The following is a 46,430-nucleotide window of genomic DNA, read 5'->3' on the forward strand; positions in this document are numbered from 1 at the left end:
TTACCTGGCGAAAAAGTGAAGATTGAAAAAGGACAGATCTATATTAACGGGAAATTACTTGATGTTTTTTACGGAAGAGCACATCGACTCGGTGCTGATCTCGATAGTTTGAAAAAAGCTTTAGAGCGTGTTGACTTAGAAGATTACATACGAAAAAACATTGAAAACAATGTGGATTATTTTCAACAACTGAGCATGGAGGAAATCAAGATCCCCGAAGACAGTGCTTATCTTGTAGGCGATGATTGGTTACGCAGCAATGATAGCAAATTGTTCGGCCCATTACCCACAGATAAAATTGAGGGGAAAGTGGTGAGGTGATCGGCAGCCCGTAAAGCTAACGGGATACGTTAGTTGAACAACACACGAAAAGACAGCTGCCGGCATTACCGGCAGCCTATTCAGCGAACGGGCAGGTTATTAGCATAATGGCATCAGCTAACGAATAAGGGCAGTAATCTTTGACAAGGATTTTGACTATTAACAATTGAACTACTTATAAAAAATAATAAATGGTGGTGATATAAATGTTTACTGTAAGAAAAGCAAATGAAACGGACCTTTCGGATGTGGCTAACCTGTCTGAAATATAGGTCTCAGAATGTATCACTTACGGTTTGGGGGCTAATACCGAAGAGTTGTTGAGGAACAATATGGGGATTACTTCTGGGTTGCAGAAATCAACTCGGAAATTGTAGGCTATATAACTGGTAGTGTACATATAAGCGACGGGTTAGCTGTAATCGAGCAGGGAGAGCATTATCTAGAGGTAGATGAGGTATATGTTCGCCCTGAGTATCGAAGTGGAAATATAGGCCACGTGATGGTGGATAAGCTTCTTGAAGCCGCAGAAGGTAATGGCATAACTCGGTTTGTTGTATATTCTGCGACTAAGCAGTGGCAAAAAATAATTGGTTTTTACGAGAAGCATTGGTTTAAAATGTGGTTTGTTCAAATGTACCGTTAAGAGCATTACTTTACCTAAGGATTAAACTAACGGGAAACGTTAGTTTAATAGAAGACAAAAGAAGGCAGCCGTTTACGAGATCGGCTGCCTTTGTCCAACTAATGGGCAGGATGGTGGGATACAACGGCGAATACATACGTGATTTCAGTAAGGAGGTTCACTATGTCATGAGTACGGAACGGAAAAGAGGATCAAGTCAGGAAAACAGCAGAGAAGGGGCATAGCGTTGGCGTGTGCTCCTATTTGTCGTACATCCTTTTATAGAAACCAACTCAACTGCCGATCATTTCTCCGTGGCCGGCATTGTTCACCAGATGATTGAAAGTGGTGCTATCCCAAGTAGACTGCAGGGCCGAACGGACTGTCTCAGCAAAGGCCGCAAAGCTGAAGTATCCCCAACATCGAGTTGTAGAGCGACTGCTTTACGCCCCAGAGCTTCGATCTCAGCAACGACAGACTTTGCTTCTTCTGCTTGGCTACGATAGGTCAGGATGACATCGCCGCCATGTTTGCTCGACGTATCTAAATTCTCCATTTCGATAACCTCGATTTTGTTTTGGAAAATAATGTTTTTTACTTAGGCCGAGACGCCCTTATCGTGGGCGATGTTGATCAGTCTCCGCACGAAGCTCATGTAGCCCTCGCCGTGCACGGACGGTGCGAGACTGACGACCGATGATCGCACTCTAGCCAGCGCCAGCCAACGCCGCGACCTCCGATGCCGCCCCGTTCACGTAATTGGTGATCACGAACGGCTGCTCTAGCCCCCGTACGCTGCCCCATCGTCTCGACGCGTGAAGATCGATTGCGAGCGAGCCGGCTAATTCCGAGAAGCTGCCATTGTCATTGAGCGCCAGGTGACTGACGCCTTCTCAACGGCGGCGCCGCTTTGAAGGCTGTCCAGGTCATCAAGGGCGTTACGAAAACACGCATATTTTTCCTTACCTTCGTTTATCAGATAAAGAATGTTTAGCCAGTAGAGAGCTTGGACATTATCTTAGATCTGAGAGCCACCTCCGTCTACGGGGAGCTCGGCCCCGGTTGTGTAAGTGGCGTCGAACGCAAGGAATGCGACTGCTTTGGCAACCTCGAGGGGGTCGCCGAATCGCAGCATTGGGATCTGCTGTCTAATCTGCGCCTTGGTCTGATCTGCAGCTTCCTTCGGCATCGACCTCTCCAAGCTGCCGGTATCGATGGGGCCGGGGCTGACCGCGTTGACGCGAATCTTCCGCGGCAACAGCTCGCGGGCCAGACTGCGAGTCATAGAGCGTAGCGATGCTTTACTGGCCGCGTACGCACTGATCATCGGGATACCCAATACGTTCGAGATAGAGGTGGTGAGTACCACGCCGCTTCCTGCGCTTAGCAATGGGGCGAGTTTCTGCACGGCGAAGTACGGACCTTTGGCGTTAATTGTAAGTAACTCGTCGTACACTTCTTCGGTCATCGACTCAAAGGGGACGTAGCGCGAGATGCCGGCGTTAACGAACAGGGCATCGATCGTGCCGAACTCTGCCTTGACCCGGTCGGCCAACTCGTCGATATCCGTCAACGACGCGGCGTCGCTCAGCACTGCGACCGCGTTGTTGCCAAGTTTTTCACAAGCCGAGTCGAGCTTAGCCTGGGTACGCCCGGTGATCAGAACGCGTGCTCCTTCATCCGCTAGCAGCATCGCCGTCGCGAGGCCGAACCCGCTGCTACCTCCCGTGATCACTACTTTCTTGCCTGCGTATTTACTTACTGGATTGTTTTCCATTCTACTCTTCCTCCCTTGGTTTATCCGGTATAGGAGCTCGCTAAACTAACGGGCACGAGCCCGACAAAGCGGGCATCCATCTGGCATATGGTGCTTACGCTCTAGCGTTGGCCTCAATTCTGGCCTCTTGTTTAAATTGCTGGCGATAAATCTCTTCCAGGCGTTTTAGTAGTTGCGGAGCAGACTCTCTGAAGGGGAGCGATTGAATCTTTCCTTTGATAAGAAATACGCCTGTCTTGCTCCGATGTTCCCCTACGGCGCTGTCAAACAGTAAACCGGCCCCATGCGTTGGGGGCGAGGAGAAGCGCATAAATGACTTCATCCAGATGGGCAGACCGGATTTTTGGCCTTTACGCACCGTATTGTTGACTCCTGGATCAACGCTGCGGATAAGTATTCCCTCATTAGCAAGGGAAGGAGCTATGGCCTCCGTCCATAGCGAAAGCGCCAGCTTGGAAGCAGCGTAAGGTCCAACGACTTTGCGGAATTTTTGCGGGCGCTCAAGCAGCTCGAGATTAAACGATTTTCTCATGTTTAACGCGGAAGACGAGGTATTAATGACTGTCTTGAGGCGTCCCTTCAGCAGCAAGTCCTTGAGCTCCATCAAAATGATGTAAGGTACGACGGTCATCAGCTCATAGTGGGTCTCCCGGCCTTGCCTGGAATAGGTAAGCTCAGGAAAGCTCTGGCCGGCATTATTGAAGATGACGTCGATATACGGCTCGTTATTATGAAGTTTCTGCAGCGCAAGCCGCAAACTATCATAATCGGTAAGATCGGCAACCTTGTAAATCCTTAATTGTTCGGAGCTAATGACTTTTTGCAGTTCCACATCCTCAGTCGGCACCTCAGAGCGGTTTAGAGCAATGACCTGCCAGCCCTTAGCAAGCAGTTTTCTAGCCAACTCCAGCCCGATTCCTGAGTTTGCTCCCGTAATCATCGCAACGTGTTCACTTTTATTGCTTTGCATGTTATCGCCTCCCATTGAGTGGGCAGAATGGTGTTCCTGCCGATAGGAAACAGTTTAAATATTGGAGTCGGCTCCAAGTCAAGAGGACCAATTCAAATTTATTAGAACCCCTCAAGTTGCTTGACCTGGAGTTGACTCCAGGTTATATAATGGCGTTAAACACGATGTTCTGAACAATAGGGGCTCCGGCCCAACAATACGAAGGGGGAATATCGTTATGAGTATGGGTTTGGATCAAGACGCAGCATTCAGTATCAAGCAAACTGCCGAGCAAACCGGCATTTCCGAGGATACCATCCGATATTATGAAAAAATTTCATTGCTGCCGCGGATGGAAAGGAAAGTGAATGGTCACCGGATCTACCGGGAGAAGGATATCGAGACCCTCAAGCTTATAGGTTTCCTGAAGAAGACGGGGATGCCGCTGGAGAAAATGAAACCTTTTTTACAGGTGTCTGCCGACTGGGGATCCGCCGATTATCCCGAGTTGGTTGACTTCATGAGGCGGCACCGCGAACATATCGTGCAACAGATTCATTTGTTGCAGCAGGTCGTGGATTTTATCGATCTGAAGCTGGAACAGGGGACAAATTGTCAGAACTATCCGGTCGAAGACCGAACGGGTGCCTCTGAACAGGCAGGGAAGCAATTGAAGGCCAAAAGAGTATCTCCTTTAGAACTGGGTTATTTTCCACAGTGAACTTCGTTATTGAACAATTCCCTCACTTTTGCCATATTTAAGCGAAATAGATATCGGGTGACAAGGATATATATCTTTCCGGATCGTGATACGATAAGAAAAGACTTTCCCGCGTATCGAGGGCAGAAATTTGTTCGATATCGTCCACGCTCAACTAAAGGGTAGCATTAGGTTCAAGTAATCGATGAGACGAAGAAGGGGAAACCGAAATGAAGACGAACAAGTGATGGACCACCTATACTGGGCGGACGGACGTATCTTGGATGCGCTCGAGGAGAGTGAGACGAAGAACAAGGACCTTCTGGGGCTGGTTCGGCACATACAATTCCTGAGTTAGGAACTTTATTGCTTCAAACAGCGGAGCGGCAGACTAGGGCATGAGTCAAATCTAGACTGTCGCTTCTTCAAAGGATATAAGAAGATTGCAACGCAACTGAACGAGATGGGAAAACAGACAAAAAATCAAACCCAGTTTAGTACCAACACAGTAAAAACAATTCTCGAAAATGAGATTTATATTGACTGTTCCGATGCTTTCAAATAAGTAGAAGAGGGATTGCTCAAAAGTATATTGCTTGATCATATACATTGTATTTCTCAGCTGAAGGAGCTCAAAAAAGCGGATAAGTTTGCTGAATTCCCCATCATATGTCCCTATGCATATGCTTATGTTTTCTGGAGAAAGTCTCTCCTAAAGGAAGAATATTTCTACAGTGATAATCTGTGCAGAACGATGGAGCATAACTCTTTTTATAGATCACCATTAATTATAAGGGATCTTTTGGAGTACTTTGCAGACCAAATTGTCAGACATCAAATAAGTGTATCGGGAGGTATCCATCCTAAGAGTTTATTCTGGGTACTTGAAAAAATAGTGACTAAGTTTAGTAACAATTTCTTTAAGGCGTGGTTGAGTATAGCAGGGAAGAAAAGTCAAGAAACTAGTGTTCCTCGCTGGAACGATATCGAAAAAATGAAGGATTTGTGTTTTCCTAACATAGCTTTTAAATACACCCAGAAGGAAAATGGCTCCTTAATTTCCGTTGAATTTTACCATTTAGCTTCAGAACAATCAGAACAATCAGTTATCCAATACAATTGTCCGTATCAAGATGAACTAAGCAAAGAAGCAATCCAATCTATGTTATCATTTACACCTCAGAAAATTGCAATGTTAGTCATGAGCAAACCAGATGATGAGAATATACAACTCCAAAAATCGGTTGATCTATATGTTAAAAAATTGTATTTTTAAAACCCGTTGATGTTTAATTCCAACGGGTTTTTATTTTTTATTAAAACAATGATGGAAGAAATCTATGAGGGAAAAGGGCAAGTTACGGCAAAGGGTACAAGTTCTTGTCCCTTTAACGAACATGTTCTTGTCCTCCGACAATGACACAAACAATCCTCCATTGTCGGAGGACATATCTGTTCATCCGGGTTTATCCTTGAAGCTGCCGCGTACGTTTGGGGTGCATTCCAGAAATCCAGTTTATGGGCACTTTGGCTCTCAAATCTTTAATGTTGCACAAACACTTTTGTCTGCTCAAGATAAGTAATTAATATTTGAAGTGAGGCTAGGTGATTGGAAGACCGTCAAGTTGTGTTTGTACTAGTCTTATAAGACGTTGATTGATTTTTTTGTTTATAGCAAGCGATAGTCACCGTATACTTATTATCAAAAACGGATCTGAGGGCATTATTAAGTCTGAGCTGAATATTGGAAGAATCGCATTTCATATTACATCATAAACGGGGGAACGTGGAATGAAGATTTTGATAGTCGATGATGAACCAAGACATTGCAGGGGTATGGCCGGTATGATTCGATCAACTCGTTCCCATGCGCAGGTAATTATCGCGAAGGACGGCTTAAAAGGACTTGAAGTAGCTCAGATCAATCGACCAGATGTCAGAATAACCGATATTCGTATGCCGAATATGGACGGGCTTACGCTACTCTCCCATCTTTCAAAGGGTGATTATAAACCAAAAGTAGTTATGCTAAGTGCTTATAATTTGTTTTATTACGCACAGCAAGTGATCCGTCACGGAGCTTTTGATTATTTACTGAAGCCAGTCGATATCGATAAGTTGGAAGAGGTTCTGGCGAATTGAGATAGAACTTTCCAAGGAAGCTGCGGATCGAATTGAGGCCAGATATATTCAGGAGAGGCTCTCGATGACGGTCACTTCGCACCGTAAACAATTGGTGTTGGATTGGCTATTTGGCACCTTGTCCACAGACGGTCGGAGAGAACTAGAAGTGACCGGCGTATGTCATAGCGATCTGAGCAGTGTCTACACCTGAAAATATAACAACTGCAGTAAAGGGCCTACGTATATCACAGCTGTTGATCTTAGGGAGTTACGGAGATATGGTTGTAACGTATAATGATAACCAGCAATGTAGATAAAACTCGTAATAGGGGGAAAAGCGCAAAATGTTGGAGTTGTCAATCGATGAAGCGGAACGACTGAGAAAAGTGGCACATGCATTAGCTTCGGAAGTCCGGATAAACATTCTAAAGCTTTTGAATCATAGACAGGAAAATATTGTCGATATTGCTGAAAAATTAGATCTGCCTGTATCAACGGTCGCCTTCAATGTTCGGATTATGGAAAATGCGGGCATTATCGCGACAGAGGTACTGCCCGCATCCAGAGGCACAATGAAGGTTTGCACACGAACGTTTGATGATATACGTATGAGTTTGAAATTAACCAACGGAATCTACAGTCCGACCAATCTGCACCAGATTGAGATGCCCGTTGGCTGTTATACGGATTGCGAAATCCATTCGACATGCGGCTTGATCACCGAATCCGGAATGGTTCAACCGCCGGACGAGCCGGCCTACTTTTTTCATCCAAGCCGAATTTCTGCACAACTGATCTGGTTTTCCCGCGGATATGTAGAATATAAATTTCCTCTGTTTTCAGAGAGAGACGTAGACATTAAATCCATTCAGTTTTCGATGGAGTTATGTTCAGAAACATTTCTTTACGATCATAACTGGCCGTCTGATATTACGATTTGGATCAATGATGTCGAAATCGGAACATGGACTTCTCCTGGTGACTTTGGGGACCGCAGGGGAAAGCTGAACCCGCCATGGCTACCCGATAGTCATACGCAATACGGGCTGCTGAAAACCTGGAAAGTTGATAACTCAGGGAGCTTCCTCGACGACGTTGCTGTTTCTGAGGTGAAGCTAGATGATCTTAGTCTGCTCGAGAATAAGTTGATTAGTTTACGAATCGGGATCAAGCCGGATGCAGAGCATATTGGAGGCATCAATATTTTCGGCAAGCAGTTTGGTGATTATGATCAAGATATCATAATGAGAATCATCTATTGAATCATAGCATCCCAAGGATTGTATAACCGACATGTATAGTCCGATTTGAAAATGCTGTTGATGTTTGTAAAACCAGTCGAAACGGGTCGGATCAAGGGGCTTTTCCTGTACAGGGAAGCCTCTTTTTTATTATTTTGATGTAGGTTTGAAGGTTATAAATTCATTCATTACAAATGTTTTGTTTTAATTAAAAAAATGATAAAAAAGTATTGACGAATGGATTTAGATTGTTTAAAGTTTGGTTTATCTTTACCAGTTGTTGCTAAATCCAATAATTAAGAGGGAGAGGAGAGCGGTAACGAGAACACTTAACCAACGAAGAATGTAAGCGGAATTTTGTTTAGTTATATCACTTTATAAGGGGGATTTTTATGAAAACTTCCAAGCTCTATAAAGTCGCATTAGGGATGCTGCTTGTTATGTCATTCGTGTTAAGTGCATGCTCATTAGGCAATGAAGGTAAAACCGACATCGGAAATGAAAACGCTTCAAAAGAGCCGGAAACCGCTCCCGGTGAGAAAGTCACCATCACCTACTGGAACATGTTCGGCGGAGGTGACGGCGTCATTATGAACGAACTGGTGAAAAAATTTAACGATGAACATAAAGGCAAAATCGAAGTGAAGGCATTGACACAGGATTGGGGCCAGTTTTATACCAAGCTGCAAACCGCAGTCGCAGGTGGCAATGCGCCTGATCTTGCGGTATCCCATACGTCCAAATTAAGCGAGTTGGTAGAACTGAAAATCATAGAGCCATTAGATCCATATATCGATTCGATGGGCATTGATCTAAGCGGATTCAATGCAAACATGGTAAACGCAACGTTATTTAACGATCAGCAATATGCCTTGCCGCTGGATGCTCATCCGCTCATCCTGTATTACAACAAAAAAATATTGCGTGAGTTGAATTTGCTGAACGAAAATGAAAAGCCAATCATTGAACCCGGTCCGGAAGGCTTCAACAGCTTTCTGCAAAAAATCAAAGACGGCGTTCCCAAAGGTAATGTGAATATGCTGCTCGGCTCTACAGGCGAGGATCCTTACCGGATCTGGTGGGCGCTTTACAACCAGCTTGGAGGAGAGGGCCTGTTTGATGAATCCGGCCAAAAGGTGACGTTAAATAATCTGCAGGGCAAACAGGCTGCAGAATATATTAGCAACTGGTTTGAGAGCGGCTTGATACCAAGAAACCTTCCTAAAATCGGCGAGACATTCCAAGCGGGGAAGGGTGCCTTGATGCCAACAGGGGTCTGGTTTACGAGCACACTGGAAGGAACAAAAGGACTGGAATTTGGAGCTATTCCTTTCCCGCAAATTTATGATAAGCCTGCAACCTGGATTGATTCACACAACTTTATTTTGCCGGTCCAGAAAAAAGGACAGGACGAAAACAAGGTAAAAGCATCGATCACGTTTGCAAAATGGGTGACAGACAACGCAGCTGAATGGTCCAAGGCCGGGCATATTCCTCCTTCCACAACGGCTGTCGAGTCAGAAGCGTTCAAAAATTTGCCTTATCGCCAGGATTATTTGCAGGCAGGCAACGATGGTGTATATTTGCCAAGATCTCCAAAAATGTGGCCGGCAAAAGACCAGCTTGTGCAGGCATTAGATACGATCTGGTCTGGTAAAGCACCTGTCGATAAAGGACTGGACGCAGCGGTACAAAGCATGGAAAAGCTTCTGAAACGATAGGCTGTTGCATTTGCATCGGAGTTACCGAGGGTGTAACTCCGATGCACTATGGGAGGTTGAATCATGAATCCGGTAACGGTAAAAGATCCTAGTCTGGTTGATATGTCCATAGGCAAGCGAAAAAGAAAGCTGCAGAACGAATTGCTGGCAACCGGTTTTCTTGCCCCGTATTTTTTTTTCTTTATTCTCTTTTCGATTGTGCCGATTTTCTACGGACTGTTCGTCAGCTTTCATGATTGGACGCTGATTGGCAAAGAAGGCTTTGTCGGCCTTCAAAATTACCTCTATGCACTGAAAGATTCGGATTTCTGGGCTTCTCTTTGGAATACGACCTACTTCGCCTTAATCTCCACCCCATTTATGATCGTAACGCCTTTCCTGCTTGCCTTAATTCTTGATTCAAAGGTAAAAGGAAAGACCTTTCTGAGAACTGTGTTTTTCATGCCAAATGTATTGTCCGTAGCGGTGGTCAGCTTTGTCTGGATATTTCTTCTAGCGCCTTATTCAGGCTTAGTGAACACGGTGCTGCATAATCTCGGGATTCTCAGCCCGGAATCCGAAATTTTCTGGTTGAATGAACCGCAGCTTGCCTGGATTTCCATCGTGATGATTACACTTTGGTGGACACAGGGCTTTAACATGATCGTGCTACTCGCGGGGCTGCAGGATATTCCTGCTGAACATTACGAGGCAGCGACATTGGATGGAGCCAACGCTTGGCAAAGACTCAAATTTATCACATTGCCTGCGATGCGAGGCCTTCTCGTACTGATTACGGTACTTCAAGTAATAGCGTCGTTTAAAGTATTCGGCCAGGTATGGCTGGTTACCCGCGGCGGGCCAGGGAATGAAACACGGACGATGATTCAATACATTTATGAAACCGGCTTTACCGCCAACGATCTTGGATTATCAACCTCGATGTCATTTATTTTCTTTGTCTTTCTGACGGTACTTTCATTCTTGCAGTTTAAAATTTTCGGTAAAAAAAGTGATTGAGGTGATGAGGAAATGGGTGATTTCGCTGGCTCCAAACGGTGGACGGGTCCAAAAATACTGCTGCACATCTTAGCTTACGGTTTGGCAACTATCTTTGTCGTTCCGGTGATCTACATGATATTCACATCTCTAAAACCGCAGGGTAGTGCGATGGGCGATCTGATGGACCGTTTCCTGCCGCCGTTTTCGTTCGAAAACTACGCTTATATTTTTGAGAATGCGCCGGTGATCAAATGGACCATGAACAGCTTAACCATCGCTGTTATTGTACCTGTACTCAGCTTGGCCATGGCTTCACTCGCCGCATTTGCTTTATCGCGGATCGATTTCAGTTATAAGAAGTTAGCTTTCTGGCTTATTCTCAGTGGAATGATGATTCCCGGCGAAGCGACGATTGTTTCTTTGTATATGGTAGCTAACAGCTTAGGGATTCTGGATTCCTATGCTGCCCTCATTTTGCCGGGTCTCGCTGGACCGCTTGGTGTACTAATCATGAAGCAATTTTTCGACGGGATGCCGAATGAGCTGGTGGAAGCTGCGAAAATAGACGGTTGCAGTTTATTTCGGGTGTGGTGGAACATTTTTATTCCATTATCCAAACCGGTGCTGGCTACCTTGATGATCTTTTCTTTCCTAGGCACTTGGAATGATTTTTTGTGGCCGTTTCTGGCAATTCAATCGGAGGATTTGTTTACGCTTCCCATCGGTATCCCGTTTTTTATGAGCTCATATAACCAGGACGAAACCTTGCCAATGACGGTGAATGCGTATGCTTCGATCCCGATCATTATCATCTTTATTATTTTCCAAAAGTATATCGTCAAGGGTGTTACGTTATCTGGAATTAAGGGTTGAATAAGAAATTAATAGGTCCTGTAAGAAATTCGAAAGAAAATCCGTATAGAAAAGTTAGGATGTAGTGATAAGCAGCGAAAAAAAAGCGCCGATGGGCTTGGTAAGATGAAATTATCGAGCCCATCGCGCTTTTTTTTACGAAGCCCTTTACATCGGACAGGATGGCTTAGAGTAGGATGTTGTAGTTTTACAAGGTTGTTAGTTTTGCGTAAGTTTGATCGATAGGAGCTGGACGATCCTCGGTTTAAGCTTAATTACGAATCCTTAAACAACCTATATGTACGATCTCAGGAGGCGAAAAAGATGTTAATCATGCAGTTACCATATATTTCGGAACACCTATTAAATATGGCGTTTCGTTCATCGGTCTAGATGCGGATGGCAGGAAGAGCGCAACGGTCAAAGAACAACCCGTTCGGTGCTGGAGATACGCTGATGTACCGTGACATTTGGGCCGAAATCGATCTGACGCAAATCCGCGAGAAGAGGAATCGTTCTCTTGAGATTGGAATAAAAGCGATAAAAGCTTTGTTCCAATAACAAACTAAACTATGTAATCATCAAAACCAATTGTTGTCGGGGGACAAGAACATAGTCCCATTGAAAGTCGCTAAAATAGCGGATTTTTTGTTTTATCGGTACAAATTCTTGTCCCGAGCCAAGGACAAAAACTTGTACCGATTGCCGTAAAGGACAAGAACATAGTCCAATTACCGATTAGATAAGTATCTATCTAACTATGTTTCCATGCAATTTCATTAAGCTAACGGGCAGGTTAGTTTGAAAAGGAAACAAAGGTAACGATAGCTTAATAAAACCAATAAAGCAGCTGGCCAACGTGATCAGATGATTTTGTTTTAGGCTTTAGCCAGTTGAGTGCGTGAAACAAAACCACCCGCTACGCGGGTGGAGGGATGTCTAATGACACAAAAGTGTCAACATTGCACGAGAGTTTACTTTTTGTATCCAATAACTGTACCTATGATATCCTTTTTATGAATCGGGCCAAATTTGAAACTATCGACACTTCGCCACCAATTATCGCCTATAACAAAATAATGTTCCTGAGGAATTGTGATTTCATCCCCATTCACCTGAATGATACTCAAATGTCCCCTGATCCATCTCATCAATTAAGTTTTCTATTAGTATGGTATCTTCAGGCACATCTTTCATTTCACTAACGTAATAAGGAGTCACTGTATCACTAATCGTTTGAGGTGTTGATTCTTGAATATGACAACCGGTTACCAAGAATAACAGGATGAATGCAAACCATACGATTCTCATCTTTCCCCTCCAAGGTATATAAAATTTTATTGAGTTTGCATTAAGAAATCATATCGATCGTCCCCAAAACTCATTGAGGTGGCAATTGCTCACTATAATACTACACTACATTCAAGTTTAGGAATAAGCCCCTTAGAAGCTATGGAGCAGAGAATAAAGCATCAGGATATGATTCCACGTCAACTGTTGGAACACGAAAGGAATGAGGCTATTTTTTTTCCTTACAAGCAAGTCGTATCGTGCAGGGGAATAGCAAGACAGGAAAAAGGTCCCACATTAATTACGAAGGTGTTCCGTACACAAGCACTCTGTTAGCTAGAAACTATAGTTTAGTTGGTGAAAAGTTGATTGTCGAGGTAAATATCGATGATATTTCTACCTTGAAAGCTTATCTTTCCGATGGTCAAGAACTGGATTATTTAAAAGCAAAAGGGGGGGGGGAAGAAAACCGCATTCTTTAAAGACAAGAAAAGTCATCAACAAACTGGTGCGGGATAACAAATTAAAATTTGATGATGCATTTTCCCCAATTGATGCGTTTGAAAGTTGGTTAGAAGAGAACTCAACGATACATAAAGGTCCCCGCAACCAATTGGCTGCTCTTCAAAGATATAAGACAAAAACAATACCTCCGGTGGAGAACACCGATGAGTTTAAAACCGTGTTAAACGATGGTATCGAAGAAGAACTGATCAGTTAGGATGTAATCAATAATATCGAGGATCTGCGGAGCAAATTTAAAACTAATTGCAAAAATAGATGAGTTGGTTGGTGGGAAAAATGAGCAAACAAATCAATGAAGTTACAATTTACACAAGACCAGAGGTCCCAATTGGAAGCCATCCAGTAGAAACAGATGATTATCAAATTCCAACAAACGAAATTTTGAAGGTTTTTGCAGCTGTTTCCCGTTGGATTAGGCTTAGAGTTACAGGGGCAACCATTTACGGGAGACCAAGGTTAGGTAAAACCTGGATGGTAAAATTTCTTGAGAAAAATCTTCCGAAAGAAATAGGAATAGAGTTTCCGATCCATCATATTGTCAGTCTTCATTCTAAAATTGCAAAGGAAGAAGAGTTTCTTGAGACGTTATTGATGGATATGGGGCATGATTTTGCTCTATCAGGAAAAACAAGTGCCAAACGAAACCGTTTACTCTCCTTTTTGTACCAACAGGGAAATGCGAATCGATTTAGAATTGTCTTGTTATTTATAGATGAAGCTCAATGTCTAGACGAACAACATTATGAATGGCTTATTGATTATTACAACAAATTAGACAGGTTAAATGTAACTCTTGTACTAATACTAGTTGAACAAGAGCAGCTCAATGCACAACAATTAGTGTTTAGCCATGGTCATGCCGACCAGATCATCCAAAGATTCATGAACGAAGAACATAAGTTTATTGGCATCCGATCACTTGAGGATATCCACGTTTAAAATGCTACGATGAGTTAAGCGAATAACGCTGGGAGCGGGTGGTCATTTACACGATATTACTTTCCGGAAGCTTTCGCTGCAGGCGAAAGGCTGCAAGATTTTTCTAAAGATATATTTGAAACATTTACAACATTACGGCAGAAATACAATCTGAAAGGCGTATTCGAAGTACCTATGAAAGATATGACGATGGCCGTGAAAATTGTATTATTGGACCATGGAAAAAACAGTTCAAAGCCTCAGTATTGGATTAAGATTCAATATTAAAAACAAATTATATCATCTCAGAGCAGCGGAAAAATCCTAGGTCTTCAAAACAAAAAGGTTAGACCATCATATTGAGGTGATCGCTAAGCAAGACGTTATTAAGTTAGATAATGACAAACTGGCAGCTGAACAGTATCTTAGAGAGCTTAAAATATTATCGACAATTAAATGATCGTTGATATACAACGGGCACACCCCAGTGGTATCCACCAATGTTTGAAGGCGAACAATACGAATTATATGAAAAACTTATGCAGCCTTACTCCACGCGATTGGCGGAGGAACTTCAAATCAATTCCCTAAGTGAAAACTGCATCCCGTATTTTACCTCGTCGGTCAGGTTCGATATAACTCGATTGCTGGCCATCTCAGAAGATCCGGTCTGGCCCAGTCGCCGATTTCTTTCGCCAAACGAGTACAGTATGCTAAGGTTCATAGATGGTAATCGTACCCTGAGCAACATCGCAACCATGACAGGGATCGAAGTTACCCCTTGTATTAGAGGTATGTGGAATTTATATTTAGATTATAAAGCATCGAGTAGCAACCTTAGGCGAAAGCCATTATTCATATGAATTTTATCAAAAGTCGTTTCCCTTTCTAATGAAAAGATAGCTAACGGGTAGGATACCCTGATTAATGTGAAAAATTATTTTGTGCGAAAAACCTACTGTATAAAGATATAGAACATGGTGCTATTACCGATTTGCTGGTGATGTCTAAACAACGGGTAATTGATGCTGCTTTTAACTGTTCCGACTCTGATGAGGTTGATTGGGAGAGTTTCACTCTTCAAGATGCTACAAGGTTTAGACTAATGTCGGTCGCCATTAATACGGTAGCCCAAGGCACTAAACTTAGCCCATATGGCGAAGAACTGAATCATGAGTAGCTGTGTATAAGATTTAGTAATAAGTCGTTAAATATTCACCTGTGCGAAGAGACCGGCACGCAGCCGATCTCTTTTTGTGTTCTGGAATTGAATTTCAATTTTGGAACGATGCACGTTCTACTCTCAACCTCTTAACCCACCGGTTTCGTAACTAAAGCCTCTTCCAGATTTTTGCAGCAGGTATCCAAGTCAGTGATACCCGCCCAATAAAGCTTAAGTTCACCGCGCATACGCTTTAGAACTTCCCCGGACAGCCCGATTTCAGAGTGAAGCCGAAAGCTGCGAATAATTTCCCTGTAGAGAGGGAACCTGGGAGGCTCGGTCACGGGGGAGGCCTGCTCAGGCTCTCTGCCGCTTTCCGCGGCCCTTTTGTAAGCCGGTATGCTTAACGTGCTGCTGCGGACTAAACGTTGGAAATCCAGAGAAGACAGCTCCGTAATCAATGCCTTTGCCGCTTCCTTGTGAATAGATTTTGAGGATATCGCGAGTCCAATGACCAAGTTCAATGTATCGGCCGATTGAAGGGCGGGCAAAGGGGCGATGTCGAATCGAAACGGCGCGTCATGAAATTGATTCAGCCCAAAATATGAGGTCATAATTATGCTGATTTTCCCGCTGCGAAACAGCTCTTCGGCTTCGGCATTATTTTGTGACAAGAGGGAGGTCAATCCTTGGGTGACCAAGATATCTCGGCTCATCCGAATCGCTTCCCGCACGGCTGGACGGTTGAACACGAGCCCCTTTGTGGCTCCATCCCTCAACTTTTCGCCGCTTTGAAGCAGAAAGACGGGCCATCGATTGTCTGATAAAGCATGATAGTAGAAACCGACCCGATTATTGCTTCGTCCAATTTCCCCGGCCACACGAAGCAGTTCGTCCCAACTCCAGCTGCTGTCCGGTTCCGGCAGGTCGTATTCCGAGAAGTGATCCTTATTGTAGGCAAGAATGACTGGAGAAAAGACGAAAGGCATCGCAAACAATTGATTGTTCGATTGAAAAGCCTTAAACAGGAACGGGTAGATTCCCGACTCCGGTTCAAGAGGTTCTAAGATGTCTGCAACCCCGGTGGATTCCTCAAGCTCCGCAAAGCTCTGATGGTTAAACATAGCCACATCGATCAAGCCAGCATCCAAATAGTGTTTCATCAGATGAAGTTCGTCGAATTTGAAAGGAACGGGGATCAGTTCTACTTGAATATCCGGGTGACGTTCATGAAAAAGTTTGATTAAACCAGTTAATCCGGCTTGTTTGTGCATGGAGGGATAATAACCGAATCGCAGTATCGTAGTCGGTTTTGGACCCGGGAGGGTCGCTTTTGAACCGACCCGCGGTATTTTGAGTACATAACCCTGCCCCACCAGCACATCCAAACCTTTGCGTACAGAATGTTTACTGATGTCGTATTTTTCAGCCAACTCTAACTCCGACGGCAAAAAATCGCCGCTGCCGAGCTTTCCGGATTCAATATCGTTCCGTATGCCGGCAATCATATCATCCAGTTTATTTCGCAGTACAGAATGTCTTGTTTTTCGGCTCATTCTGGTTCCCCCCTGATCTTAATGTGGTCACAATATACTCTTCTTAATCTTTCTGATTCGTATCTAGATGCACATAGTACTAACCGTTATATGCGTTCATACATATTTAATAGTATAAAACATATAAATGTCTCTGTCACTCGGTAACAGTGATTAACATGAGAGAAGACGGCGAGAAAACACCAGTTTTATTTTTCGAAAAAGGTTTGACAGCGCTTACTATTTCTCTTTATAATTTAACCAGATACGTATCAGATGCTTAAAAAAATGATATAAGTTTATTTATTACGTTTGTGGTTGAATTGAATTCATGGAGGGAAAACCATTGAATATTGTTGTTGCTAAAGGAGGTTCCATTCAAACCGACTTAGAATCTAAGCCAAAACTTATGCCCAATCATGTGATGATCCGCACTGTATGTTCTGCTATCAGTCCGGGAACGGAACTGATGATCGCGCGACGGCCCAATAAAGAGGCCGTGCCCCTCGGCTATAGCGCAGCGGGGTATGTAGAGGATATTGACGGTGAATGCCCCGGCTTGACGATAGGCCAGCGGGTCGCCTGTTACGGCGGCCCGTACGTGCGACATGCCGAATGGTTGTGTGTGCCCAGGAACCTCGTTGTTCCGATTCCGGATTCAGTCGGATTCGAGGAGGCATCCTTCGTTGGACTCGGAGCGATCGCCATTCATGCACTACGTAAGGCATCTCTACAATTCGGAGAAACGGTGGTGGTTGTCGGACTAGGAATCATCGGACAGCTAGTCTGCCAAATTGCTAGCGCAGCATCTTACCGGGTTCTTGCTTACGACTTGCTGTCGGAGAGAAACGGCCAGTTGAAGTCGCTTGTTCCCGGCGCTTTCGTAGCTGATAGCTTGGAAGCGCTCAACTCGGAGGCATCACGGCAATCGGGAGGAGCCGGTGTAGATGCGGTACTTCTCTGTGCGAACGGTCCGGACGGAAGTTTAATCGATTACGGACTACGCTGCGTTCGTCAGCAGGGGCATGTCGTAATTGTGGGAGATATGAAGCTTGATTTTAATCGTGAGCTTCTGTTTGCAAAAGAAGCTAATGTGACGGTCTCCAAGGCTGGTGGACCTGGCCGCGGCGACCTCGCCTATGAGCGGAACGGACACGACTATCCGATCGGATACGTCCGCTGGACGGAGGGACGCAATATGAGGGAATATTTACAGATGTTGGAGCGTCGGTCCATTCGTATAAGTTCTTTGATTTCCGAAGAGGTTCCATTTTCACAAGTGTTAAGAGCATATGAGAGATACAAGATGATGCCACAGCAAACGATGGGTATGTTGATTCGTTATGATCATTATTAAATCGATTGGGAGGTTTAGCTATGGCATTTCGTAAGCTTGCAATTTTGCTCACCGCCGGGATGATGTTAACAGCCGCTTGTTCCAATGGAGGTTCGGAAACGGAAGGGACCGCTCAATCGGACCCAGACCGTAAGATTACAATTACGGCAATGAAATTCGGGTACGGTGAGCTGCCGCCGAATGATGCGCCCGGCGTTAAGATGATCAACGAACGGTTCAATGTCGATTACCAAATCAATCAAGTACCACAGCCGAGCTACGGCGAGAAGTTGAGCGCAGTTTTGGCATCGGGCTCCATTCCTGATATGCTGGCGTTTGAAGCTCCCGACATATCGAACCGTTATGTCAAATTCGTTAAGCAGAAGGCGTTTTTGCCTTTGGATGATTACATAAAGGAGTATCCGTCTCTTGCCGCAGTTCCGGAATTTGTTTGGAGTCAATTTAAGGTCGACGGAAAAATTTACGCCATTCCGAAATATTATCCGCGATTTAACGTCCTACCGATGATCAGACAGGATTGGTTAGATAATCTGGGCCTGAAAACGCCCACTAACTACGAAGAGCTCAAGCAAGTCGCGATTGCTTTCACGAAGAACGATCCCGATCAAAACGGTAAAAACGATACTTACGGGATCGTCTTAGGGAAAGAAATCGTCCCGAATTACAACCTAGGAGCTTATTGGGATCCAGCGGCTTGGTACCACAAGAACGATAAAGGGCAGTTTATTCCGGGAATTATTTCAAACGCGAGGAAAGAACAGATCCAATGGTTCGCTGATTTGTACATTGAAAACGCCATCACGAGAGACTTTGCCATCATGGATGGAAACGCTTTAAACAAGGAGTTTTATTCCGGCAAGGCGGGGATTTTTATCGGAACTCCTCGTGGAATGATTCAAGCCAACGCGGACAGCTTGCTGCAGCTCGACCCGAAGGCGAAATTCACTTTCATGGCGCCAGCTGAAGCCCCCGACGGCTCCCAGGGACTGGCTTCCACCAGTGGATTTATCGGTTTCATGACCATTTCCGCAGAAGCCGGCAAGGACCCGGAGAAAATTCGCCGCATCTTGGAGATGACGGAGGTGCCTCGGACGATTATTCCTTTGGATCAATCTAATCCGGAGAACAAAGATTTCGATTGGTTATTGGGCGGACTCGGTCAGGGTTACGATATGGTGGACGGGATGGCAGTTCCGAAACCTAATGCGTTACAGGACGGATTTCGTCCGACTTCCTTTTTGCTGGATGACGTACCCTGGCCTAAGAAGGAATCCGACAAGGTTTACAAATATGCAAACCCGATATTGGATGCCGTCGTACAGAAAATGGTCAAATTGCACGGGTCGAGTAAATTTTACGGATCTCCGCATTACGCTGTCTATTCTCCGACCCAAGTGTCCAAAGGAAACGAACTTAATAAATTTATCCTCGACGAGCAATCCAAAATGATCACGGGCCAACGTCCGGTGTCTGATTGGGACGCAATGGTACAAGAATGGATGGCTAAGGGCGGCGCACAATGGATTGAAGAGGTAAACGAAGGCACGACGCTAAAAGATCCTAAGGATGCTTGGGATTAACACATATGCTGGGAGGATCTTAGATGAATCATCGCACACCTCTCTCCGGCCAGCGGACCTCCGTTACAAGGAGCCTCAGGATTAGGCATCTACTTTGGCGAAAACGCTATGCCTATCTGCTGGTTTTGCCCGGGCTGCTTTATTTTCTAGTGTACCGGTATGTTCCCATGCTAGGGTCGATTATTGCCTTTCAGGACTACAGCCCGTTTCTTGGCTTTTTTAAGAGCGATTGGGTCGGGTTAAAGCATTTTGTTACGATTTTCGAGGACCAAGAAGTAGTGCGAGTGCTGTGGAACACACTTGTGCTGTCATTTTTGCAAATCGTCTTTGCATTCCCGGCACCGATCCTGCTCGCGCTAATGCTGAACGAAGTAAGAAGCAAAATATTCAAAAGTTTCATTCAATCGGTCATCTATTTACCGCACTTTCTATCCTGGGTCATTGTCGTAGGTATTTTCACGATATTCCTGCGCGGCGACGGACTGATTAACACTTTGCTGCAGGTCGAATTCGGGCAGGGGGCCATTAATTTTTTAACAACACCGGATTTGTTCCGTCCGCTTGTCGTTTTGCAGGTTATTTGGAAAGAAGCCGGCTGGGGGACCATTATCTTCCTAGCCGCGCTGTCAGGGATTAATCCGAGTTTGTACGAGGCTGCTGTGATGGACGGGGCGAGCCGTTGGCGGCAATTGTGGCATATTACGCTTCCGGGCATCCGGAGCACAATTATCATCATGCTGATTCTAAGGCTCGGTCATGTGCTGGACAGTGGATTCGAGCAAATTTTCCTTATGCTGAACTCGTTCAATATGGATGTCGGCAACGTGCTGGACACATTTGTGTTTTTCAAAGGAATAGATCAGGCGGATTACAGCTTTGCGACTGCGGTCGGTTTATTTAAAGGACTGATTGGTTTGCTGCTCGTCATGATAGCCAACAGGCTTGCGAAACGGTACGGAGAGGAGGGCATCTACTAATGAAAATATCACGAGGTGAACGCAGACTCACCATTCGAAGTCCGTTTTTGAGCGCAGCGTTCGACATCGTTAATTCGCTGATGCTTGTGTTGATCGGAACTGTCATGGTCATCCCTTTTCTGTATATTTTCGCAGTGTCCTTTTCGAGTCTGCACGAATACATGTCGAGCGATTTGCTGTTATGGCCCAATGAGTGGGTGCTGGACTCCTACCGTTATATATTCGCATCCAAATCGTTTATTCGATCGCTGGGTGTCACCATTTTTATCACGATCATCGGCACGCTTGTCAACTTAGCGTTCACCTCCGCCATGGCTTACGGTTTGACGCGCAAGCTGCCAGGTCAATCCTTCATGCTGTTTTTAGTGCTTTTTACAGTTCTGTTCTCCGCAGGAATGATACCGACATACATGATCGTCAAGGAGACGGGTCTGCTCAACAGTCTGTGGGCCCTCATCATTCCATCAGCGATTGCGCCGTTCAATCTCATCGTGATGCGTCAATTTTTCCTCGGAATCCCGGAGGAGCTGAATGAAGCCGCATATATCGATGGAGCCAATGAGCTTACCACGTTCTTTAAGGTCATTCTTCCTCTGTCCAAACCTGCTTTAGCTACTTTTTGCCTGTTCTATGCAGTAGGCCATTGGAACAATTATTTTGCCGGGATTTTATATTTGAACGATCCGACATTATGGCCGATTCAGGTCATTCTGCGGCAAATCGTTCTGCTAAACGATCCGATGAATTCGCTGGGCTCGGTGACGATGATGATGGAAAATCCTCCGCCGCCGGAAACGATTCAGATGGCTGCGACCTTGGTGGCGACCCTTCCGATTTTGATCGTCTATCCGTTTCTACAGAAGCATTTTGCCAAAGGTGTCATGATCGGATCGGTCAAGGGTTAGTATTCACATCCAATAGGAGAGGTTAGTGAAGAACAGATGGAGCGAACGTTCGATGTAGTGGAAGTGATAAGGACGGCCGGCAGGCATACAGGAACGCTGGAGGATCTGGGGGCAGCAGTTCATAATTCAACCTCACACTCCGCTTCTCTGGTAAAGACAGAAGACGGCGACAATTTGATGTATTTGGCTTTGGACGGGTCCCAGGGCCAAGATGCACGGTTCGGAATCGTTGATTTAAATGAAGAAAAGCTGAAGCAAACCCTGCCGATGCCCGGTGCTATGGGCGGGTTCAGTATGACTGCTGCCGGCGACGGCAGCATCTACGTCAGTTCTCACAGTCAGGGAAATGTATACCGTTTCACGCCGTGGGATGGGGAGCTGGAAGTGCTGGGGAAACCAACTCCGGGGACGACATTCGGATATGCACTGATCCCTTACGGCAAGGATGGCGTGTTCGGGGGTACTTATCCGGGAGCGGTATTCTTTGAATATACGACGCACAAAGGTTTCCTCGTGCATGGACCTCAGCCGTTCGCGCAGGGAGAACATTATGTCCGCAGTTTGGCGCATCTGGCTGAATCGGGCATCAGTTATGTAGGAATCGGCTCCCATGCGAGATTGAAGCGGTATAATCACACCACAGGGGAGATTCGCGAACTGCTCCCGGATAAGTACTGGAATGACGAATTTGTATACAATTTGGACATCGAAGGCGGCAAATTGTTCGTCCGCTTAAATCCGTCCAATCGTATGCTCGTTTACGACTTGACGATGGATTCTGGGGGAGGTGTAACGGAACGACTGGAGCGCGAAGTGCCTGGAGTCGGCTGCCTTGGCGTTTCGCCGGAGCATGAAGGATCCGTGTATTACACGTCGGCCGGTATTCTGCACCGATATGTCATCGAGACGGGGCGGTCGGAATCGCTTGGCATCGACACAACGATCATGCCGTTTGAGCTTGATTTTACCGAACTGGCTGATCAGGAAACCTATCCCGGCCAAACTCTCATCGGAATCGGAAGCCGAATGGGGCGGACGCGGATGTTCAAATTCAATCCGGTAACGGGGGCCATACGTCTCATTGATCTGGACATTGATGGAGTGCCCACGAACATACAGTGTGTGGTGGCCGGTTCCGACGGCAACATTTACATAGGAGCATTTCTTGTCGGCGGAACCTCCGTATTGAACCCTGAAACGGCTCATTTTACAGAGTATAAAGGAGTTGGACAGACAGAAAATATCGCCGAAATCGGAGGCAAGATGTACTTCAGCGTGTACCCGCATGCAAAGCTATTCGAATACGACCCGAAGATACCTTGGACTTTGTCGGAAGGAGGAAGCAATCCCCGGATGCTGTTCGACCTGTCCGATGCGGAACAGGATCGGCCTTACGCTCTTGCGGTCGGAGGAGAGGTGCTTTATATCGGTACGATATGCGGATACGGAAAGCTGGGGGGCTCCATCGTTGCATTTCGTCCGGCTACGGGAGAGCGCAAGGTATACCGGAATCCGCTGCCTGATCTAAGTGTTGTAAGCCTGGTGTACCGAAATGGCGTGCTGTATGGCGCAACTAACGTCTGGGGCGGATTGGGAATCGACCGATCGCGCACCGAAGCGGAGCTGCTTGTGTTTGATACTGCCGCCGAGTCGGTAAGAGGCGTTCCTCTACCGATAGCCGGACTGAAAGCGATAACGTCCTTGACGTTCAGTCCTGAGGGACTGCTGTGGGGGATGGCGGAAGGGTACGTCTTCGCATTCGATATGGCTGACGAAATGTGTGTTCATTTAGCGCATTTGTTCCCTGAAATCAGATACGGCGATCAGTACATTTGGCGGGATGCCTCGCTCCGTTTCGGTAAAGACGGGGCTCTCTACGGCACCGTTCAAGGGAAGTATTTGTTCCGATACGATACCGCGAGGTTTGAACTGGATGTGCTGGTTGAGGACGGAGCTAGATTTTTGGCTGAGGATGAAGACGGCCGACTGTACTTTTCGGACGGGAAGACGCGAATGCGGCGTTATACGATGACAGTTTAAACGTACGGGCGTGCCGCGCGATTAAAATGATGAGGAGGTTGTTTTATGATTCGATGTGCAAATAAGCTGATCATTTGGATGTTAGCTGCCATTATAGGGGTTGGAATGTCCGCTGCGGTCCCCCTACAGACACATGCGGAGGGACAGGATCCCGCCTCCGGCGTTTACGAAAACCTAGGCACTGCTTTGAAACGGGTGGTCGGCATAGGCGGAACTCCGTTTGACGGCCCTGACGGAACCCCTTATATAAGCGTTGCCATAAACGGAAGTCCCGCTCAATTCGTTGTCCTCCATGCGTTGACGCTGGAAGTTGTAAAAATCATTGATATTCCCGGTACCACCACTACTTCCGCACTTGTAACGGGGAGTGACGGCAAGGTGTATATCGGCTCGACTGGTTCTGGCGAGCTATTCCGATATTCGCCCGGTGCGGATGCGTTGGAGCCCCTTGGAAAACCGGTTGCAGGCGAAACGCATATTTTTGATGTTACCAATGGCCCGGACGGAAAGATTTACGGAGGCACATATCCAGGCGGCAAACTATTTGAGTACGATCCGGGAACTGGTGCGTTCCGGAGCTTCGGTACGCTTGTACCCGGAGAGAAATATGTCCGGCAGGTTGCCTATGATAGTGAGCGCAGCTTGTTCTATGTCGGAACCGGGACGAGCAACAAGCTGGTCGAATTCGATCCGGAGACGGGTTCCGTATCCGCCAACTTCATGCCCGAATTTCTTGCCATTGAAGAATATCCCAACAGCATTGATCTGATCGGCGGCAAGCTGTTTATCCAATTGAACAAGACTGGCACGATGATCGTGATGGACAAGACGACGAAAACAATCGAACATGAGCGAAAAGTAACCTCGGCCCATGTCATTCCTTCGCCACAGGGCGACAAAGCGTACATGTTCTCACCGGGCGATGCTTTTCTGCACGCTTACGATTTTGCAACAGGTCAGATCAGTCCAGTCGTACGATTGGGCGGATTCAACAGTTGGAAATCTGCGAGGTTCGTGAATACGGGAACGCCGCAGTCGCCGGTCTACACATTATCGGCGTGGGCGGGCTATAATGCGGCTTTAACGTACGAGATGAGCACCGGGACACTCCGGAGCAAGACGGTCGATGTCCCGGGACAGCCGATTGAAATTCGTTCGATTGCAGGGGGACCGGATGGGCGCGTCTATGTTTCCGGGTCTCAGGGCGGCACGGGTATTTATGATCCTTCTACCGGAACGATGGAGTCCCGAACGTCGGGCATCAGCCAAGCAGAAGGCATTGCTGCGCTAGGGGATGTCCTATATTTTGGTGTGTATCCGCAAGCGAGAGTGTCCATGTTCGATACGCGTCTTCCGTGGGCGGCGGGCAATCCTGTAGAAGTGGCGAAGTTCCAAGCGGACAGCCTGCAGGACCGTCCTTTCGGCATGATAGCTGCGGAGGATATAAACAAGCTGTTTATCGGCACTGTACCGCAGTACGGGGAACTGGGCGGTGCGTTCGGCATCTACGATCCCGCTACGAAAACACTGCAGAGTATTCGGAATCTGGTACAGGATCAGAGTATCATTACGCTTGCCTACAAAGACGGAAAAGTCTATGGAGGCACTTCGATATGGGGGGCTTACGGGGCGCCTGCGCCGACAGCGTCAGAAGGAAAGTTGTTCGTATGGGACGCGGCAAGCGGGCAGAAGGAGCTTGAAATAACGCCCGTAGCCGGAAAACAGGCCGTTACTTCGCTCATCGTGGGACCCGACGGCAACATCTGGGGGTTTGACGAGGGTGTCTTGTTCATCTTCGATTCAGTGTCGCAGACGGTGACGGAACAGCATCCGTTGATGGACATCCGCTACGCCGGGACACTATGGGCGGACGCATACATGCTGACAGGGAAGGACGGTAATGTTTACGGGACGGCACGGGGTGTCTTCTTCCGGGTGGACGGCAAGACGAAACAAGTGACCGTTCTTGACGACACCCGTCAGTTCGGCAATTTGACGCAAGATAACAATGGCGCCCTCTATATGCGTTCTGGGATCGAAGGCAAGAAGCATGAACTGTGGCGTTACACGAACCCTGATTTGGCGATGGGCGATCTGCTGGAAAGCATGGAGCAACACGGCTTGAACAGCGGTGCGGCTGAAGGGAAAATGGCTATACTGCAGAACGCTTTGAGTCAGGCGGTCCATCACGAGGAGAATAATAATTTAGAACAAACTGTTCATTTCATGAACAAGTCCTTAGACATTTTGGACGACGATGCGGAGGATTTGAGCGAGGAAATCCGAAGCGAACTTCATTCCAAAATCCTAACTTTGGTAGGTCTGTTGCAGGTATAGAGCGATATCAAAAAGCCTGTTCACATTTCCCTATCGGGCTAATCAAAACGGGTGGAGCAGTATTATTAAATTGTCGTCTAAATATATGCAGCCGATCAGAATGACCGGCTGTTTTTTGTTCAATTTACGGGCAGCGCCAGGGGGAAACGGAGAACTTCTAATTTTGATTTCTAAAAATGCACATATATAATGTATGACACGATAATCCATAGGATTTGTCTGATGACACAAAAGTGTCTACAATTATTAGTTCGGGGAAAGCTTGATTAATCAGGCTTTTTATTTTTCTGTAGTAATAAATGTCATTATAAAATGTACAAAAGTGACCCATTGTAGGATTATGACATAAACGTGGCTACATTGTAGTTAGCTTCGGAACGTACACATGTGCGCAACTGATTCGAGGATTCTTTCTGTTGACTTCATTCCGTCCATTAGTGGCATTCACTTGAGTCGCTTTAAGTGCTTCCTGGCCGTTCGTCGCTAAATCAGCGTCATAGCCAAGTTTCTGTAGGATGCAAAACAATACGACTCGATTGATTTTCATGATAAGCAACCACCAGTACATGTAAATTGGATCAAATAAATGATATCATTGTTCTGTAACGCTGTTAATAAGGGGAGGTTTGTGTTGTCGGGGGACAAGAGCATAGTCCCATTTGAAGTCGCTATTTTAGTGGCTTTTTTGTTTTATCGGTACAAGTTCTTGTCCAGAGCCAAGGACAAGAACTTGTACCGATTACCGAAAAGGACAAGAGTATAAGCCGATTACCGATTAGATAAGCATTGAACTATTAATTAAATTTATTAAGCTAACAGGCAGGGGAGTTTATTGATTTCGCGAATACTCTACATATGAAGTTATTTACGAAGTTCGTAGATAAGACGTTAGCCGAAAGAAGTTCTTAGTTTAGGAGGAGTCTATATGATATTAGAAAAAGTTATAAATAGAATTGTAATACAAAGTGAATATAAGGATTTTGTTGATAAGTATATAGATAATATACTTACCGAATTTAAAGGTAAGTTTCATAGCATTTATATGTGTGGCTCGATTCCAAAAGGAACTGCTAAACCTTTTAAGTCAGATGCAGACTTTACTATTGTATGTGTAAATCCCAAAGATATTGATTACGAAAGATTGTCAAATATTAAAGACAGGCTTTTGGAAGAATATCCAGTAGTAACTAAGATTGATACGATAATTTGCTCGATTGACGATGTATTAAGTAAACCAAATGAGTGGGGTTTTTGGGTTAAGATAATTTGTGTTTGCATATATGGTGATGACGTTGGTGAAAAAGTACCACCGATAATTATTTCTCCAGAGTTCATTTTAGACTTAAATACAGAGACCAAGGAGGAAGTAGATCGTATACATGGTTTACTTTCTAATGCTAGTGATAACACAATGAAAACTAGATATATTAAAGGTTACTCTAAAAGATTAATTCGTGCATTATACTCTTTGGTTTTAGAAGATACAGGTGTATGGCAAGATGACATTATTAAGATGAAGAATGCCATATTAAACTATTGTGAGATTGACTCCGCTTTAGTTGATTATCTGTATGCTTGTTACTTGGATAGTAATGTACTTGTTGAAGAGTTTCTGGGAATTGCAGATGAAGTATATAGCTATTTTGAGAACGCCTTAAATGCAATGGCTGCTTCCAGAACTTCCTTCGGCTAACACCATATTTACGCTCCTGGTCACTCTGAGAAGCGAGTGACCACATCCAGCCCCCTAAGCCCGTCGGGACGTCACTGCATTAGGTGTTCGGCAAGCCTCACAACTATAAGCAGCGACTCTAAGGGGCCAGGACGTCGTCAATACAAAACGTTATCAGTAATTACTGCAAGTGATGCTATAAGATGTATAGGAGTTGATTGTTATGAACTCAATAATTGAACAAGCAAAACAAACTTTCGAAACATGGGGAATTGAATGGGCCATTTGCGGAGGAATGGCTATTGATATATTTCTGGGCGAAGAGACTAGAAAACATTATGATTTAGATCTATTCGTTTTCTGGTCAGATAAAAGAAAGATTATTGAACTAATGTTGAAAGATGATTGGAGAGTATTCGAAGCATGCGGAAATGGAGTGGTTCAAGAATTACTAATCGCAACCCAAGCAACCGAAAACCACCGGAATTTATTTTGTTTCAAAAGAGATGAGCGCAGGGTTTCATTAGAATATATTAGTGAACAGAAATATAGATTTCATTTTGAGGAAAGGGAACAAAATGAATTTACATATATTGAGTTCTTATTTAACACAAAAGATAAGGACTATTTTTACTTTGTTGATCAACCTAACATCAAAAGAGAGTTATCAAAAACAATAATACATCAGAATGAGACTCCATATCTTTCACCTGAAGTTGTACTTTTGTATAAATCAAATTATGTAGATGATAGAAGTGTTGGTAAACATGATAATGATTTTAACAATACAGTATTACATATCGACATGGGGCAGAAAAAATGGTTACGGGAATCCATTCATCGATTACATAATGGAAACCACAAATGGCTAATGCACTTGTAAGTAGGTTCCATAGATGGCATTGACATCTGATAACATAGTATTCATGCTGCGGGCTGTCTGATGCCATCCCTTGATCCGCCAGGTGATTGACAGTGAGGCTGGATCAAGCGGATAAAACCTTTGTGAACTTGATAAAATAGTTAGGAGGACAAGTATTACATGATTGATTAACGACAAAAATATTCAAAAGTGTCGAGGGACAAAAACATGGTCCCATTGAAAGTCGCTATAATAGCGGCTTTTTTGTTTTATCGGTACAAGTTCTTGTCCCGAGCCAAGGACAAGAACTTGTACCGATTGCCGGAATGGACAAGGACATAAGCCGATTACCGATTAGACATATATCTAATCATTTTCCAATCGCTATTTCATTAAGCTAACGGGCAGGATTGCTCAATAAAATCATAGAATACCTGCTGCTGGCGCGGCTGATCGCGGTATACATCCCCGTACTAATCTTGTTGCAGGCAGTCGATGACGGGAATGAAGCGATTGCGGCAGAGGTGAAATCCAACATCATGCGGGCACTCATTCGTTCAGGTTCTATTCAGGTAAATTTATGCTATTGTTCAGTATGGCTTTCAGCCGTGTTTATATTCTTTGATTAAACTGTAGGGAGTGATGTGACACAATTCAAAAGGAGCAAAAATGAACATGATGGAAATGGTCGAGCGTTTGTTTGAACAATACGGATACTTGGTGTTATTGATTGGATTACCTTTGGACTTTATTGCATTGCCCATTCCCCCCGGAAATAGTACATTAACATTCACAGGGTATTTATCTTATAAAGGCATACTGGATGTAATTCCGGCCTTTTTTATGGCGTTGGTGGGATCAATAGGGGGAGTGACATTCACGTACTGTATCGGCTATAAGTTGGGAGCACCCTTGTTAGAACGCTATGGCAGGTGGTTGTTTCTGAAGCCCTCCTCTATGGAAAAGGTACGACATTATTATAAGAAAAACGGGAATAAACTGCTGCTCATTAGCTTTTTCATTCCGGGAATTCGACAATTTATCGGGTATTTCATTGGCATCATTCGTCTTCCTTTACGTACTGTCGTAATCTATGCGTATACGGGTACTTGTTTGTGGGTGATTACTTTTTTTGCAATCGGTTATCTTTTCGGAGATCAATGGAATCATATATTCGATCTTGTAGAAAAGTATATTAAAATTATACTTATCGGATCAGGATGTGTCCTGAGCGGTTATCTCATCATGAAATGGCTCAGGCGTTGTAAGTAAAGTTGCAACATTCGTTTAAGTGGAGGCGAGGAATAGTGGATAGTAGATTGCTCCTGGTAGATGACGAAACTGGGTTGCTAGATATGTTGAACTACCTGTTAACGAAGGAAGGCTTCAAACACGTTAGTTTTGCAACTTCAGCCAAAGAAGCGCTTGACCGCGTTCAAAAAACGGATTTTGATCTTATTGTACTCGATATTATGCTGCCCGACTTGGATGGCTTTGAATTGTGTCGGCGCCTCCGTGAAGTAACAATCGTTCCAATTCTATTCTTGACTGCCCGTACGATGGATATGGATAAGATTATGGGGCTTACCATCGGAGGCGACGACTATATTACGAAGCCGTTTAACCCGCTAGAGGTAGTCGCTAGAATCAAAGCGCAATTGCGTCGTCAAAGTTTGACTAAATCCCAAAGAGCCCCTGACAAAGAAGTATACGATTTTGGGGCGTTCCAATTGTTTAAACAAGAGGGACGATTGATGGTAAATGGGCAGGAAGTCAGTTGTCCGGCCAAAGAGTTCGAGCTCTTGTTATTTCTGTGTGAACATCCCAACCAAATTTTTAGCATATCACACATATACGAGCAAATTTGGGGGTTGGAAAGCATTGGGGACGAGAATACAGTGATGGTTCATATCCGGCGATTGCGACAAAAAATTGAAAAGAATCCAAACGATCCGAAATGGATTATCAACATTAGGGGAATGGGCTATAAGCTCCTCAGCTCCCCGAAGGAGACAGACAAGTGAACCTGCAGAAGAAATTGACGCTTCACTATGTTGCAGTTATCGTAGCAGTCATGCTTTTTTCTTATGTCGCATCTTCGATAACCCTTTTGCTGTTATTTGGATTCGATATTAGTTTTTATGGAGCCAAACTTGTATGGTCAGGCTTATTTGACGACTCCTTTTTATTAGTTACGTTTTTTCTTGCTTTTTCAGTCTTTTTTTTCGGGGCTTCCTTCATGTACGGCCGTGTGATGAGCGAGCCATTATTTTTTTACCTGGATTGGGTCGAACGACTGTCACAAGGAAAATATAATGTCTTGGAAATACCAAGGTCCAGAAGCAATAAATCTCCGATTGGCTTTCGTCTATTCCACGAGTTGACTGAAAAAATGAGGCAACTATCCGAGCGTCTGTCGGCGAGCGAGATCGAACGAATGGAATTGGAAGACTTGCGCAGAGATTGGACTTCCGGCGTAACGCATGACTTGAAAACACCGCTTTCTTATATTCAGGGATACACCACGATGCTGTTATCAGACGAGCACCAGTGGACGATAGAAGAACAAAAGAAGTTTATAACCATTATGCAGGAAAAAGCCAATCATATGCAACGACTGATCGAAGATTTAAGCGATGCATTCCAATTCGAGAACGGTGTCGTACGGCCGATTTTGACACAAAGCAATATCGTTACGTTCGCGGCTAAAGTTATGGAAGATGTACGTCAACAGCCCGCAGCTCGGAATAAGCAGTTCCGATTCGTGGCGAAAGAAGATTCGATCTTTTACGAGTTTGACGAAAAATTAATTGAGAGGGCATTGGTTAATCTTTTGATGAATGCGGTTCTTCACAACCCGCCTGAAACGCTCATTACCGTTACCGTTCAAAGGAACATTAACTTGTGTATTACGATTTCCGATAAAGGTGTCGGGATGAGTGAGAAGGAGAAAAACAACCTCTTTCAGCGATACTACCGCGGGACCTCAACGGAAGCACCCATTGGCGGTACTGGACTCGGCATGGTTATAGCAGAGCAGTTTATCGCAGCGCATCAGGGCGCGATCAGCGTCCAAAGCGCCCCAGGGGAAGGGACTGTGATCGCAATCCATCTTCCCTTATAATTGGATATTAGTGATAACGTGTTCCATGTTGTATCTGCTGGTAGTTGGATGCTATGCGTTCTGGCCTACAAAGAAGAAAATTCCACCCATTATGACGATTAAGATGAGCCATTTCACAGTGGTTGATATGTTGGGCATTGGACCGTCTCCCAGAATCTTAAGACCGAGAGGCGTCAACGCAACGCAGAGTCCACCTACGGCAACTAAAGTGTCCCAGCTAGTGCCTTTGAGAACGCCTAAACTGTGTATTCCCATCAATCCCAAAGCGATTGAGTAGGGCAGATTGAGTGTTCGGGAACGGAAGGTGCCAATAGCGAGAACGAACCAACCAACCATACCAGAAAATAAGATCGTAGCGATAACGTAAAACCCCTGATAATTATACCTGTAAGAATCACTAATAAATGTAGTTGCGAGTTCTAAACCTTGGAATTTAACCAGCCAGTAAGCAAGATGATCAACGCCAGCGTGAAACATGCGTACAAAGAGTCCCAGTATCACGAAGGTGCCACCCCATAAAGCCCATCCGGGATTTTTAGCGCCTATTAACTTGACAAGCAATAGGATGCCAGGCCATAAAAGTATAATACCGGCAGTGAACAAGCCGTAGGACGCTGCCATAAGTGACGGTTGCTCTTTAAAGGCTGCTAGTTGTTGAGGATAATAGTAGTGGTACTCTACCCGGAGAAGTTCCCCTGCAAGAAGAAAAATCGGCCCTAGTACCAGCGACAACCCTCCGATCCATCTGCCCGGAAACCAAAATCTTTCTTTGTTATAATCTTTTGTTAAAAAAATCCCATTCATAAAAGTTCTCCTTCTGGTCAATAATTTGTGGTTTCACACTCCCAAGTCATAAGATATCATTCAAAGATAAACGCATTTGAAACAACACTTGAACAGGATCGGAACTTCACCTGAACTTAACCTGAATATTGTTAGCCATAATTTGAATCGAAAGAGGGTTCACTCGATGGGATTTTTTATTTATAAGAGATTTGAGTGATACCGAAGACGGCAAAGTATAAATGTTCTTGTCATCAAAATCAGTACTGGTTAAAAAATGAGTTTGAAAAGTTCCAATAACTGAAGAAACGGTACAAGGGGAGAAAAAGTGAGGTAGCCGTGCTTTCTTTGGCAGCTCGTTGAACTAACTGGCAGGATATTTCAATCGTTTCTCGAATATTTCTCTGAGTTGGATAATTTTACGAACTTTGTGAATATAACGTTATCTGAAAGATACGAAATGATTATTTTTTGAAGGGATGATTAGTTTGAAGCAAGGGATATTAGTTTTTCTAAATGGAACATATAGAGGCAGCCGGCTTTTTTTTGGTCGGATAATTAATATTTGTCGGTGACAAAAACATTGTTACATTCCCGATATGATTTCATCGACGGCGGCAGACGCCCTTTTATTAAACTAACGGGCAGTTTAAGGTAGTTTTGCGTTACGCACATTCCTGTTCTCGGGAGTTGCTTACATCAGCTCCGATGACATTTACTACGTCCTGGATTCCGAGGATGGAGGGAGTTGTCGGTGGACAAGAACTCGTACAAACAACGGATTGAGTCAAATCATAGGTTGCCTCAATCTGTCCGAACAAATGTGATAAAATGTAATTAATAAATGAAAGGGAGTTGATTTTATAAACTTATCGATCATAGCTCTTATCCTCGTTGGGATAATCACCATCTATGCAATTGCATTTACAATGATAATTAAGTTACTTGGCCGGAAATTTAAAGACAAATCCAATATGTATTTTCTTTATGCATCCATTATCTTGGTTATCCAATCTTATCTTATCATTCAGGGTTTTTTAGGAAAACAGCCTTTAAGTTCAGTCAATATTTTATTTTTCTTCATGGGTGTTATGCTGATTTTCCAAGGAATAAAACGAAAAAAATCAAATATGTAGCAAGGTAAATAAGCCACTTGGAGAGGAACCAGGTGGCTTATCTATGTTATATACAATTCATCAGTCTTCTAACACAATCGCTAATAAAAGTTATGAAATTCATTAAGCAGCTTACAGGCAGTTAATTGAGATAAAAGTATGGCAAATCAGAAATACCCAGCCAGATAAACAAAAATCATTTTGGAAGGGATATAATCTTTTAGCTCTGTATTTACTGTTACGCTAACGGGAGACGTTAGTGGAATGACGTTGGGATTTCACATAAATTAGGGTGGTAACTGAAATGGGGTAGGGTAACCAAATGCAAAGTAAATCGTTTGAGTGGGCAGATTTTATGACTAAAGTGCTTCAAACTGCGGGAAACGAAATAATCAAATTGCGTAATGTTTTCGCACATTGCAAAATGACGCGCTCATTCTGCGTTTTCTTGGTGGACGCTGTCCGCATCAAACGTTGCTCTATAAGGAGTTGGAGCGACTGAGCAAGTCCAGACCTACCCTGACTCTCGACCTGAAGAAGCTCAACATGGAAGTGATCGCCCCGTGTCTGCCTGCGGAACTGATTGCAGATTTGGACTCTACGGTCGAAACCGTCTACGGCAACCAAGAAGGAGCAGCCATTAATTGACGAAATCGATGAGATACACGGCGGAAAAACATGGCCCTACAGTAAAGTGATCGAAGATGGCTATTATGGCTATTCTTGCTTAACCGTCTTGAAGAATGGCGAAATCGGCTTCCTTTACGAGCGTGTATATGACTATTCGGATTGGAACAAACCTTTACGCTGGACTGGTTGAAATCATAGACATTTACTGCAAAACTGCAGCTTTTCCCCATGGGGAAAGACTGCAGTTTTTTTATTTTCTCCATTCCAGAACCCGATTCGCCAAATGAAAACTAGGCGAGGGGATGTGTTCATGCTACGATTTCGCTGAAGTCGGCAATACAGTTCATGCCGAAAGAGGACGGTGGCATCCGCGCGTCGTATACCATAAACAGCAACCGGCGAACGGAGGTCAAACCATGGGCAGATGGCTGTCACAAAACCACATACGGCTTTACGTATGGGTGGGCATCATTTTTACGATTATTATCATTCCGTATTCCTTGTTCTTGTCCAATCAGTTTTCGAAGTTTGCTTATTCTCAAATGGATTTGTTCCATCGGGACAAAATCATCCATACGGCGAGCCAGACCGAGTTTATTTTGAATAAGCTGAAGACTTACGGACTCAACATGTATGAGGATCCCAACATTCAAGGCTGGCTTCAAATGGACCGGACAGATCCGCTCGCAGATATGGAAGCGCTTAACACGCTGACCAGCTTTATGTCAACGGAATCGTTCATCGAGCGGGCGTATCTTATCAATCTGCAAACGCGGCAAGTGTTCGACTCGCAGAAGGGTATCGCGGCATTCGATACGTTCGAAGATCAAGCCATGCTGAAGCGGGTACAGGAGCAGCAGTCGTTGTTTCTGCAGTTTTTTCCCCATGAGGTGCAAGGTGTTGCTCATTTGTCGCTCGTTGTTCCGTCAACGCCCGCAAAGATATATACGCACGGCTACTTGGTTCTCTTGTTGAACAATCAGGAGCTGCAGGGCCATCTGCTGGCCAATAACAAGGAACTGGGCACGGATATCATGGTCCTTGACGAGAACGGGCGCAACGTGCTGACCGGCCTGGAGAGTGAAGTTGATGCTGCTTCCGGGCTGTTCATTCATTCGGCGTCTCTATCGTCTCAGAAATGGAAGGTGTACTCGCTAAGCGAATTGAAGAGCTTTAAGAACCAGGCGGAAGCGTTCCAGCGGTGCATGGTGATGTACTCGATCCTGCTTCTCATTCTGCTGCTGGCCGCAGCGCTGTGGAATTCACGCCGGACGATTATGCCGTTTCGCAGTCTTGCCGAGCAGCTTCAGCGGAAGTTCAACGGGGCAGGCGAGAATGCCAAGGCGCCGATCCGCGATGAATACAGCATTTTAAAATACGGCATTGAGAAGCTTTCCAGCCAGGTCGACGAAATGAACATTTCCCTGCGGGATCATCATCATCTGATCAAAACAGAGTACATGCGTCAATGGGTTCTGCAGGGAAGAATGAACCGGACGATACGGGATGAGATTTCTGATATGACCAGCCTCATCCATAGAGAGCGGCTTCGCCTTGTCGTTATGAAGATCGAGTCGTATCACCATTTTGTCGAGCGTTATGATATTGATTCCCGCCGTCTCCTTAAATACGCTTTGTGCAACATTGCGGAAGAAGTCATCCGACTTGAAGGCGGGGCTGTGGAAGCGATCGATTTGGCTAGTGACAATATCGTGCTATTGATCGGTCTCGACCGTACCGAAGACGAAATGAAGACACTGCTTGAAGCGATAAAGCTGCATATCCGTCAATATATCCGATTGAACGTTTCAATCGCCATGAGCGAACCGAAGCACACGGACGACGACCTGCGATCGGTATACGACTATGTTAACGATCTCACGCTGTTAAAGTTCGTCAGCGGCAGCGACCGGATCTATACCGAGAACGATTACGAACGGTATGTCCAGATGATACAGCCGGCTGCTGAGCTGAAGAGCATCGACAAGCTGCTGGCGTTGGTCAAGGCCGGCAACAGTGAGCAAGTCGTTCAACGCTTGGAGGAGTTGTTCTCGCAGCTGGCCGCCATGAAATTTTCAGAATGCAAAGTGCAGCTTACGGTACTCTTGTTCGCCGTCGTGAAGGAGTTCGATAAATTATCGGCGCTGCAAGGGCTAGACGGCATCGACAAGCTGCTCGCGGGGTTTCCGACGCTTCAGGATTTGCGCAGGTGGCTGGAGCGTGAGCTGCTCGATATTATCAACCAGCTGAACAACCGGCAGGGATTGGACCGGAAAGAAAAGCTGGCCGAAGAGATGGTCGCTTATATCGATTACCATATCCATGACCCGATGCTGTCGGCGGAGGACGTAGCGAAGCACGTATCGCTGTCTGCCAAGTATGTAAGACAAATATTTATGGAAATGAAAAGCCAGCCGCTCTCGGCTTATATTCTGGAGCTGCGGATCAATAAGGTGAAGGAGCTGCTCGTCACATCGACGATGTCTGTAACGGATATCGGGGAACGGTCTGGGTTTTTGACAAAAAGCTATTTCTTTACAGCTTTCAAGAAAGCGACCGGCCTGACACCTAATCAGTATCGGCAGCAGCATTTATGAGAGGGGGCCCCAAGGAGTGAAGCATACAGTTCTTAGACGCATACGAATTCTCACAATTCTTCTTTCTGTTCTGCTGCTCGCCGGCTGCTTGCCGGATTCGGGTCGACAGGATGGATCAAGCCGGACCGAGCCGCCCCCTCCCGTCACGTTAAAAATAATGGTGCCAGGCGAGCGCTCCTCTGACTTTGATCTCGTTATCAGGGAGGCGGAGCGCAGACTGGCAGATTCGGGGATAAGCATCAAGCTTCAAATGGAATTTGTACCCTGGAACGACTTTGGCACTCGCTCTCAGGTTGCGCTTTCATCGGGCGAAGAAATTGATCTCATCTTTGACGCTCCGTGGCTGCACTTAAATGAAATGATTGCGAGCGGATACTACGAGCCGTTAGATGTTCTACTGAAGCAATACGGTCCAACGATTATAGCCAAGCGTCCGCATCAAATGTGGGACGCGAACCGGTTCAGGGGCCATGTGATGGCGATCCCGCTTGGCGTCAGCCATGTGATGAGTCATTCGTATTTTGTCCGTAAAGATATCCGCGAGAAGCATGGCGTACCGCCAATTAAAAATTACGAGGAAATGATCCGTTTCGCCTACATCGTGAAGGAGAAGGAGCCTGACCTTGTTTCTCTCATCGCGGGAGGAACGAGAAGCCAACAGTTATATAGTCAGGCGGCGTTCCGGCACTATCACGATTCGGCCAGCCATCTGCGGCCGACGCAGGCGCTGGACAGCAGTCTTATGCTTTATTACCAGCACAACAACGGTAAAGTGCACAATGTGTTCAAGGAGCTGGACTCGCCAGTCCGCAAGTGGGTGGAGGAAGCCCGTATTTTATATACCGATGGCATCATACACAAGGATGTGCTGGGCATTAAGGATTTTCAAGAACCGGGAATGGCCGGCCAGGTTGCCATATTTCCTACCGGCTCCTTCTACGTCGGTGAACTGGCGCAAGAAACGTTGAGGGAACATGCTCCGGAGGGCGAATGGGAGATTGTGACCTTCTTCGACGATGTGCCGGGGGCGAATATTTCAGACTTCTCGCAATGGAATTTTATCGCTGTTCCGGTTGCAAGCAAGCATAAGGAAGAGGCGATCCGGTTTCTGAATTGGGCGAACGAGAAGCCGAACTATGATTTACTCGCTTATGGCATCCAAGGCACGCACTGGGAACCTGTCGGAGACGACAAATTCAAGCAGCGCAATACTCGATATAATCAATCGGCTTTCGTTTGGATCTGGAACCCGGAGGACGAACGTATTTTGGAAAGCGACGCCCGGACGGAAAGGCTGTGGCGATTTATAAGGGATGCGGATAATTTCGTCCCTGATATTCTCACGGGATTCGAATTTGACAGTACGCCGGTTCAGGCTGAGCTTGACCGCTTTAACCGGATCGAGGCGAAGTATTATACGCCCCTGTTCAACGGAGTTCTTGATCCCGACTACGCCTGGTCGCAATTCGAAGCGGAAGCGGGGCAAGCTCTTGAAGCGATCGAGGAGGAGCTGCAAAGGCAGGTCGACGCATTTTTGTCCAGATAGATTGCCGTCGGCTGAGGGGCCGTGTTGGATGAGTTGGAAACCTGCCGTTAAGGAGGTTTTCCATTAAGCTAATTCATACAGTTTTTCAAACAACGCCCTGGCGAAATTTTGGTTTCGTAGGATGAGGGTGAGGGAAACGCACGGCTTAATAATGGATTAATTATACATAAAATGTAAAAAATTTAATTTATGTTGAAAGGGGTGATGCTGAGCTTTGATCCATTGCACGAAGTGCAACAGCGTTAACATTCTCAATTAACAGAGCCAATAAGAAAGGAGCAGCCATCTTTTATGAAAATAAACGCAAAACGCTCGATCTGTCTTATTCTTGTAAGCGTGATGACCGCCTTCTTGGCGATCCCTGCCGCATCTGCAGCTTATTTGCCGAAGAACGATCCGAGGTCGAACTACTCATCGAACATTGCACTGATCTATACGGGCTACTACAACCCGGCCAACTATGACGGAGAAAACATTGGGGATTATGACAAAGACAAATTTTTGCCTTATGTCGGGTACTTGGACGAACAAGGCAGAGCGCAAGATGACTTCTTTGATACGTTCTTAATGTTATCCTTGCAATCCCCGCACGGAGGCAGCTTGCACCGCTGGTACGATTGGGTGCCAAACTCGGTTCCGGGCAGGCTTGTGGATTGGCAGTATGCGATGGAGCGCCCGTTCGTCAAGAACCTTCAATTGGATGCACTGGACCAAGCGGTCAAGCAAGTCGGGAGCGATCTGGAAAATCGCGATAAGCAGGTCAATGTGTACTTGACGATACCGTTTCCCGATCCGCAGAGCCGGGATTTCGGCGACTTTAACGGAGACGGAGTTTCCGACGACTTGATCAGCCTCGAAGCGCGCAACGAGCTTGTTCAATGGTATATCGACACGATGGTCGAGCGATTCAAATCGAAGGGTTACAAGCATTTGAAATTGGCAGGCTTCTACTGGCTGCAGGAGGATCTGGACACAACCGTTCAAGGAGAAGCGGAAAATGTGAAAGCGACGTCAGACTATCTGAATTCAAAGGGGATGCGTCTAGGCTGGATTCCATGGTCGGGGGCAGGAGAGAAGGGCAACGGCAATAAGCACGGGTACGATTTCACGCTTGTGCAGCCCAACCACTATTTCCAAGCGGAAACCACGATAAAACGGATAGAGGAAACAGCGGCGCTTTCAAGAAACAACGGTCAAGGCGTTGAAATTGAATTCGACCAGCGAGCAATCGAAAACCCTTACTACAGACAAGTCTTTTACAACTATTTAATCGGCGGGGTGAAATACGGGTATATGGCGGATTCCCTTCTTGCTTACTACCAAGACGTCTATGCGATCTATGATTTCTATCATCACCGGAGCCCGATCGGACGCCAGCTATATGATGACATCTATCGCTTCGCGAAAGGCACATTCGTTCCTCCGATCGGAGACATTGAAGCGCGAGTGATTGATAGGGATGGAAACCCGATTCCGGACGCTCAAGTAACGAACGGAGACGGCTTCTCTGCATGGACCGATTCGAATGGCCGGTTTGCGACGAACGACCAGTTTGCGATTCAATATACGTTCACCGTAGCGAAAGAGGGCTACCAAAGCCGGACGGTTCGATTCGATGCGGTCCAAAGTGCGACGATCCGCAAAGATATCGTGCTCGCGCCGAGCGGAGGGCCTATCGCGGAGCAGCAAGTGATTGCCGATTTTGAAGGCGAATTCAACGTAGGAGGCAATAGCGTTGTCAACCGGTCGTTCAACACCGAAGCGGAATTTGTCCGTTCAGGCGAACAATCGTTAAAGGCTGTATTCCCAAACGGCTGGGGGCCTGTCCGGGCTTTCATCGATTCCGGCTCGGAAGCATTGGCCGGTTCGGACCGTCAATTCATCAATTACACAAACACCGATTGGAGCGCCTACGACTCGATTGGAATGGACGTGTACAACGCGACGAACACCGAGCAGCTGCTCGAGCTCGAATTTATGTACGACCAATACAGCTGGGCGTCCTCAAGGGTGAAGCAGGCGAAGCTGGCGCCGGGTCAGTGGAACCGTGTGGAGATACCGTTCGCGGAGCTGCGCGACGCGGGCGTCAATCTGCAGAATATCATTCGTCTCTCTCTGAAGATGAACGAGTTTCCGACTGAAGGAGCAACGTTATTCTTCGACAACATCAACCTGCTGAAGTACGAGAGCTTGGATAAGCCAACGGATACTTATATCGCGCTGCCTTCATCTGTGCCAACGATGGACATTGGAGCCAGATGGACGCCATCCGTAATGGATCGCGCGTCATTAGATGAGCAAGGTAAGCATACAGTCGTTGCCGATGCTTCGTTCGAATCCTCCAACCCGGCTGTACTGGAGGTAACGCCGGACGGGGTGTTGAAAGCGCTTGCTCCGGGAAAGGCGACGCTTCGAGCCTTCGCGAACGGCATCGAAGCGGAATCGAAGGTGATCGAGGTATCGGGTCAAACGTTCCATGAGCTGAAGGGCGGCCGTTCGAAGCTTACGCCGGGAGAATCGGCAACGATATCGCTGCGCAGCTTCTTCGACAACGGCTATCTGATTCCACGGGAAAATGCTTCCTACAGCTGGTCCGTGAAGGGCGATGCGGTCCTATTGAACGATAAGCTTCAACAAGACGGAACCGCAGTCGAAAATGAAAAGCTGCTTGTGGGCGTAAAAAATGGAAGCGCCAGGATATCGGTCACAGTTACGTACAACGGCAAGTCGGAGACGATCGAGCGACTCGTCATCGTAACACCGAAGGGCTTAGTAGCTCCACAAAACTAGAAAAAGGGGTGAATTCCAATGCAACAATCAAATATAAAAAAACGCTTTAAACTGGGTCGCGCTTTACTACTGCTGCTGCTTGTCTCAGCAATAGGAATCAGCGCATGCTCGGGCGACAAGCAAGAGGGTCAAACGATAGAAATTCAATTATGGAATCCGTTTACCGGCGACGGCGCTGCCGTTGTAGACGGCATTATTGAGAAGTTCAACGCGAGCCAGTCGGAAATTACGGTCAAATCACTGAGCAATCAAGATCCGCAGAAGCAGTTGACCGCTATATCCGGCGGCAACGCTCCCGACCTTGTCATCACGTATTGGAACAATATCGGTCCTTGGTCTGAAGCGGGCGCGGTCCTGAACTTGGAGGACTTCGTCAAATCATCGGGCTTCGACACTGCTCAAATCATTCCGGCCGCTCTTGACAGGATGAAGGTTGACGGCTCAATCCACGGCTTCCCGATCTCGATGAGCATGGCTAACAAGCTGTTTTACAACAAAAAAGCGTTCGCCGATGCAGGCATTGCGGCTCCCCCGGAAACGCTGGAGCAAATGTTCGAATATGCCAAGCAGTTAACCAAAAAGGACGCTGACGGAAATATTACCCAAATTGGCTTCATACCTGACTATCCATGGATCGATAACGTCTTCTGGCCGATCATCTTCGGCGGCTCGTGGGATGACGGAAACGGCAAGCTGACGGCAAACCAGAAGGCAAATGTGGATGCGATCGCGTATCAGGCGGCCTATTACAAGGAATTCGGCAACGATGGCATCAGTAAATTCAAATCGGGGATGGGACAAATGAACACGCCGCAGGATCCGATCATTACCGGCGATCTGGCCATGATCATCGGCTGGGAGAACTGGTACAACGACAAACGTGGCGAAGACGGCGAGATCGGTGTCGCTCCGTTCCCGTATCCGCAGGACCGTCCGGAATTAATAAACTCCGGCATGGTCAGCCCTGTAGCGATGTTCATCCCGACAAAGGCAGAGCATCAGGAGGAGGCTTGGAAAGTAATGCAATATTTGCTTTCTGAAGAGGTTCAAATCGAGTATGCAATCCAAAACAAGACCATACCAGTGCGGCTAAGCGCACTTGACAATCCGAAGCTGAAGGAGAATGAAGCGACGATACCGCTGAGAGAATTTTTCGAAAGCGCAAAGAGCCCGAACTTGAACGGCTTCCCGAACAGCATTTACATCAATGAGTATTTGCAGGTATTGAACGAAGAGACAGAAAAGGCGCTTAAAGGGCAAATATCCGCTCAGGAAGCGATGGACACCGTCGTTGAAAAGATGCAGCCGAAAGCGGACGAAGCGAAGAAGTAATAGGAACAACCAGAAACGCCTGGGTCAAATCCTACCGTTTCTGGCTTAATTGCATCGATTGGAGGTTACCTGAATGTCTGCAAGCAATTCAATCGGCATCAAGAAGCGTGAGCGCAAGCGGCTGCTCATCGGTTTATGCTTTATTAGTCCATGGCTGATCGGACTTTTGCTTTTTCAATTGTTTCCGATCTTAACCTCTTTCTACTACAGCTTGACGGATTATAATTTGTTTTCTTCACCGGAATGGGTCGGCTTAAGTAATTATGCAGAAATGTTCAGGGATGAGAAGGTATGGCTCTCCTTGTACAATACGCTGTTTATGGCTGTATTCGGCTTGTTTCCTCATCTCGCATTCGCCTTGGCGATCGCGCTCCTCCTGAACCGAAATGTGAAAGGCCAGTCCATCTACCGGACGATCTATTTTCTGCCAACACTGGTGCCTGTCGTGGCGGCGACGTTGTTGTGGATGTGGCTGTTAAACGCGCAGTACGGTTTGATTAACGAGCTGCTGGGCCGAATTGGACTGCCGCAGCCGGTATGGCTGCTCGACCCGCTTTGGACGAAGCCGGCTCTGATCATGATGGGATTCTGGGGAACAGGGACGACAACGATTATGTATTTGGCTGCCTTGCAGGAGGTTCCGAAGCTATATTACGAAGCAGCGGATATCGACGGGGCTAACGCTTGGCATAAATTCCGTCATATTACGCTTCCGGCTATTTCCCCGATGACGCTGTTCCATGTCATTATGGGGCTGATTGGCGCGCTTCAATTGTTTACGCAAGGCTATGTGTTTACTGAGGGGAACAAGCAATCAATGGGAGGGCCTGAAAATTCGCTTCTGTTCTACGCGATCTACTTGTACCAGACGGCTTTCTCGTTCTTAAAAATGGGGTATGCGTCGGCGATGGCTTGGCTCTTATTCCTCATTGTGTTCCTGTTGACGATTATTGTGTTCAAAACGTCGGCAAAATGGGTGTACTACGGAGGTGAGCGTTAATGAATGGGAACATGAACACTCAGCCTGCCCATAGGCAGTCGAAGCTTGTTGCTCATATTTTCCTCATCCTCGTTGGCATCCTGTTTCTTATGCCTTTCGTGTGGCTTGTTATCACTTCGCTGAAGACAGACGCTGAAATATTCATCGTTCCTGTCAGGTGGTGGCCGAATGAGCTGCAATGGAATAACTATATTGAAGCGGTTCAGGCGATTCCGTTCTTCCAATACACGTTCAACACAGTATGGATCGCAGCCTTGTGCGTGGCAGGCGTCGTCCTGTTCGCTCCTCTCGTCGCCTATGGCTTTGCGCGAATCGATTTCAAAGGCAGGAACGTTCTGTTTCTTATTATGATGAGCACATTAATGCTTCCCTTCCAAGTAACGATGATTCCGATCTATGTCATGTTCAACAAAATCGATCTTGTTGATTCGTACTGGCCGATCGTGCTTTCTTCGTGGTTTGGTACAGGGATGGCGTATTATATTTTTCTTATGAGGCAATTTTTTATGGGAATTCCGCACGAGCTGACCGAATCTGCCAAAATAGACGGCGCTTCGGAATTTCGGATTTATGCGGCGATTATGCTGCCATTGTCGAAGCCGGCTGTATTGACCGTTGGCCTGTTCACGTTTCTTGGCGCATGGGGAGACTTTCAAGGGCCTTTAATTTACTTGAACGATCCTGATCATTGGACGCTCTCTATCGGTCTAAAGCAATACATTCGCGAAAACTCTGTCGCTTGGGGCCAATTGATGGCAGCTTCTACTTTATTTACGCTGCCGATCGTCATCTTGTACTTCTTCGTACAGAAGAAATTTATTGAAGGGATAACTATTACAGGCATGAAATAATGAATCGTATAGGAAGTCCCGCAGAAGGAGTCGAGCTATGCCTAACAAAAAAATAGCGGTCGTCGCCGCGGAGAACAGCGATTTATCGGAGCTGATGCTGGCTTGCTGCCCAGAGGCTGTATGGCTGAAACCTGCTGAGATGGTTGACGCAAATCTGGATCATTTTGAGGCGATTGCCCTTCTCGGAGGCGCCTCGGAGAAGCCGCTCATGCTGTCTCCGGAGGAGAGGCTGATCGTCGAGAAGGAAATTCAGAGAGGCAAGCAGGTGTTTGCGGAATATGTCGCAAGCATCGGCGACGTATACGCTTCGCCGCCGGAGAGCACAAGATATGAGAGATTGGTGTTCTGTTCGAATGAAATTAAGATTGATGGATTGATGCTTGGAGACGTCTTAGACGATCAGTGCGGGATGAGGATCAAGCCGCATGATATCACTTGCTCGCATCGGCGGCCGATTCTCACGTTCGCTTCCGTCCATACGCATGCTTCCGTCGAGGTTTCCGATGAAATGATGAGCCGGATTTCCGACCGGGCGCTCTGGTTTGAAGACCCGGATAACCTGCTGGTCTGCTCGTTCCGGCTAAGCCCGTTCATCAGAGCCCGGTTTGCGCCGAAACGGAAAATTTTGAATACGGTCGCCTATATATTGGGTTGGCTGTTTCAAGAGAAGGTTGATCTTGAGGATGTGAAATTCAGTTACAATTTCATTGAGGCGGGGAGCGGTCTCGAGCCTCTAGAACAACGGATCACTCATAGTGCAGACCGGGCTTTGGCATGGTTTGAGAGATCAGGTGTTCTGCAGAGCGAAGGAAGAAGCGGCGTATGGGAAGGAATGGGCACAGAAATTATGCCGAATGGGACTCAGCGAATAAGTGCCATTCGCCGCGCCGATTGCATCGGAGAAGTTGCCCTGCCGTATTTTCTCAACTATTTGCGCACCTCGGATGAACGTGATTTGCTCATTTCCGAGCGATTGCACGACTACGTTTTCGATTATTTTCTGAATAAGGAGCCTGGCGATTGCTACGGCATGCTGCGCTGGACGGAAGAAGCCTGGGGCGTGTGCTATCAGGACGATGTCGCGCGCGCGCTCATTCCGCACATGCTGAAATGTCTGTATACGGGCTCGCAGTACCGATTGGACGAAACGGCAGCTGCCTTAAGGTTTCTTTTGAAAACCACAGGCACTGACGGTACAAGAGTATTCCGCACCGACAACAAAACGCTGAACAAGGAGCGGATTCGAGCGCTGCAGAACGAACCGGGTGGACTGCCTTCTGCGCATTACAACGGCTATTATTGGGCGGCTCTATTTCTGGCGTACAAGCTGACCGGGGAACGCTCTTTCCTTGAAACAGGTATCCGGGGGATGGAGACGATCATGAGCGTATACCCGGATACGGTGCGGGAGCAAAGCCAGACGCAAGAATACTGCCGGCTGATTTTGCCGCTCGCCTGGATGTATTGGGTTACAGGGGATTCGAAGCATCAGCGGTGGCTTTACCAGGTTGCAAACGATTTGCAATCCTTCAAGCACAGCTCGGGCGCTTATCTCGAGTGGGACGCAGGATATAAAGCAGCGATGCGCAGCGGAATGGGGCAGGGCGAAAGCACACTGCTTGCCCGAAACGGCGATCCGGTGGCGGATCTGCTTTACTCGAACAATTGGCTGCCGATCGGCTTTATGCAGGCGTATTTCGTAACGAAGGACGACCGGTTTTTGAAATGGTGGGAGGAGCACGCCGCTTTTCTCGCTTCCGCCCAGCTCGCAAGCGACAACCCATCGATTGACGGAGCATGGGCACGTGCGTTCGATGTGAATCTGCACGAAGTTTTCGGTTCTCCGGCGGATGCCGGCTGGGGTCCTTGGGCCATTGAATCGGGCTGGACCGTGGCGGAGATTACATCCGGATTGTTAATGGGGCTGTTGAAGGAGCGGTTGCGGCAGGCCTACGAGTGATGACTTTCCTGTAAGAAATATGGGACTATTGGTAGGGATTGGACAAATAGAATAGGGTTAATGTGTGAGACCATAGTGACTACACGCTTAGATAGCGGGTTCATTACGGTCTCTTTTTGTCAATTTTGGGGTAGTGCCAACATTTTGACGGATTTATACGCTTAGCATTAGCGGACATACATCAGCACAATAAAGATGTCGGGGGACAAGATTATGTCCCAAAGAAAGTCGCTAATTTAGCGGCTTTTTTG

General features: G+C 46.2%; 38 protein-coding genes and 3 pseudogenes. 35 read left to right on the top strand and 6 right to left on the bottom strand.

Features of this window, described 5'->3' with window-relative positions:
• Both PLA01S_RS32180 and PLA01S_RS33120 read left to right on the top strand, forming a co-directional pair.
• A partial coding sequence (locus PLA01S_RS32180) for a S26 family signal peptidase (protein ID WP_218033672.1) occupies positions 1-321 on the top strand: 321 nt, incomplete at its 5' end.
• A gap of 340 nt (positions 322-661) precedes the next feature.
• Positions 662-967: pseudogene (locus PLA01S_RS33120) on the top strand (GNAT family N-acetyltransferase); the annotation flags it as partial.
• A gap of 997 nt (positions 968-1,964) precedes the next feature.
• Here the strand turns inward: PLA01S_RS33120 and PLA01S_RS28805 are convergent.
• On the bottom strand, positions 1,965-2,723 hold the full coding sequence (locus PLA01S_RS28805; protein WP_127595439.1) for an SDR family oxidoreductase: 759 nt from the start codon (positions 2,721-2,723) through the stop codon (positions 1,965-1,967).
• Between the two features lie 94 nt (positions 2,724-2,817).
• Positions 2,818-3,693: an SDR family NAD(P)-dependent oxidoreductase gene (locus PLA01S_RS28810; RefSeq protein WP_127595442.1), complete on the bottom strand. Its 876-nt coding sequence runs from the start codon at positions 3,691-3,693 to the stop codon at positions 2,818-2,820.
• A 217-nt stretch (positions 3,694-3,910) separates the two neighbouring features.
• On the opposite strand from PLA01S_RS28810, the gene PLA01S_RS28815 reads away from it, so the two are divergent.
• The 11 genes and pseudogenes from PLA01S_RS28815 to PLA01S_RS32190 all read left to right on the top strand — a co-directional run bounded on the left by PLA01S_RS28815 (position 3,911) and on the right by PLA01S_RS32190 (position 11,852).
• Complete coding sequence (locus tag PLA01S_RS28815; RefSeq protein ID WP_246059907.1) at positions 3,911-4,393, top strand: MerR family transcriptional regulator; 483 nt, start codon at positions 3,911-3,913, stop codon at positions 4,391-4,393.
• 184 nt (positions 4,394-4,577) lie between these two features.
• Positions 4,578-4,730, top strand: a complete 153-nt coding sequence (locus tag PLA01S_RS32185; protein WP_164817537.1) for a hypothetical protein — start codon at positions 4,578-4,580, stop codon at positions 4,728-4,730.
• A gap of 81 nt (positions 4,731-4,811) precedes the next feature.
• Positions 4,812-4,937, top strand: a pseudogene (locus PLA01S_RS28820) (recombinase family protein); the annotation flags it as partial.
• A gap of 12 nt (positions 4,938-4,949) precedes the next feature.
• A complete protein-coding gene (locus PLA01S_RS28825) occupies positions 4,950-5,648 on the top strand; it encodes a hypothetical protein (protein WP_127595447.1) in 699 nt (232 codons plus the stop codon).
• A gap of 515 nt (positions 5,649-6,163) precedes the next feature.
• Positions 6,164-6,514: a response regulator gene (locus tag PLA01S_RS28830; protein WP_127595450.1), complete on the top strand. Its 351-nt coding sequence runs from the start codon at positions 6,164-6,166 to the stop codon at positions 6,512-6,514.
• Between the two features lie 64 nt (positions 6,515-6,578).
• Positions 6,579-6,707 carry a hypothetical protein gene (locus PLA01S_RS32920; protein ID WP_272868175.1) on the top strand — a complete coding sequence of 43 codons (129 nt, stop codon included), beginning with the start codon at positions 6,579-6,581 and terminating at the stop codon, positions 6,705-6,707.
• Between the two features lie 133 nt (positions 6,708-6,840).
• On the top strand, positions 6,841-7,758 hold the full coding sequence (locus PLA01S_RS28835) for an ArsR/SmtB family transcription factor (RefSeq protein ID WP_127595453.1): 918 nt from the start codon (positions 6,841-6,843) through the stop codon (positions 7,756-7,758).
• A 371-nt stretch (positions 7,759-8,129) separates the two neighbouring features.
• The gene (locus tag PLA01S_RS28840; RefSeq protein WP_127595456.1) at positions 8,130-9,458 is read left to right on the top strand and encodes an ABC transporter substrate-binding protein; all 1,329 of its coding nucleotides are present in this window, start codon (positions 8,130-8,132) and stop codon (positions 9,456-9,458) included.
• Between the two features lie 63 nt (positions 9,459-9,521).
• Positions 9,522-10,457 carry a carbohydrate ABC transporter permease gene (locus tag PLA01S_RS28845; protein WP_127595459.1) on the top strand — a complete coding sequence of 312 codons (936 nt, stop codon included), beginning with the start codon at positions 9,522-9,524 and terminating at the stop codon, positions 10,455-10,457.
• A 12-nt stretch (positions 10,458-10,469) separates the two neighbouring features.
• On the top strand, positions 10,470-11,312 hold the full coding sequence (locus PLA01S_RS28850) for a carbohydrate ABC transporter permease (protein WP_127595462.1): 843 nt from the start codon (positions 10,470-10,472) through the stop codon (positions 11,310-11,312).
• Positions 11,313-11,690: 378 nt separating this feature from the next.
• Positions 11,691-11,852 carry a hypothetical protein gene (locus tag PLA01S_RS32190; protein WP_164817538.1) on the top strand — a complete coding sequence of 54 codons (162 nt, stop codon included), beginning with the start codon at positions 11,691-11,693 and terminating at the stop codon, positions 11,850-11,852.
• A 413-nt stretch (positions 11,853-12,265) separates the two neighbouring features.
• Here PLA01S_RS32190 and PLA01S_RS33125 read toward each other — a convergent pair whose 3' ends face one another.
• Together PLA01S_RS33125 and PLA01S_RS28855 are read right to left on the bottom strand one after the other, a co-directional pair.
• The gene (locus PLA01S_RS33125; RefSeq protein ID WP_371860469.1) at positions 12,266-12,442 is read right to left on the bottom strand and encodes a S26 family signal peptidase; all 177 of its coding nucleotides are present in this window, start codon (positions 12,440-12,442) and stop codon (positions 12,266-12,268) included.
• On the bottom strand, positions 12,393-12,602 hold the full coding sequence (locus PLA01S_RS28855) for a hypothetical protein (protein ID WP_127595465.1): 210 nt from the start codon (positions 12,600-12,602) through the stop codon (positions 12,393-12,395). Before PLA01S_RS28855 ends, PLA01S_RS33125 begins: the two co-directional genes overlap by 50 nt.
• A 239-nt stretch (positions 12,603-12,841) precedes the next feature.
• Here PLA01S_RS28855 and PLA01S_RS28860 point away from each other — a divergent pair, with 239 nt between their 5' ends.
• Genes PLA01S_RS28860 through PLA01S_RS28865 form a run of 3 tightly spaced genes read left to right on the top strand, consistent with a single transcriptional unit; the run spans position 12,842 to position 14,045 of the window.
• The gene (locus PLA01S_RS28860; protein WP_127595468.1) at positions 12,842-13,063 is read left to right on the top strand and encodes a hypothetical protein; all 222 of its coding nucleotides are present in this window, start codon (positions 12,842-12,844) and stop codon (positions 13,061-13,063) included.
• Positions 13,064-13,089: 26 nt separating this feature from the next.
• Positions 13,090-13,302, top strand: a complete 213-nt coding sequence (locus PLA01S_RS32195) for a hypothetical protein (protein ID WP_164817539.1) — start codon at positions 13,090-13,092, stop codon at positions 13,300-13,302.
• 59 nt (positions 13,303-13,361) lie between these two features.
• Complete coding sequence (locus PLA01S_RS28865) at positions 13,362-14,045, top strand: AAA family ATPase (protein WP_127595471.1); 684 nt, start codon at positions 13,362-13,364, stop codon at positions 14,043-14,045.
• Positions 14,046-15,335: 1,290 nt separating this feature from the next.
• On the opposite strand, the gene PLA01S_RS28870 is transcribed toward PLA01S_RS28865, so the two are convergent.
• Positions 15,336-16,742, bottom strand: a complete 1,407-nt coding sequence (locus tag PLA01S_RS28870) for an extracellular solute-binding protein (RefSeq protein ID WP_127595474.1) — start codon at positions 16,740-16,742, stop codon at positions 15,336-15,338.
• 325 nt (positions 16,743-17,067) lie between these two features.
• Here PLA01S_RS28870 and PLA01S_RS28875 point away from each other — a divergent pair, with 325 nt between their 5' ends.
• The 11 genes from PLA01S_RS28875 (at position 17,068) to PLA01S_RS28925 (ending at position 31,575) form a co-directional block, all read left to right on the top strand.
• The gene (locus PLA01S_RS28875) at positions 17,068-18,078 is read left to right on the top strand and encodes a zinc-dependent alcohol dehydrogenase (RefSeq protein WP_127595477.1); all 1,011 of its coding nucleotides are present in this window, start codon (positions 17,068-17,070) and stop codon (positions 18,076-18,078) included.
• A gap of 20 nt (positions 18,079-18,098) precedes the next feature.
• Positions 18,099-19,658 carry an extracellular solute-binding protein gene (locus tag PLA01S_RS28880; protein ID WP_246059909.1) on the top strand — a complete coding sequence of 520 codons (1,560 nt, stop codon included), beginning with the start codon at positions 18,099-18,101 and terminating at the stop codon, positions 19,656-19,658.
• Positions 19,659-19,681: 23 nt separating this feature from the next.
• Positions 19,682-20,635 (top strand): ABC transporter permease, encoded by a 954-nt coding sequence (locus PLA01S_RS28885; RefSeq protein WP_127595480.1) that lies wholly within the window; start codon positions 19,682-19,684, stop codon positions 20,633-20,635.
• Positions 20,635-21,540, top strand: a complete 906-nt coding sequence (locus PLA01S_RS28890) for a carbohydrate ABC transporter permease (protein ID WP_127595483.1) — start codon at positions 20,635-20,637, stop codon at positions 21,538-21,540. Before PLA01S_RS28885 ends, PLA01S_RS28890 begins: the two co-directional genes overlap by 1 nt.
• Positions 21,541-21,576: 36 nt before the next feature.
• Complete coding sequence (locus PLA01S_RS28895) at positions 21,577-23,580, top strand: ligand-binding sensor domain-containing protein (protein ID WP_127595486.1); 2,004 nt, start codon at positions 21,577-21,579, stop codon at positions 23,578-23,580.
• 45 nt (positions 23,581-23,625) lie between these two features.
• Positions 23,626-25,917 carry an FIMAH domain-containing protein gene (locus tag PLA01S_RS28900; protein ID WP_127595489.1) on the top strand — a complete coding sequence of 764 codons (2,292 nt, stop codon included), beginning with the start codon at positions 23,626-23,628 and terminating at the stop codon, positions 25,915-25,917.
• Between the two features lie 925 nt (positions 25,918-26,842).
• Positions 26,843-27,610: a nucleotidyltransferase gene (locus PLA01S_RS28905; protein ID WP_127595491.1), complete on the top strand. Its 768-nt coding sequence runs from the start codon at positions 26,843-26,845 to the stop codon at positions 27,608-27,610.
• 202 nt (positions 27,611-27,812) lie between these two features.
• On the top strand, positions 27,813-28,472 hold the full coding sequence (locus PLA01S_RS28910) for a nucleotidyltransferase domain-containing protein (protein ID WP_127595494.1): 660 nt from the start codon (positions 27,813-27,815) through the stop codon (positions 28,470-28,472).
• A 648-nt stretch (positions 28,473-29,120) separates the two neighbouring features.
• Positions 29,121-29,723: a DedA family protein gene (locus tag PLA01S_RS28915; protein WP_127595497.1), complete on the top strand. Its 603-nt coding sequence runs from the start codon at positions 29,121-29,123 to the stop codon at positions 29,721-29,723.
• A gap of 32 nt (positions 29,724-29,755) precedes the next feature.
• Positions 29,756-30,475 (top strand): response regulator transcription factor, encoded by a 720-nt coding sequence (locus tag PLA01S_RS28920; protein WP_127595524.1) that lies wholly within the window; start codon positions 29,756-29,758, stop codon positions 30,473-30,475.
• A 368-nt stretch (positions 30,476-30,843) separates the two neighbouring features.
• Positions 30,844-31,575 carry a sensor histidine kinase gene (locus tag PLA01S_RS28925; protein ID WP_164817541.1) on the top strand — a complete coding sequence of 244 codons (732 nt, stop codon included), beginning with the start codon at positions 30,844-30,846 and terminating at the stop codon, positions 31,573-31,575.
• 51 nt (positions 31,576-31,626) lie between these two features.
• On the opposite strand, the gene PLA01S_RS28930 is transcribed toward PLA01S_RS28925, so the two are convergent.
• A complete protein-coding gene (locus PLA01S_RS28930; protein ID WP_246059911.1) occupies positions 31,627-32,379 on the bottom strand; it encodes a hypothetical protein in 753 nt (250 codons plus the stop codon).
• Positions 32,380-33,881: 1,502 nt separating this feature from the next.
• Here PLA01S_RS28930 and PLA01S_RS28935 point away from each other — a divergent pair.
• From PLA01S_RS28935 to PLA01S_RS28970, 8 genes and pseudogenes are all read left to right on the top strand, one after another.
• A pseudogene (locus PLA01S_RS28935) lies at positions 33,882-34,112 on the top strand (IS1380 family transposase); the annotation flags it as partial.
• Positions 34,113-34,519: 407 nt separating this feature from the next.
• The gene (locus PLA01S_RS28940) at positions 34,520-36,700 is read left to right on the top strand and encodes an AraC family transcriptional regulator (RefSeq protein ID WP_164817542.1); all 2,181 of its coding nucleotides are present in this window, start codon (positions 34,520-34,522) and stop codon (positions 36,698-36,700) included.
• Between the two features lie 16 nt (positions 36,701-36,716).
• Positions 36,717-38,246, top strand: coding sequence for an ABC transporter substrate-binding protein (locus PLA01S_RS28945; protein ID WP_246059913.1), 1,530 nt, complete (start codon positions 36,717-36,719; stop codon positions 38,244-38,246).
• A 291-nt stretch (positions 38,247-38,537) separates the two neighbouring features.
• Entirely contained in the window at positions 38,538-41,036 is a 2,499-nt protein-coding gene (locus PLA01S_RS28950) for a DUF4855 domain-containing protein (protein ID WP_127595506.1), read from the top strand.
• Between the two features lie 18 nt (positions 41,037-41,054).
• Positions 41,055-42,368 carry an ABC transporter substrate-binding protein gene (locus PLA01S_RS28955; RefSeq protein WP_127595510.1) on the top strand — a complete coding sequence of 438 codons (1,314 nt, stop codon included), beginning with the start codon at positions 41,055-41,057 and terminating at the stop codon, positions 42,366-42,368.
• Positions 42,369-42,441: 73 nt separating this feature from the next.
• A complete protein-coding gene (locus PLA01S_RS28960) occupies positions 42,442-43,368 on the top strand; it encodes a carbohydrate ABC transporter permease (protein WP_127595513.1) in 927 nt (308 codons plus the stop codon).
• A complete protein-coding gene (locus PLA01S_RS28965; protein WP_246059915.1) occupies positions 43,368-44,219 on the top strand; it encodes a carbohydrate ABC transporter permease in 852 nt (283 codons plus the stop codon). Before PLA01S_RS28960 ends, PLA01S_RS28965 begins: the two co-directional genes overlap by 1 nt.
• A 37-nt stretch (positions 44,220-44,256) precedes the next feature.
• Complete coding sequence (locus PLA01S_RS28970; RefSeq protein ID WP_127595516.1) at positions 44,257-46,179, top strand: hypothetical protein; 1,923 nt, start codon at positions 44,257-44,259, stop codon at positions 46,177-46,179.
• Positions 46,180-46,430: the final 251 nt, after the last annotated feature.

It is taken from the genome of Paenibacillus lautus NBRC 15380 (genome assembly GCF_004000945.1).
In the GTDB taxonomy this organism is placed as follows: Bacteria; Bacillota; Bacilli; order Paenibacillales; family Paenibacillaceae; genus Paenibacillus_AQ; species Paenibacillus_AQ lautus.

What these genes read in the sequence shown, in the direction of transcription:
- PLA01S_RS28805 (WP_127595439.1), bottom strand. Translation starts at nt 2,723, where the DNA reads ATGGAAAACAATCCAGTAAGTAAATACGCAGGCAAGAAAGTAGTGATC.
- PLA01S_RS28810 (WP_127595442.1), bottom strand. Translation starts at nt 3,693, where the DNA reads ATGCAAAGCAATAAAAGTGAACACGTTGCGATGATTACGGGAGCAAAC.
- PLA01S_RS28815 (WP_246059907.1), top strand. Translation starts at nt 3,911, where the DNA reads ATGAGTATGGGTTTGGATCAAGACGCAGCATTCAGTATCAAGCAAACT.
- PLA01S_RS32185 (WP_164817537.1), top strand. Translation starts at nt 4,578, where the DNA reads ATGAGACGAAGAAGGGGAAACCGAAATGAAGACGAACAAGTGATGGAC.
- PLA01S_RS28830 (WP_127595450.1), top strand. Translation starts at nt 6,164, where the DNA reads ATGAAGATTTTGATAGTCGATGATGAACCAAGACATTGCAGGGGTATG.
- PLA01S_RS32920 (WP_272868175.1), top strand. Translation starts at nt 6,579, where the DNA reads ATGACGGTCACTTCGCACCGTAAACAATTGGTGTTGGATTGGCTATTT.
- PLA01S_RS28835 (WP_127595453.1), top strand. Translation starts at nt 6,841, where the DNA reads ATGTTGGAGTTGTCAATCGATGAAGCGGAACGACTGAGAAAAGTGGCA.
- PLA01S_RS28840 (WP_127595456.1), top strand. Translation starts at nt 8,130, where the DNA reads ATGAAAACTTCCAAGCTCTATAAAGTCGCATTAGGGATGCTGCTTGTT.
- PLA01S_RS28845 (WP_127595459.1), top strand. Translation starts at nt 9,522, where the DNA reads ATGAATCCGGTAACGGTAAAAGATCCTAGTCTGGTTGATATGTCCATA.
- PLA01S_RS28850 (WP_127595462.1), top strand. Translation starts at nt 10,470, where the DNA reads ATGGGTGATTTCGCTGGCTCCAAACGGTGGACGGGTCCAAAAATACTG.
- PLA01S_RS32190 (WP_164817538.1), top strand. Translation starts at nt 11,691, where the DNA reads ATGGCAGGAAGAGCGCAACGGTCAAAGAACAACCCGTTCGGTGCTGGA.
- PLA01S_RS33125 (WP_371860469.1), bottom strand. Translation starts at nt 12,442, where the DNA reads ATGAGATGGATCAGGGGACATTTGAGTATCATTCAGGTGAATGGGGAT.
- PLA01S_RS28855 (WP_127595465.1), bottom strand. Translation starts at nt 12,602, where the DNA reads ATGAGAATCGTATGGTTTGCATTCATCCTGTTATTCTTGGTAACCGGT.
- PLA01S_RS28865 (WP_127595471.1), top strand. Translation starts at nt 13,362, where the DNA reads ATGAGTTGGTTGGTGGGAAAAATGAGCAAACAAATCAATGAAGTTACA.
- PLA01S_RS28870 (WP_127595474.1), bottom strand. Translation starts at nt 16,742, where the DNA reads ATGAGCCGAAAAACAAGACATTCTGTACTGCGAAATAAACTGGATGAT.
- PLA01S_RS28880 (WP_246059909.1), top strand. Translation starts at nt 18,099, where the DNA reads ATGGCATTTCGTAAGCTTGCAATTTTGCTCACCGCCGGGATGATGTTA.
- PLA01S_RS28885 (WP_127595480.1), top strand. Translation starts at nt 19,682, where the DNA reads ATGAATCATCGCACACCTCTCTCCGGCCAGCGGACCTCCGTTACAAGG.
- PLA01S_RS28890 (WP_127595483.1), top strand. Translation starts at nt 20,635, where the DNA reads ATGAAAATATCACGAGGTGAACGCAGACTCACCATTCGAAGTCCGTTT.
- PLA01S_RS28895 (WP_127595486.1), top strand. Translation starts at nt 21,577, where the DNA reads ATGGAGCGAACGTTCGATGTAGTGGAAGTGATAAGGACGGCCGGCAGG.
- PLA01S_RS28900 (WP_127595489.1), top strand. Translation starts at nt 23,626, where the DNA reads ATGATTCGATGTGCAAATAAGCTGATCATTTGGATGTTAGCTGCCATT.
- PLA01S_RS28905 (WP_127595491.1), top strand. Translation starts at nt 26,843, where the DNA reads ATGATATTAGAAAAAGTTATAAATAGAATTGTAATACAAAGTGAATAT.
- PLA01S_RS28910 (WP_127595494.1), top strand. Translation starts at nt 27,813, where the DNA reads ATGAACTCAATAATTGAACAAGCAAAACAAACTTTCGAAACATGGGGA.
- PLA01S_RS28915 (WP_127595497.1), top strand. Translation starts at nt 29,121, where the DNA reads ATGAACATGATGGAAATGGTCGAGCGTTTGTTTGAACAATACGGATAC.
- PLA01S_RS28925 (WP_164817541.1), top strand. Translation starts at nt 30,844, where the DNA reads ATGAGGCAACTATCCGAGCGTCTGTCGGCGAGCGAGATCGAACGAATG.
- PLA01S_RS28930 (WP_246059911.1), bottom strand. Translation starts at nt 32,379, where the DNA reads ATGAATGGGATTTTTTTAACAAAAGATTATAACAAAGAAAGATTTTGG.
- PLA01S_RS28940 (WP_164817542.1), top strand. Translation starts at nt 34,520, where the DNA reads ATGGGCAGATGGCTGTCACAAAACCACATACGGCTTTACGTATGGGTG.
- PLA01S_RS28950 (WP_127595506.1), top strand. Translation starts at nt 38,538, where the DNA reads ATGAAAATAAACGCAAAACGCTCGATCTGTCTTATTCTTGTAAGCGTG.
- PLA01S_RS28955 (WP_127595510.1), top strand. Translation starts at nt 41,055, where the DNA reads ATGCAACAATCAAATATAAAAAAACGCTTTAAACTGGGTCGCGCTTTA.
- PLA01S_RS28960 (WP_127595513.1), top strand. Translation starts at nt 42,442, where the DNA reads ATGTCTGCAAGCAATTCAATCGGCATCAAGAAGCGTGAGCGCAAGCGG.
- PLA01S_RS28965 (WP_246059915.1), top strand. Translation starts at nt 43,368, where the DNA reads ATGAATGGGAACATGAACACTCAGCCTGCCCATAGGCAGTCGAAGCTT.
- PLA01S_RS28970 (WP_127595516.1), top strand. Translation starts at nt 44,257, where the DNA reads ATGCCTAACAAAAAAATAGCGGTCGTCGCCGCGGAGAACAGCGATTTA.